Source organism: Ferdinandcohnia salidurans (assembly GCF_042680725.1).
Lineage (GTDB): Bacteria > Bacillota > Bacilli > Bacillales > Bacillaceae_L > Ferdinandcohnia > Ferdinandcohnia salidurans.
In genome coordinates, this window is record NZ_JBHUEK010000008.1 from 57,672 (window position 1) to 115,342 (window position 57,671).

Genomic DNA, 57,671 nt, shown 5'->3' on the forward strand with positions numbered 1-57,671 from the left:
TCAGTTGTAAATTAGGATATTTGCTGAGAAGTAAGAAAAAATATCAAGCTGCAAAGTTTTGGTATGATACAGCTATCAATTATGAGAGACCAGAGGATAATTGGGGTTTTTTTAATGAGGCATATACGACTTGGGTACCGCACTTAAATCTTTGTGTTTGTTACTACTACTTGGGCGAATATGAAAAAGCATATTATCATAATGAAATCGCGAGGAAATATCGTCCTGAAGATGAGAGTGTTATTAATAACAAAAAGCTATTAGAAATGAAATTATCAATTAAACAAGATGACAGTAACGTGAAGGCATAGGCATAAACTTATGCCTTTGATTTATTAATTGTTTTATAGATATGACAATCGTACATTTTTCTATAGATTGGATGAACGCCGATACAAGCTTGAGCCTTTTTCAATAGATTATAAGGAAACTATTTGAAAGAGGTGAATATAAATTGTCAGGAATTAGATTCCATCATGATCACGATGATGATTGTATGTGTTCAAAATGTTGTATAAGTGGTCCGAGAGGCAAACGTGGTCCAACAGGTCCAACGGGACCTCCTGGAGCAACCGGTCCGACGGGCGCAACCGGAGCAAGAGGAGCAACAGGGGCGACAGGAGCAACAGGAGCAACGGGAGCGACAGGTCCAACAGGTCCAACAGGTCCAACAGGTCCAACAGGTCCAACAGGTCCAACAGGTCCAACCGGAGCAAGAGGTGCAACAGGTGCAACAGGTGCAACAGGAGCGACAGGTCCAACAGGTCCAACAGGTCCAACCGGAGCAAGAGGTGCAACAGGAGCAACAGGAGCAACGGGAGCGACAGGTCCAACAGGCCCAACAGGCCCAACAGGCCCAACAGGTCCAACCGGAGCAAGAGGAGCGACAGGAGCAACAGGTGCGACAGGAGCAACGGGACCGACAGGTCCAACAGGTCCAACAGGCCCAACAGGAGCAAGAGGAGCGACTGGTGCAACAGGAGCAACAGGAGCAACAGGAGCAACAGGAGCAACAGGAGCAACAGGTCCAACAGGCCCAACAGGTCCAACAGGCCCAACAGGAGCAAGAGGAGCGACTGGTGCAACAGGAGCAACAGGAGCAACAGGAGCAACAGGAGCAACAGGAGCAACAGGTCCAACAGGTCCAACAGGCCCAACAGGTCCAACCGGAGCAAGAGGAGCGACAGGAGCAACAGGTGCGACAGGAGCAACGGGTGCGACAGGAGCAACGGGTGCGACAGGAGCAACGGGACCGACAGGTCCAACAGGTCCAACAGGTCCAACAGGTCCAACAGGTCCAACAGGTCCAACAGGTCCAACAGGTCCAACCGGAGCAAGAGGAGCGACAGGAGCAACAGGTGCGACAGGAGCAACGGGTGCGACAGGAGCAACGGGACCGACAGGTCCAACAGGTCCAACAGGTCCAACAGGTCCAACAGGTCCAACCGGAGCAAGAGGAGCAACAGGAGCAACAGGAGCAACAGGAGCAACAGGAGCAACAGGAGCAACGGGAGCGACAGGTCCAACAGGCCCAACAGGTCCAACGGGTCCAACAGGAGCGACAGGCGCAACAGGTCCAACAGGTCCAACGGGTGAAAGAGGTCCGACAGGTCCAACAGGAGAATGTGAATGTGAACCTGTAGGTTGTACTTGTACTCAACAAATCGTACACCTTTTGGAGCAAATTGTAGAGAATAATAATGATCCTAATGAAACTGACATTGTTGTTAATATACGGACAATTGCTGATGGTAGTTCAGGAAATGTTGTTCCAGTTCGACTTATTCCAAATTCTTTAGCTGATCCTACATTGACACCTGGAGTTGTTGTAATGTCTAATGGATTAATTGTAGATATTTGTGAAATAGCTGTGTTAAGCCTGACTGGAAATAATACCTTTGCAAATCTAGGATTAACATTCCTTACTCATTTACCTGAACCAACTGATGAATCTTGTGAAGGAATTTGTGAATCTGCAATCAGGGAAGCTTTATCTGAATTGGATGGGGAAAACGTATCTATAAATACAGGTGGAGCAACATTTACAGGTATAATTGATGCCGATGAAATATATGTAGGTATCGTTAACCAAGGTGGACAAAATGCAATCACAACTTGTAACATCGCCTTTGTTAATCCGTAATGCTCTACTAGATTATCGTGAATGAATTAAGACAATAAAACTCCATTTAAAGGTTAACTAACTAAATTAGTATTTGATGCATTAAAGGCATAGAGCTTGTCTCTATGCCTTTTATATTTTTTAAAATAGAAAGATATATAACTAGGGACATGTGCTGAGTCAGCGAATATAGGGATTTAATACAATATAAAGATCCAAAATTTTGTTGACAGAGGTGACATAATGTCAGGAATTCGTTTTCATGATGATGAATGTGAATGTTCAAAATGCTGTGCAAGTGGTCTAAGAGGTCCAAAAGGTAAACGTGGTCCAACCGGTCCAGCAGGACCAACGGGACCGACTGGCCCTACAGGGTTTCCAGGCAGAACTGGGGAAATAGGTCCGACAGGCCCAACCGGTCCAACGGGACCAACAGGAGAAATGGGAACACCAGGTGCTACCGGTGCAACTGGACCAACAGGAGCAACAGGTCCGACCGGAGCAAGAGGTCCAACCGGTCCAGAATCAGATTCTGATTGCGATTGCTGTGTAGAACCGATGAAGAATGTATTAAATCAACTTCAAGGAGAAAGCGGTACGCTCTACACTACTGATGATACAATTAATGGAACGATTGTTGCATCACCTAACACTTTTTCGAAGGATTTCTTACTAAACTTTACAACCTCATCTGGTTCTGAAGTTATTCCAATTTGCCATATTGTTGCTTTCGAGCCAGATGATTCAAGTGTCGAGGTAACACTCCAAGATCCAGTAGATAACACAGGTTCCTGTAATTGCTGTGAGGATTCAGTTACAGCTTATTTTGCAGATTTTGAAGGGGAAAGTCAAGAATTTACTATCGGTACTGTTGGCCAAGAACTACAAAGCTTTACTAATGCAACAGTAGAAGACGTAGGAGAAGGTATTGTACGTTTCTCAAGACCAAGCGGAGATGCTTTTATATCTTCTTGTTTCATTCAAAGAATAATTCTTGAAAATCAAGGGGATGATTAATCTCTTTAAATAAAAATAGAGCTGATTTCAGCTCTATTTTTATGAATGAAAAATTAGCTAGTTCCTATCCCTACATATCTAATCCCCAGCTTCTCAATTTCTTCTTTACTTAATACATTTCGTCCATCCAAAATTAATTTACAATTTGTGAATTCTGCAAAATTAATACTCATGTATTCACTGTGAAAAGCCTGGATAACGACTATTTCAATTTGTTCAATCGCTTCTTTAGAAAAGGGAATAACCTCATATTTTGAAATTTCGTTAGCCGTAAAATAAGGGTCATCAACAAAAACAGTTGCTTCCCTCTTTTTTAGTTCATTAATAAGTAGTTGGGTAGAAGATCTTGTTGCCTCTTTAACGTTTTCTCGAAATGATAAGCCCAAAATTAATATTTTTGAATGTTTTAAAGAGGTATGGATATTCTCTATTTTAGTAACTGCATATGCTGCCATGTTATCGTTCATTTCTCTTGAAAGAGTAACTAAGCCTTTGTCTAAACCTTTGTTAATAAAAAAATAGGGGTAAACAGGAATGCAATGCCCACCAACACCAACACCTGGGTTATGAATATTGGAAAATGGTTCACTGTTTGCAGCTTTAATAACTTCTTTTATATTTACTCCATATTTTTCTCCAAAAACAGCTAATTCATTTGCTAACGCTATATTGACATCACGATAAGTAGCCTCAGCAACTTTTGTAAACTCTGCTGTTTCTAAAGAGCTTACTTGTAAAACGTCACAACCTATTGCTTCTTTATAAAATTCCGTAGCAATCTTTAAACTTCTGTCATTATAGCCACTTACAATCTTCGGGTATGTTTGAAGATCTTGAATAATACGATTTGAATAAACTCTTTCGGGACTATATGCTAAATAAAAATCCTTCCCCATTTGAAACCCGGAAAGTTCCTCGATTTTTTTACCAAATCTATTTCTTGTGTCACCAGTTGGAATAGTAGTTTCAAAAATAACAAGTGTATTCTTTTGAATGCCTTTCCCGATATCTTCTACGGCAGAATCAATGTATTGATAATCTATTTCATTTTGGTCGTTTAGTAGTACAGGAACAATTACAACAACTACATCGGAGTTACTAACGGCTTTAGTTGTATTCGTTGTACAATTCAGCAAACCCTTTTGCTTTGCACTTCTTAACAGTTCCTGAACTCCAGGTTCATTTTTAATATGAGATATTCCTGAATTTACTTGTTTAATGACATTTTCATTTTTATCCGCACCGTAAACAAAAAAACTACCACTATTTGCAAATACTGTTGCTAAAGGTAGTCCGATCTTCCCAAGTCCTACAACAGTCACTTTTTTCATGATACATCTCCTCTGTCATTGTTCTAATAAAGCAATTTTATTTAACATAGTATGCTGAATACAACGGGAAAAGTGTGTGTGTATTTATCAGGGGTTAATAGTAATGATTACAAATATTAATAATCCACCATTGTCCTATACCAAATTGTAGGAAGAGTCATATTCTATAAGTATCGTAAAATAGCAAAGAGGTGTGATTTGTTGGAAAAACTAAAAATATTAGTATTGGTTAGAGAATTTTGGAAAAAGTTCCCGAAACACATACCGAAATTTGAGGCACTTCAAGCACTTGAAAAATATGCAGAAGTTCGATATTGGTACCGAAATGGACATATTAACGACATCATGGACAGATTGAATTTTAGACCAGATTTTATTATTCATTATGATATTGCATGGGGATCTGCACTTGCGCCAAGCATTTCGGGTCTAGATAAGATTGACATTCCAAAAGGAGCCTTTGTAATAGATATTCATTACAATACGGGGGCAAGACGGAAGTACTTTGCACAAAATAAGATCGATTTAATTTTTTCACTCACCAAAAGTGCCTTTCTTAAAACCTATCATGAATATAAGGAAAAATTTAGATGGGTTCCATTTTCTGTTAATCCGGAGGTATTTAAAGATTGGCAAATAAAGAAAGAAATAGATTACCTTTTAATGGGTGCAGTATACGACCGAGAGGGAAAGGAGCCAAATTTAACAAAGACTGGAAGAGGCGAATATCCTTTTCGGGAGGAAGTTTTAGTGAAAATGAGAGATATCGATGGGTTTGTTTTTCACCCACATCCAGGACATCAAGGTAGGCAAAAGGAGGGTACATTTCTTAATGAAAATTATGCAAAGGAAATAAGTCGTTCCAAAATCTTTTTTACATGTGGTTCCTCATTAAAATATCCAGTATTAAAATTTTTTGAGGCGCCTGCATGTAATACTTTGCTCTTGGCAGAACCAGTTCCTGACATCTTAGAATTAGGATTTGAAGACGGTGTAAATTTTGTTGCATGTGATAAATCCAATTTCTACGAAAAAGCTCTTTACTATTTGGATAATGTGGAAGAGAGACAACAGATAACTGAAAATGGATTTAACTTTATTCACAGTCACCATACAAATGATATGCGGGCACAACAACTAGTCACTTATATAAAAGAATACATTGAAAAAGGTCGGAATGTATAGTTTCGGCCTATTTTTAATATAACCGAGCAAATGTCCATACCCTTTCTAGTATATTTTCATACGAATAAAAAGGAATACATTCGTGAAACAAAAGGCTCCTTTTGGCGAGAACATAAGTGACTTATAAGAAAAGAGGGATGACATGACTGAAGGAAGTTTTATACCGGATAGTGCCGTTATCGGAAGACAAGTGGTTATTGAAGAAGGAGTCAAAATCGGGGAAAATGTATCAATTGGCCATAATACTGTTATTTTAGAAGGCACTTCCATAGGAGATAACGTTAAAATCGGAGCAAATTGCGTACTAGGTATTCGGCCGGGTGGAAACGCCAAGATGAGAAAAATAAATCAAATACCACAACGATTAACCATTCACTCGAATGTTAGAATTGGTAATCTTGTTTCCATTTACACATGCTCTGAAATAAATGAACATGTTTTTATCGGTGATCATGCAAGTATTCGTGAAAATGTTAGTGTTGGAAATGGTTCAGTAATTGGAAGGGCTGCTATTGTAGAATTAAACACCAAAATAGGCGAAAATTGTACGATTCAAACACTGGCCTATGTTACGGGAGATACAATCATTGAGGACAACGTATTTATCGGTCCCTGCGTTTCGATGTCGAACGATAAATACATGGGGGCAAAGGATTATACTTTAAAAGGTCCTCATATTAAAAAAGGTGCAAAAATCGGCAATAATGCATCCTTGCTACCTGGAGTTACAATTGGAAATCATGCCATTATTGGAGCTGGTTCAGTGGTTACAAAGGATATTCAAGACGGCTTGATTGTTGCAGGTGTTCCAGCTACTAGATTAGGCACGGAACATAATGGGGGAATAGAAGAATGAATATACCAATGGTCGATTTAATCGAAGAACTGAAATTAATGGGAAATTCGATAAAGAAATCTGTGCATGAGGTAATTGATAGTGGTTCTTATATTCTAGGCGACAAAGGGAGGAATTTTGAACAGCAGATATCTGAGTACCTCAATGCAAAATACTCTGTTGGAGTAGCGAATGGCTCAGATGCTCTTCTTTTGGCATTAGAAGCAATGGAAATAGGAGAAGGAGATGAGGTTATTACCACTCCATTTACCTTTTTTGCTACTGCAGAAATGATTACACGAGTTGGTGCAACACCCGTTTTTGTTGATATTGAACCAGAGACGTACAATATTGATCCTACAAAAATCGAGGCAGCAATTACTGAGAAGACAAAAGCAATCATGGTCGTACATTTATTTGGAAAATCGGCTGAAATGGAACAGATTTTAAAAATTGCTAAGGAGCATCAATTAATAATAATTGAGGATGCTGCTCAAGCTATGGGAACTGTATATAAGGGGAAAAAGGTTGGACAAATCGGGGATATTGGCTGTTTTTCATTTTTTCCATCTAAGAATCTTGGTGCATTCGGTGATGCTGGAATAGTGGTTACGAATCACACGGAGGCATATGAGAAGTTAAATTGTCTACGTAATCATGGTAGTACCGAGCGCTATGTCCATTCTCTTATTGGAGTCAACAGTCGGTTAGATGAGATACAGGCTGCCATATTGATCGAAAAATTAAAAATGCTTGAATACTTCTTAGATAATAGAAGAGATATAGCAAATAAATACACTTCAGAACTATCAAAATTGTTTAAGACTCCTCCAACTATTCTAGACCGCTCGCATACTTTTCATCAATATTGTATACAAACAGAGAAGCGTGATGAGTTAAGCAAATTCCTTGAAAAGAAAGGAATCGCATCAGCCATCTATTATCCAATTCCATTACATTTACAACAAGCATTTCAGTTCTTGAATTATCAAAAAGGGGATTTTCCAATAAGTGAAAGTGTTGCGAAGGAGATTCTTGCACTCCCTATTTTTCCGATGATGACAGAATTACAACAGGAGTATATTATATCTGCAGCAAAAGAATTTAAGGGTGTTCAATCATGAAAATTGTAAAAATGGGAGTGGTGGGTGTAGGAAATATGGGCTCCTATCACTGTCAGAAATTAAAAGGATTAAATAGTGTTGATTTTATTGGTGTGTTCGATCCAGATTTTGAAAAAGCAAGTACAATGGCAAATAAGATAAATGTCAAAGCATTTGAAACTTATCATGCCTTATTACAAAATGTTGATGCCGTTATTATTGCTGCTCCTACAAAATTTCATTTCATTTTAGCTGAAGAAGCAATAAAGCAAAATAAGCATGTTCTAGTCGAAAAACCTATTGCTGTTTCACTTGAAGAAACTAGTAAACTAAAAGATACACTAAAGGGTAAGGAAATTATTTTACAAGTGGGGCATATAGAAAGGTATAATCCAGTGGTACCACAATTGAGAGAATTAGTAACCGACATTATTTTTATTGAGGCAAAGCGAATTGGATATTCGGGAAGAATCAAAGATGTTGATGTTGTCTTAGATGTCATGATTCACGATATTGATATTGTACTTAGTCTTGCTCAATCTCCAATTTCAGACATTTCTGCTGCAGGGGTCTGTCTAAAAGAGAAGGGGCATTATGACTACGTCAATGCACTGTTAACCTTTGAAAATGGCGTTGTTGCTTCATTGGTAGCAAGTGATATATCACAAGAAAAAGCACGAACATTAATCATTACTGAAAAAGAACGTATGATAAAAACGAATTTTGTGACAAGACAACAACTTATCTTAAAAAATAAACCTGATGAGCCGAGGAAATATCCTACAGATTTTATTATCGAGAAAATTGCCATTCCGAATACAGATCCTCTATTAAATGAATTAGAACACTTCGTTGCATGTATACAGCAAAATAAAAGACCAGAAGTTAGCCTTGGGGAAGGTGAAGCAGCGTTAGATGTTGCATTAAAAATTAAAGCATATCTTCTTAAGCAAAATAAAATCAACTAAAAACACAACCAATTTCTAAGGGAATTGGTTGTGTTTTGTTTATGATATTATTTTTTTCGGCCATAGCCTAAATATATGACATTTCGTGAACTTATTGGGTAACCATAAACGTCCTGAATCTCAACAATCTCATTATACCTTTGAACAATCTCATTTTTATCTACAAAATATCTAACATGACTTGCGGAATCAAAGTTTGGTACAGAGAAAATAACATTAACCCCACTTTTGATTTTGTTTAAAACAAGCATATCTTCTTTTAGATGTTCTAGAACTTCAAAAATAATGACGGTATTATAATTCTCTTGAAAGATTTTAGAGGTATATGCGCTATCTACATGAAACTTTTCACGCTCTTGGGGATTCGTTTGCTGTGCTAATTTAATCGCTTCATCACTATAATCGAAACCTTTATAATCTTTAAACCCTTGATCAAATAGCATATTTGCAAATTGTCCTACTCCACAGCCAATTTCTAAAATGTCTGGGTTTTTAATTTCCTTAAGTAAATCGATTGATTTCTTCCAGATTTTATAATAAGGACTTGCCTGATAATGTTTGGCATACATTCCGCCCTTTTTATACACTTCATCATAAAAGTCTTTATTTTTTTCTGCCTTATTAATTTCCATTAAATAAAACTCCCTTCTTCCAATGAAAACGTCTTAAAAATTTCTTCCGTTTTTTATTTCTGGTTTTCGATTATTTCATTCATTTTTTCTACTAAAAACTCTGCCCTTGCTTTTGTTGAATGATATTCTCGAATAAATTCATATCCAGCATCTGCAATTTTCTGACGTTCTTCCTCATGGGTTAAATAGTATTTAGCTTTTTCATAAAAGTCATTTTCGTTAATATCTACAAAATTTTTACCAGGGATAAATCCCAAATCTTCTATTTCTTTTGATGTCGGTGCCATTAAGAGAGTTCGGCATGCGGGAACCTCAAAATACTTTTTAATTGGATACTTCAAAATGGAATCACATGTGAAAAATATTTTTGCCTGGTTAATTTTTTTTGCATAATTTTCACCTACAACTCTTCTTTTTTCATCAGCAGGTGAAAACGACCTGTATCCTGGATGTTTATAATATGTGAATCCTGGTTCGTTTTGCATCGTGGAAAGGATTTTTTGACGCAATGGGTATAATCGGTCTATTTTTCCTATCAGCAAATAATCAATTGTTTTTGGCAGTTGGTAGTCTTTAAATACTTCTGTATAGGCATGATGTGGAAGCCAATATATTCTATCTTTTAAGGTAGGGTATTTTCTTAGAAAAGAATCCCGTACAACTGGAAAAAGATACTGAATATTATTGTCCATTATAAACTTCCCGCGAGCTCCTGAATTTTTATCAGGATCTTCAACCATAAGACCGAAGGGGATGTTAACGTTCTTTATGCCACTAATTCTAGGGGCTGTCATTTTATCAAGATCATATAAAAGAATGAAGTCTGGTCGAGTAGAAAGCTGTGAAAGGATATCTTGGAGATTTCCAGGATTATGCCAAACTGTTAAATTAGTTATTTTTTCAAGCTCTTTAGACAAATAATAGGGTGATTTATCGATATGTTGCGAACGATCAGTTGTTATAAAGAGTAAGTTTATCATTTTCTTTCCGCCTTTCGTAGATTCATATTATATGTATGTAGCAGGATGGACCGAAGTGTGGATGATAAGGTGAAAATGAGTATACAGTCTAGCACGACAATTCCTCATTTGAATACTTTAATAACATTAAAGCGATGGTAACCTACATGAAATAATCAGCAGAGGAGTAAGAAAATGACGCTTAGTTCTAATGATTTGGCCCGCCCTAAAATTGCGGTTTACGGCATTTTTAAAAATGAAGAAAAGTTTATTAAGAGATATTTAGAATCTGTGAAAGATGCGGATGAAATCGTACTATGTGACACAGGTACGACTGACAAAACAAATGAATTAATTGAGGAATTCCGAAAAGAAAATCCAAAAGTCCCATTATCTGTTTATCACATTTGTGTTTCACCTTGGCGCTTTGATGATGCTTTCAATACGGCACTGTCATTGATTAATTCCGAAATAGATCTTTGCATTGCACTTGGTTTAGATGAGTATTTAATGGAGGGATGGAAGGAACACATCATCAAAAACTATGATCCTGCGATTACCAGATACTTTCATAAATTTAGCACGATTTGGCCAGGTGGTGGTAGAAGCCAACATTGGCATGAGCGAATTCATAAACGTTTAGGATACCAATGGAAGCTTCCGGTACATGAAATTCTCGAGTATAACGGGGAAGAAAAAATCAAACGGTTAAATAACTTCTGGATTTATCAAAAACCAGATACTGAAAAATCGAGATCCAGTTATCTACCACTTTTAGAACAATCCGTTAAGGAACGAAAGGATGTTTGGAAATCATGGAGTTTTCTTGCAGGGGAATATTTGAGAGTACGTAAATATGATAAAGCCATTTGGGCTACCGATGAGGCACTTAAAATTGAAGATAGTGATAAAGGCTATCTCCATAAATTAAAATACATTATTTATAAGTCACAAAATAAAAATGATTTAGCATTAATTGAACTAAATCAGGCTATCCCTCACTTGCCATACAGACGGGAAATACGGTTTGAAAAAGCAAAGTTTCTTCATCAGCTTGGAAGAAATCTAGAAGCATATTTGATGATTAAAGAAGCTGAACAACTTAAACAAAAAATCACAGATTACCATTATAACCAACATGCATGGAATGAAGATTTTGAGAAGTGGAAAGAAAATCTGTTCGAGCTTGCTAAAAAGGAAGGTTTTGGCAATGGATAAGAAATTAAGAGTGGCAGTATATGCAATCTGTAAAAATGAGGAGCAATTTGTAGATGAATGGATGGATTCCATGCAGGAAGCAGATGTAATTGTTGTAGCAGATACAGGTTCCACGGATAAAACAGTCGAAAAACTAAAAGCTAGGGGGGCGCAGGTATATTCCATCAAAATAGACCCTTGGCGATTCGATCTTCCTCGAAATATTTCATTGAATTTTGTACCAGAGGATGTAGACGTCTGTGTATGTACGGATTTAGATGAAGTTTTTGAGCCAGGATGGAGAGGGGAAATTGAAAAAGCGTGGACGGAGAAAACGACGAGAATCAATTATATGTATACATGGAAATTCAATCCAGATGGTTCAAGGGGTTCTACCTTTTGGAGAGGGAAAATTCATAGAAGACATGGATACAGATGGGTACATCCGGTACATGAAGTATTGTACTACTATGGTCCAGGGGAAGAAAATATTGTATGGGAAAGAAATATTCAATTAAATCATTTTCCGGACAATACGAAATCGCGAGGGCAATATCTCCCATTGTTAGAGTTGTCAGTAAAAGAACATCCTGATTATCTAGTGAATTTGTTCTATTTAGGTCGAGAGTACATGTACTATAACAAATGGGAAGAAAGTATGAAGACCCTTGAAATATTCTTAAACAAGCCAGAAGCTACCTGGAACGATCAAAGAAGTGCAGCAATGAGATTTATAGCTAGAGGACATTTGAAAAAAGGAAATACTGTAGAGGCAATATCATGGTTTTATAAAGCGATTGCTGAAGCACCTCATTTAAGAGAGCCATATGTTGAAATGGCAAAGTTAGCCCATTCCGAAAAGAATTGGCCACTCGTGTATGCAATGGTGGAAAATGGTCTGAGGATTACAACTAAAAAAGCCACATATTTAACAGAAGCTTCTGCTTGGGATTACACACTGTACGACTTAGGGGCTTTAAGTTGTTATTACTTAGGAATGCTTGAAAAGTCGGTCGAGTTTTCAAAAAAAGCATTAGAAATGGCTCCGGAAAATGTAAGGCTGCAAAATAACTACAATCTTATTAAAAATGCAATGGAAAGATAATGATAAATCTACTTCAATTACATCCCAAATATTATCTGTGTAAATAGTTAACATGAGGTTGAGGCTGTGCAGACGAACAGCCTCTTTTATTTACAAAAAAGGCGCTTGTCCTCGGACAAACACCGCTCCAATTTAATCTCATCTTACATATTTTATCCTATAGGAAAAAATTGGAGGTGAGAGAGATGTTTGGATTTTCAATGGTTCAATTTACAAGGAACTATGGTTCAAAAATGGACAAAAATCTCAGGAAGAATCTAGTGAATTTATATCGCCCATTTAAATGGACACCATGCTTTTTACACAAAACACTCGAAAAAATCATCAAGAAAACAAGGAAGTTTGATGTCATTATCGAGTACACAGATCAAAATGAAATTCAGGATAATGTCAAAGCAGTGATGAATCGTCATTATGGCTGCAAACTCAACTATGAATTTAAAACCATTCCAAGCTGTTCAGCAACGGTTACCGCAGCGGGTTTAGAGGAACTATTACAAACATGCACAAATGTAAAACGAGTCTATTTAAATTCAGAAGTAAAAGCATTACTAAATGTTGCGACTCCAGCGGGTAGAGCAGACGGTATTGTTCGAAATGGAACAGAACTAACAGGTGAAGGTGTAACAGTAGCGGTTATCGATACTGGAATCTATCCACATCAAGATCTGGAAGGAAGAATTATCGGGTTTGAAGATTTGGTGAGTGGTCAGGTGGAACCTTATGATGATAATGGACATGGTACCCATTGTGCGGGTGATGCAGCTGGCAATGGGATGGCTTCTGGAGGAAAATATAAGGCGCCTGCACATAAAGCAAATGTGGTTGGTGTAAAAGTATTAAATAAACTAGGATCTGGTTCACTCGATACAGTAATGAAGGGTGTTGAGTGGTGTATCCTAAATAATCAGGATCCGAGCAAACCCAAAATCGATATTATCTCTATGTCGCTTGGTGCAACTGCACAGAGGCTAAATAACGAAGATGCTGATCCAATGGTACAAGTCGTAGAGAAAGCATGGGACAGTGGAATCGTCGTATGTGTGGCAGCAGGAAATGAAGGCGATGAACCTAATACAATTGCAAGTCCGGGGATTAGCGATAAAGTTATTACGGTTGGAGCACTCGATGATAAAAATACACTAGATGAGCGAGAAGATGATACAATCGCAGAATTTTCAAGTAGAGGACCGACAATCTATAATGTTCTTAAGCCAGATATTGTAGCTCCAGGTGTAAATATCGTTTCACTACGATCTCCTAACTCATATCTGGATAAGTTCCAAAAAGCAAGTCGTGTTGATGAACATTATATCACCTTATCTGGTACTTCGATGGCTACCCCATTCTGTGCTGGTGTAGTAGCATTAATGATTGAAAACAAGAAAATACAGAATAAAAGCTTTACTCCTGATGATATAAAAAAGGATTTACTAAATGGCGCAGACAAATGGAAGGGCATCGATTATAACACGTATGGTGCAGGCTATATTAATGCACAAAACTCAATCAAGTAACTTCACCTAAAACAGGCTCAGGTAGCCTGTTTTTATCATTTTATATAGTACTTGGAGGTGTTGTGCTTTGAGCAAATTTGAAAAAGAGATCGAACGTTTTGTTGCGGATTACTACAAAGACCATGATGAAGCGAAAGCAAAACTAGATAAATGGTCTGCAGAAACAGAAAAGGGATTAAACGAGTTAGATAAGCAGGCGGGAGAATTTGAAAAAGGGCTTGAAACAAGAATGGAAAAGCTTGATCAATGGTTTACTAAAAAGCAACAAGAGTTGGATAAAAACTTAGAGGGGTAGGTACCCTGAAATTCCGCGTTTGCCCTGTGCTCCTGTCCTCACAAAATCACACTTCATAACATATTTTATAATGTACTCTTTCAATGAGGAGGTGCTAAATATGGGTTACGGATTCGGTGGTTGCGGATATGGCGGCTACGGTTATGGCGGTGGAGGCTACGGCAATACATTTGTATTAATCGTAGTATTATTCATCCTATTAATTATTGTAGGTGCTTCTTTCTATAACTAATCACAACATTTCCCTAAGTAGAAGTACGAGTCAATCGGCTCGTACTTTCTCCATTTAATAACAAAAAATAGTTTTTTCAACAACCTCGCACATCTTTTAGGCGGGGGTCATACGATATAACACAATGTAAGGAGGCTTCGAAATGGACAATAACTTTTTTAAGAATATTGAAAAGAAAACAGGCGTAAATATGCAGGAGGTACTCCAATTAGCAAACTCTTTGCAAAATGCGAATTTTAAGGATGAAAAAACAGTTCGTGCTGTAATTAAAAAGGTTTCTAAAATTGCAAATAAGCCAGTAAACAAACAGCTTGAAGATAAAATTGTAAAAAGCATTGTAAGCGGTGACGAAAAACTGGACTTTGGAACCATTTCAAAAATGATCAATAAAAAGTAAGCGTGTGGTCTGGCCAAGTTGCCAGGCCTTTTCTGATACGACCCTTACAAATACAGGGGAGGCTTCGAAATTTTTAATAACTAACATAATGTAAATACTCGATACATAAAACGAAAGAAAAAAGGAATGGAGGGCAAAATATGGGATATATATTACCAATCAACAATGAACAATATAATCAATATGTACACCGGACTACAACTTATAAAACAAACCTTATGAGGCTACATCAAGTAAATCCAGTGTCTTTGAATAATAATCAGCGTACGTATGATCTACACCAAGTTGAACGGAAAGCAATGACGAAAAAACAAAGCCAATATATTGAAAATATTCGTTCTCAATATACTGGCAAAGGGTTGCTTTACAACGAGTCTATATGAAAAACAGAGAAAAAGAGGGAAGGTTAAAATTCCTGAACGTACAAGCCTTCCTCTTCATGCCATTCCGCATAAAGTAAATCCTTATATGTGGCTACCCCCTGACTTTTCAATTCCGAATGTAGCCAGTCTTCCGTAAATCCACTTTCCTTCAGATTTTCTTGAATTAAGATGCCATCACTTACTAATGTAATAGGGAGACGAACCTTTTGTTCCGCCATATTATAATCTTGGCGCGTAGGTGGTTCATATTTAGACTTCTTGAGGACGCTAATTGAGCCATCTGTTTCTAAAATCGCATACTCGGCCTCTCTAATTGAAAAAACATCCTTCGCCCGAAGAAGATGCTGTAATTGGTTGATATCAAGTTTGTTTTTCTTTAAATGTTCTTTAATAATTTTTCCTTGATGAATAATAATTGTTGGCTTTCCCTCAAGAAATGGCCTGGTCCTTCGAATTTTCTGTGTTATTAATTCAATTACATAAATTAATACTCCCCATACAATAATGGAAGAAAATATTTGCAATACGCCAATTTTTTGATCATATACGGCATTTCCAACTAATTCACCAAGTACTAATGCAGAGATAAAATCAAAAGGTGTAATTTGCGTAATTTGTGTTTTACCTAATATTTTTGTAAGAACGAGTAATCCTAACAGACCAACCACTAAATCAAATGAAATTTTTAAAAATTCCAAGTTGCTCACCTCTCTATGGTAGAGTGAACAGGTTTACCCTTTTTTATCCATGAAAAAAGGATGTCATAAAAGACATCCTTATATTTCTTTAACCATTGTGACATGCGGTATACCAGCAACCATAAATAGACCTGATACGGTTTCATAACCTAGCTTTTTATAGAAGTTTTCTGCATGTGTTTGCGCATTAAGCTTTAATTTTGAAATGCCTCGTTCTTTTGCAATGTCCTCCATCTTAAGCATAATCAAATTTCCTGCTCCTTTTTTACGGTGTGAAGCGAGAACACAAATGCGTTCTACTTTGCCGTATTCGTCAAGCACACGAAAACGTCCAGCTCCTACAGGTTCATTGTGATCATAAAGGACAACATGTGTAGCTTCATCTTCAAATTGATCAATCTCTTCTTCAAGAGGTACCTTTTGTTCATCGACGAAAACCACTTTTCTAATCGTATATGCATCGTCTCTTTCTTTGTTGTTCGTTACAATTTTTGCTTCCATGGTGTAATTAAATTTCCTTTCCTAAACGAAATGTTTCATAAACGGTCCAAGAACCATTTTCTAACTGATAGAGGAGGTGGATACGGTCAATTTGCTCTTCGTGCTCCATTTTTAACATACGTAATTGGCCATACACATCTGAATGTTCATCGCTGGATAGCTTTTGCCCAATTGTAATATGTGGAACAAACGCATATTCAGGTTCTCCTGCAAAATAACCAGAGTGAAGTGCATTATGTAGTTTTTGTAATTGTTCATTAGGATCTACTTTTAAATAAATTACATTGTTTACTGGGGAAAAAGAACTTACCTTTAATACAGTTAATGTAAATGGATTTACCTGTTTGGTAACCGCTGCTAATTCCCTTGTAATATCCACAATTTCATTATCGGATGCCTCGAATGCATTTTTTACCGTGATATGTGGTGGAATCAATGCATAATGCGGGTCATAACGTTTACGATATGAATTTGCGATGTCTTGCAGACTTTTGGATGGGAAGATAACAATGCCATATTTCATTTGTATTGCCCTCCTATAGTATAAAATTTCAAAACGTAAAGTACCTAATGTTGTATTACGAAAAATGATAACATAATTATAACAAATATTTGAAAATGATAGAATAAAAAACAGTTAATTGAGCATTTTTGAAAGGGCCCTTGGTAAGTCAGGTTGCCAAAACTTCCACGTATGGTTACCGTTGAATTCTTCATAAAAACATGGATAACCTTTGCTCGCGATGAGTTCGTTTAGTTTTCGGTTTGGCGTTAAAAAATCCTCAATATCACCTTTTGTTGTTTTTACTTCGGTTTCACCTGTCCCGATTATATGATATAGGTCAATGAGATGAGGGTCTGCAAAACGTTCAACCTCCAACAGAACATGATCATTTACAAGGGGAGATTGCATGATCACCTTTCCAAAAGTATGAGGGTATTCAAGTGCTGTCAGTAGTGATATAGTCGCTGCCAGTGAATCCCCAATTAATGCTCGTCCTTGCCCCATCTGATAGGTTGGGAACTCCTGATCAAGAAATGGTACTAACTCTTCCCCTAAGAAACGCTTATACAAATGATGCTGCTCCCCATCTGGGTGATATTTCTTACGTCGGTCTGCAACGCTTTTATAAGGAACACCAACAATTATGGTATTGCTTATTTCACCTGTTTCAATCAGCTTATCCGCAACTCTCGCAACCCTGCCAAGATTAAAATAATCGCGCCCATCCTGAGCGATGAGAACATTATATTTATAGAGAGGGGAAAAGGTGGCAGGCAAATAAACGATAAGCTCAAGTTCTTCATTTAAAAGCTTACTATGTATAGTCATTTCCCTAACAGTGCTTTTATTAATCGTCATCTTTTTAAACCTCCAAACAATCGATTAAGTTAATCTGCATCATTATTATAACGCTTGAAAAATAGGAAAGCGACAGGAAAAACTTCCTGTCGCTTTCGGTACATATTACGCATTAAGCAGCTGCTTCATCCATATGTTTCTTTTCAGATTCTGCAACATATACAGCACACGCTGCATCACCTGTTATATTAATAGCTGTACGTGTCATATCAAGTAATCGATCAATACCAATAATTAAACCGATACCTTCTGGTGGTAGACCAACTTGATTTAGAACCATGGCAAGCATGATTAAACCAACACCAGGAACACCAGCGGTACCTACACTTGCAAGCACAGCTGTTAGGATAACCATAATAATTTGAGTAAAAGTTAGATCAAATCCGTATACCTGTGCAATGAAGATGGTGGCAACACCTTGCATAATAGCTGTACCGTCCATATTGATAGTCGCACCTAATGGTTGAACAAAGCTACTAATTGGTTCAGGAACCTTTAGATTTTTTTGTGCAGTATCCATAGATACAGGAAGAGTGGCACTACTACTTGATGTACTAAAAGCAACCGTCATCGCAGGTGCAAAACCTTTGAAAAACTCAATGGGGTTTCGTTTTGCCAATACTGCAATCGTACCACCATAAGTAATGGCTGCGTGAACAAGTAAAGCGGCAAGTACAATTAAGAAGTAAGCAAGCATTGCTTTAATTGCAGCATACCCTTGGCCACCAATAGCAGTCGCTATTAAGCCGAACGTACCATATGGAGCCGTCTTCATTACAAGATTAACAAGATACATTAACACTTCATTTGCTTGTTCAAATAAATTTACAATACCCTTCGTTTTTTCGCCTAACACGGTTAGAGCAAAACCTATAAAAATAGCAAATGCAATAATTTGAAGCATATTTCCATCAGTCATTGACGTAAATGGATTTGTTGGGATAATTCCAATTAGTGTTTCCATAAATGGAGGAGCTTCAGTTGCCCCTTCATAAGTAGCCCCTTGCGTATCAAAGGCTCCACCAGCGCCAGGCTTAAAGATGGAAGCAAGAGCGATCGCAATTGTAATCGCTATCGTTGTTGTTGCTAAAAAATAAGTTATCGTTTTAGCACCAATTCTTCCAAGCTTCTTTGGATCACCAAGGCCTGTAACTCCTAGAGTAATAGAAACTAAGACAATTGGAACAACAAGCATTTTAATTAAATTCAAGAAAATTTGACCAAGTGGAACGAAAATCCAAGTATTCGCAATTTCAAAAATGGAAGGTGACGTTACGTTTAAGATAAGACCTACAAGTGCACCAAGACCTAAACCTAATAAAATCTTTTTAGTTAATGACATAAAAAACCTCCTCTAAGATGTATTCGAGTGTGAATTTGGGCAGCAAAAGGGTGGTGTGTAATGCGGTGAATAGCATTTTTTGGAGACACAAAAAACCACGAGAGTGTGGCTCGTGGCTTTATCGATAAATTTGCGCAACAATGCTCTCTCCAAATGCTTACGAGGTTAGCTGTCGGATTCGGATGAAGAGTATCTCCTACCTTTATAAAAAAGGATTCACCCCGTGTGCCCTTTTGCACGTTTATGGTTCCCCCGTTTCCCAAAAATGGGAATTCAGCGACTATTAAATTGTACTTTGCCTTGATATTATATTTATACAAATAAAATGAATGTATGTCAATAATAACATATATTTACGTTTTTTACGATGTTAATATTTTCATAACAAAAAGGTGACCATCAAATACCATCAAACCTCAGAAAAATAGTAACCCTTATAAAATTTACTAGAATTTAATTGACAAACGCTCGAAACGAATGTATATTATGAATTATTCATATAGTGATTCCGTAGCTCAGCTGGGAGAGCACTACCTTGACAGGGTAGGGGTCGGAGGTTCGAGCCCTCTCGGAATCATCACGAAGCACTTGAGATTACTTAAGTGCTATTTTTTTTTGCTTTTTTTCTGGTTTTGGGGGATAGTATAATAATTTTCTTGCTTTTTGGAGAAATTATCCTTGGTAGGTCTAGACTAGGAGGTCGGTTGATTACATGGAGGATAAATCCAAAATTCGTTTAACTGCAGCGGAGATGGCGAGCTTATGGACACAATACATAAATGATACGTTATCTGTATGTGTAAACTCATATTTTTTAGAGAAAGTAGAAGATGAGGAAGTTCGCCCAATTATTGACATGACGTTGAAAGCCTCTAAAGAAAATATTGCGATCGCACGTAATATCTTTGAAAAGGAGGACTTTCCAATCCCGCTAGGATTTACAGAGCAGGATGTAAATGTGAAAGCTCCAAGACTTTTTTCTGATACTTTCGTATTAATGTATTTAAGACAAATGTCCATTCTCGGAATGGCAGGTAGTAGTGGGGCACTTGGCCTTGCGACACGTCCAGATGTAGTTGCTTTTCATAAACGTATATTAAATTTAGGGGTTGAGTTGCAAGACCAAACACGTGAATTGATGTTAAAACAAGGGACTTATGTACGACCTCCTTATATTTCTATTCCTGACAAGGTAGATTTTGTAGAGAAACAGCATTTTCTGGCTGGATTCATGGGAAAAAAGAGAGCCCTAACTTCAGTCGAAATTAGTCATTTATTTTTAAATGTGCAAACCAATGCGATTGGCAAGGTATTAATGACAGGATTTGCACAGATCACGGAAGGTAAGGATGTAAAACAATTTTTAATAAGAGGAAAGAAACTTTCTCAAAAATATATAGAGCTATTTAGTAACTTTCTAATCAAAGAGGATCTTCCTACTCCTATGAGCTGGGATTCAGCTGTAACTGACAGTAAAGTGAGTGTTTTCTCTGACAAACTTATTATGTTTCATGTATCAGCAATGATTGCAGCGGGTATTGGGAATTTTGGAATGGCCATGGCTGCTAGCCCTAGGAGAGATGTAGGTTTAAAATATGCCTCATTAATTCCAGAAATCTCATTGTATGCTGAGGATGGGGCCAATATTATGATTAAACATGGGTGGTTGGAGGAGCCTCCACAAACAGATGACAGAGAACAACTGATAAAAAATAAGGCCGAAAGGTAAAAAGACAAAGGGAATTTTTTTCCCTTTGTCTTTTTTAGAGTGTGTCCGATTTATAAGATTAAGCTGACTTTTTCGCAGTTTCCTTCATTTCTTTACGCTTCTTAGCGTATTCAGCAGTTGCTGTGAAAAGTACGTCCGATGATGAGTTAAGGGCAGTTTCACAAGAATCTTGTAGGACCCCAATAATGAAACCAACAGCAACGACTTGCATGGCAACATCGTTTGGAATTCCGAATAGGCTTGATGCTAAAGGAATTAGTAAAAGTGATCCGCCAGCCACACCTGATGCACCTGCTGCTGAAACAGCGGATAATACGCTAAGAATAAGTGCTGTTGCAAAATCAATTTCAATGCCAAGTGTATGAACTGCTGCAAGCGTGAGAACAGAAATCGTTACTGCCGCACCAGCCATGTTAACCGTAGCACCTAATGGAATTGAAATTGAATAAGTGTCTTTATTTAGTCCAAGTTTTTCGCAAAGATTCATGTTAACCGGAATATTTGCAGCTGAGCTACGAGTAAAGAATGCAGTAATTCCACTTTCTCTTAGGCTTCGAAAAACGATTGGATATGGATTTTGGCGAATATAGATATAAACAATTAATGGATTCACAACAAGTGCAATAAAGAACATACAGCCAAGTAGAAGGGCTAAGATTTTTCCATATTCCATTAATGCAGAAAGTCCGTTTGTTACAAATGCATCGAACACTAGGCCCATAATTCCAATTGGAGCTAAGCTGATTACCCATTTTACAACTGTTGAAATAGCATCAGAAACATTTGAAATCAAGGTCTTTGTTGTGTCGTTTGCACTTTTTAATGCAAATCCAAAAACAACCGCCCAAGCAAGAATTCCGATGTAGTTGGCATTCATTAGGGCATTAATCGGATTATCAACAATGTTAAATAGTAATGTTTGAAGAACCTCTAAAACACCACTTGGAGGTGAAAGGTCTTCTGCACCCGATACAAGTGACAATTTGACTGGAAAGATAAAACTTGCTAATACCGCTACGAATCCAGCTAAGAATGTACTAATTGCATATAAGCCGATAATCGATTTGATATTTGTTTGGGTTCCACTTCTGTGTTTAGAGATGGCGTCAATAACTAAGAATAAGACCAATACCGGTGCAACGGCTTTTAGTGCACCTACAAATAATGAACCAAAAATGCTAACCCATTTTGCTCCTTCTGGTACGACTAAAGCTAAAAGGATACCAACGATAATACCGCCAAATATACGTTTAACCAGGCTAATCTGATTCCATTTGTAAAAGATTTCTTTCATATTCTTTCCCCCTTTTCATGGTTGTCCACTTTATTATTTTATGAAATTAATATTATAAGAATAATATAATATTTGTTAGTTTAACACGAAAATTGTCAATTGTGTATAAAATTTAAAAGCTGGAAATGAATTTATTTGGTGAAAAATTTGGTAGTTGTAAAATACAGAACTCTTTGACAGACAGGGGAATCTGTCGAAAGTATAGGCATTATTTTATCATAGATAACAAGATTTTTAACAACTAAATGTATGTAAAACGTCTATCACTTATTCACAAGTATTTCGGTATACTAAAATAATAGTTTCGAAATACTTTTTCGTTTAACGAACTTAATGTAAAAAACTAAAAAACGACAAATCCACGATAGGAATTAGTCGTTTTTTCTTTAACATATTTTTTGAATTAAATTTGGTGAGTTATTGCGTGGTGAGTTAACTAAAGACGAAACCTCATATGCCTCCATGTTGTCAGCAGCCAATGGTTTAAGTAGATGTTTAACCTTTGATACATCCTTTAGAGTAGGGTCAAGCCATGCTCGTTCGTCCTCTTTATTTAAAATAACTGGCATACGGTCGTGAATATCCTTCATTAGTTCATTTGGGGTGGTGGTGATGATGGAACAAGAAAATAAGGAATTCCCTTCCGGAGATTTCCAACGTTCCCAGATTCCCGCCATTGCAAATAGATCATTCGATTTTAATTTAATTCGCATCGGTGTTTTTGTTTTGTTGGGCCCTTTTTTCCATTCATAAAAGCTATCTGCAATAATCAGACAGCGTCTATGTTTGAAGGCATGTCTGAAACTAGGTTTTTCAGCCAATGTTTCAGCGCGTGCATTGATCATTTTATATCCGATTTTTTCATCCTTTGCCCATGAAGGTACGAAGCCCCAGCGTAAATATCCTAAGCGATTTTGTGTACCGTCATTAATTACTGAAAGGACCGAATGGGAAGGGGCGATGTTATAGCTTTGTTGAAATAAATCTTGTTCCATTGCAGCTTCAATATCAAAACGATTAAGAATGTCATCGTACTCTGCAAAAAGAGTAAATCGACCACACATTGTGGATCACCTCATTTTTTATGATATAGGTGGATTTTTGGATGTTGGTAACTTGATAAGAAAAGAGGTACCTTTCCCTACTGTACTCTCAACATAGATTGACCCTTTTAGTTGCTCAATAATTTGAAAACAAATGGTAAGCCCTACACCGGTTCCTTTATCTTTTGTTGAATAAAAAGGTGTACCAATTTTTGAAAGCTGTTCTTTCGTCATACCAGGACCATTGTCCGTGATTTTCACAATAATGTCTTGTTCTTTTGCAAAGGCATTTATTTGCAATAAGCCGTCATTTCCAATTGCTTCTATTGCATTTTTAATAATATTTATCAAGACTTGCTTGATTTCATCCTTATTCCCGTTAATGTATAGCGAGTCTTCAATGAAGGTTTCAACCTCAATGCTTTGAATATTTGTATAGGATGTCATAAGTTCAACCGTTTTTGATAGTTCCTCGCTGATGTTTACTAATTGAGTATTACTATTATTTGGCTTAGCAAGTGATAAATAATCATTAATAATCGATTGTGCACGATTTAACTCAGAAAGAGTGATGTCGATATAATTTCGCTGTTTATCAGTAATATTATCATCCCGACTTATTAACTGTAAAAATCCATTTACCGTCGTTAGTGGATTACGTACCTCATGGGCAACGGAGGCCGCTAGTTGACTAACCACATTCATTTTTTCAGAACGTCTTAGCTCCCGTTGTAAGAGGATTTGTTGCTTTAAATTTTCAATAATTAGAACTACGAGTAAAAGGGTAATCCACGTAACTATTGAAAAAAGGATCATAATGAGTAGTTGATCAATTTGATTATACTTTACTATGACGATCGCTCTTGTAATAACGATAAAACTATAAATGATTGAAAGAACTATGAGCTTCTTATTTAATAGAAGAGAATGATATTTTTTTAAAAGAAAGTAAAATATGAATATAATAATGGCATAATTGACAATCGAGAAGAAAACCTTAGAATCTCCGAGTAGAAGTAAATAACCGAGCATAATCAAAATAACAGCAATCCCCTGAAAAAATCCAGTATAAAGTAGTGCGACAAATATAGGGATAATCCTAAAATCATAAGCAAACCCATTCGCATATGTGACAGGGAAAGTGATGGTTAAAAGAAGCATAATGATAATCATTCCAAGAAGTTTATTTGGGTGAAGCTTCGGAGAAGAATGATTATCCTGAATAGTGAGTAAATAATATATAAGAATAGGAAAAAGAACGATAAGTACATGGTACAGAACATGTCCAATATGCTCTAACAACTTTTGTGCCACCTCCTTCTTGTTTTAATTTTTTGAATACTGTCTTTTGTTAGACATTCGACATATTCACCGATAATCCTTCTATATTACTTGCATACTAGAACATATTTTGACAAAATGAAATATGCTATTTAACCCAATTATAATTCTTTTTTTCTTAATATGGGTATGATACAACTAAACATATCTTTAATATTGGAGGCTCATTATGTTTAAAAAATTATTTGGAAGTAAAGATAAAAAAGTTGAGGAAGTGTTAGTGGCTCCTGCAAATGGAAAAATTCTTGCCTTAGAAGAGGTGCCAGATCCAGTCTTTTCTCAAAAAATGATGGGCGATGGACTTGCGATTGAACCGTCTGAAGGAAAAATTGTTTCGCCTGTGAAAGGTGAAATTATTCAGGTCTTCCCGACAAAACACGCAATTGGAATTAAAACGGAAATAGGTTTGGAACTTCTTATACATATAGGCCTTGAAACAGTGAACATGAAGGGCGAGGGCTTCACTACACATGTAAAAGAAGGAGATAAAGTTGAGGTTGGAACTGAGCTTGTATCCTTTGACTTAGATTTAATAAAAGAGAAGGCAGCGAGTACAATTACACCAATTGTCATCACTAATTTTGATGCAGTTGAAACGTTTGAGATTATTGGAAGTGGCCAGGCAACAGCGGGTTCAACAGAACTTGCAAAAGTGAAGAAAAAGTAAGCTCGCGGTCCTATCTGGGACCGTTTTTTTATTTATAGTACTTATAGTGTATTTGAACATGTTTTTACATATAAATTAAAACGGAGCATAGGATTTTAATGAATTAACTAAGACTATGAAAGCCACTCACTGTGGCAACGTCAATGTGGCGTACATCGTGCGGGTCGAGAAAAATGAGTCTTTTGCCCTATTTATTAAAAGAGGATTTTTACCAATTTTCTAGAAACAGTATATAAGTAGTCAATGAGAGGGTATGAAAGATGGAGATAGGAAGCAGAATACGTTTCTTTAGAATTCAAAACAATATGACACAAGAAGAATTGGCACATGAGATTATCTCAATTTCTTATCTTTCAAAAATTGAAAATAACCAAACCTCTGCAAGCTTAGAGGTACTTGAATTATTATGTGAACGATTAGGAATCAAGCTGATTGAAAGTGAAGAATATGCCCAATTAAAGGAGCTTTATGATTGGTACCACCTAATGGTTTCTCGAAAAAGGGAGCAGGCGGTTTCATTTTATGATTCTTATGAGTGCAAGAATACAAATGATTCACGGGTTGCCATTTTCTTCGTTCTTTTTGAACTTAGGTATCTCATTTTTACAAACCAATTAGACGAGGCTGAACAACATATCAAGAAAATTGACTTATATAAAGATATTTTTGAAATCCGCATGAACTATTTTTACGAAAAATTTGTTGGTCAGTTTTATTATTTGAGAAGCCAGTTTTCTGTTGCAATGGAGCATTTTAAAGTTGCAGAGGAGATCTTAACGAGCAGTGTCCACTTTGAAAGCTGGGAAACGGCTGATTTGTATTATTATAAGGGGCTAAATAATAACCGGATGGGGAAATTAGCCTTAAGTATCGTGTATATACAGAAGGCGTTGGCAATCTATCAATCTCTTTACGATTTAAAAAGGAGTGCTGAATGTCAAATTTTATTAGGGATTTGTTATGAAAAAATTAACGAATTCGAAATGGCGGAAGAGAATTATTTGTTAGCAACAAAGGTAGCAGAAGGGATAAAAGACCCGTCATTACTAGGTTTGATTTATCATAACCAAGGTGTCCTTTATTCAAAATTAGGTAAATCCAATAAAGCCATTAAGCAATTTATAAATAGCCTTGAGCATAAAGAAGAACATATGGTCATTGGGCGTTTACGGTCGATTCACGGTTTAATTGAAGAAAATTATAAAATAGGTGACCATGAGGGATGCAAAAAATGGCTTGAAGAAGGGTTTGCTTTAGTTGAGAATCACCAGGGTTATCCTGAATTCAAGATTCATTTTATCTATTATGACTATTTGCTGAATAAATCTGATAATTTAACGAGATTTATTGAAAAGGATGCATTGCCATATTTTGAGGGCATTGAACATCATCTTCACGTAGCCTTTTATGCAGAGGAACTTGGAAAAATCTATCAAGAAAATCATAAATATAAGCTAGCAAGCTATTATTTTTCAAAGGTAATTTCATCTTTGAAAAAACATAGTCATATAAATCAATAAAGGGAGATGATTAAGAGATGAAAAAACTAATGCTACTATTCATGCTTGGACTTGTGACAATCGCAGGTTATCAGTTAAATGAAGGTGTTGCATGGGTGGACAATGACTACCCAGATTCGCAAGAAGTACAGGTATAATGTAGAAAGCAGCCCGATAAAATCAGGGCTGCTTTCTTTATTTCTATAGAAAATTATGATAATCGGTTTGGTTGTTTTTTACTTCATCGACTTGATTTTGAATGCTACGGGAGTCGGTAGAACGTTTCTTTTTGGAAATAAGGTCTGCGACAAAACCAACAAGGAGTAACCCTCCAAAAAAGACTAACATCCAGCCCCATAATGGCATCTTCTCACCCCCATATAGTAGCGTATGAAAAAAGTATATAAGCGATGAGGGATATACACGAATCGTAATCTGTTTTTAAAATAAAAAAAGCAACGTTCATAAACGTTACTCTTTTGGAACATATTTAAAGATTTCATGTGATTCAAAGCTATCTACTAACCGGTTAAGCCAAAAATAATATTCTAACGCATTATTCAACTTCGCGATATCGTTTTCTGCTTCTACTTTAACTTCTTTGCTAATTTGTTCGTCCTCTAAGAGTTCCTTCAGATCAGCTAAAGATTTCTGAATGGCACTTACATTCATGGAAATGCCACTCCTCCATTTTATCGTAAAAAAGTCAATAAAGGTTTGATACCAATCTTCTTCAACCTCATAAAGGTCTTTTCGAGTCCCTTTTTTCCATACCTTATCGACCATTTTCAAATCCACTAAGTTACGTACGGAAGTACTCATACTCGTTTTACTCATGCCCAGCTCTTGTTTCATATCATCCAGCGTCATCGGCTCGTCTTGAAAATACATAAGACCCCAAAGCCTTCCAACTGAAGGTGTTACTCCATATAAATTCATATTTTGAGCAATCGCATCAATCACACGTTCTCGGGCTTTTTCTAGCTTGTCTATGCCTTGCAAATAGATTCACATCCTACATCAAAGGTTTGATATATATAGACTACTCATTTGGACATTGAATGTAAAGGGGAGGTGCTGAAAGGAATATGGAGGATATTGGAGGAATTCTATGCATTCGGAATGTGAAGTACGTACAGTTTTTACTTTACAAACTTTACGGTTGCATATCACGTAATATCAGCTTTGAGTATTTTGGAAATCATTACTACAATTAAAAGGTCAATGTGACTATTGCTTTCTACACAGGATACAGTAGTTTATGTGAATATCATAAAGGGCGGTTTGTATTAGGCAAGTTTTCAGCAAGAAAAAATTGAGGTGACAGAATGGAAAGTGAGAAACAAGCAAAAATAAAGGTTTCTAGCGTAACAAAAATTTTTGGGCGATCGTCTAAAAAAGCTATTCAACTTTTAAAAGAAGGAAAAACAAAACAAGAAATACTAAAAAGCACTGGATCAACTGTCGGTGTAAATCAAGCAAGTTTTGAGGTATATCCCGGAGAAATTTTTGTGATTATGGGTTTGTCTGGAAGTGGGAAATCTACATTAGTTCGTCTTTTAAATAGATTAATAGAACCAACTTCTGGTCAAGTTTTAATTGATGGAAAAGACGTCGTATCCATGAATAAAGAAGAAATTCGAGAAGTTCGTAGGAAAAAAATGAGCATGGTGTTTCAACGCTTCGCATTATTCCCACATAAAACGGTTCTTCAGAATACGGAATACGGACTAGAAATTCAAGGTGTAGCAAAGCAAGAACGTTCACAAAAAGCGTTCGAAGCGCTTAAATTAGTCGGTCTAGAAGGCTATGAAAATCAATATCCTGACCAACTTAGTGGTGGGATGCAGCAGCGTGTTGGACTTGCAAGAGCGCTCGCAAATGACCCGGATATTTTATTAATGGACGAAGCATTTAGTGCCCTAGATCCATTAATTCGTAAAGATATGCAGGATGAATTGATTGAGTTACAAGGAACTATGGAAAAAACAATTGTCTTTATTACACATGACCTTGACGAAGCCTTAAGAATCGGTGACCGTATCGCACTAATGAAGGACGGAAACATCGTACAAATCGGTACCCCTGAAGAAATACTTATGAATCCATCTAATGAATATGTAGAAAGATTTGTTGAGGATGTTGATTTATCGAAGGTACTTACTGCTGGCCATATTGTCAAACGAGCGGAAACCGTTCAGGTTGATAAGGGAGCAAGGCTTGCGCTTAAAATCATGAAGGATAATGGTTTATCGACTGTTTATGTTGTTGACAAGCAGAAAAGACTCGTTGGTGCAGTTAGCGCAGTAGAAGCTTCAAAAGCGGTCGAGCAAAATTTAACATTGGCCGATGTCATGGAAACAAATCTTAAAACGGTTGATACAAGTACATTACTTGTTGATTTATTCGATGATGTTTCACAAGCTATTATTCCAGTGGCCGTAGTTGATGAACAAAATCGACTTAAGGGGATTGTCATTCGAGGTGCCGTGATAGGCGCACTTGCTGGTAATGACACATATATTAATGACTTTGGGGCTGAACAACTCCCTCCAAGTGATGAAAGGGAGGCTTTATAATGGAAGGTTTATTACCAAAGCTGCCAATAGCAGATTGGATTGATATATTTGTAGACTGGTTAGTCTCAAACTTCGAATTTTTATTTGAAGGGATTGCAGTAGGACTTGAAGGATTTGTAGAAGGAATTGTTGCAGGATTAGGCTTTATTCCTTCTATTCTATTAACTCTTATCTTGGGCGTTGTAGCCTGGAAAATTTGTAATTGGAAAATTGCACTTTTTACATTAATTGGTTTATTTTTAATCGATAACCTAGGATACTGGGACAATATGCTTCAAACAATTGCCCTTGTATTAACATCTGTCGGGATATCAGTCATTCTTGGAATACCACTAGGAATATGGGCCTCACAAAGTAAAACTGTGGGAAGTATCGTGATTCCGATATTAGATTTTATGCAAACAATGCCTGCATTTGTTTATTTATTACCGGCAATCTTCTTCTTCAATATCGGAGTTGTACCTGGTGTTGTGGCGTCAGTTATCTTTGCAATGCCACCAACGATTCGACTAACGATACTTGGAATAACCCAAGTGCCACAGGATTTAATCGAGGCGACTGAAGCGTTTGGATCTACAACAAAACAAAGATTAGTAAAAGTTCAAATTCCACTAGCTATGCCAACAATTATGGCAGGTATTAACCAAAGTATCATGCTTGCTTTGTCCATGGTTGTAATTGCCTCAATGGTAGGTGCACCAGGATTAGGAGCAGATGTATATCGAGCTGTTACACAGCTGCAAACAGGAACTGGTTTTGAAGCTGGTCTAGCGATTGTTATTGTGGCAATCATCTTAGACCGGATTACTCAAAATATAGGAAAAACTAAACAAGGGGGAACTGCTTAATGTTAAAAAAAGTAGTCAAAGCATCATTAGCAATTGGATTTACTCTAGGACTTGCTGCATGTGGTGGCAATTCTGATGAGGCAGGAACGACATCTTCTTCTTCAGCATCTGTAGGAGAAAGTGTAGATTATGAGATTGTTGGAATCGATCCAGGTGCAGGAATCATGAAGGCAACTGCTTCGGCGATTGAAGAATACGGTCTAGAGGACTGGACTTTAGTAGAAGGTTCTGGTGCAGCGATGACAGCATCACTTAAAAAGGCGTATGACAAAGAAGAACCTATTATCATCACTGGTTGGACGCCACACTGGAAATTCTCAGCTTTCGATCTTAAATATCTTGATGATCCTAAAGGAGTATATGGTGGAGAAGAAAACATCCATACGATTGCACGAAATGGGTTAAAAGAAGATCTACCAGCTGTTTATACGTTATTAGACCAATTCAATTGGACTTCAGATGATATGGGAAGTGTAATGGTAGATATTAATGATGGAACAAAACCAGAAGAAGCCGCTGCAAAATGGATTGAAGAGAATCCAGATAAAGTTGCAGAGTGGACTGAAGGTGTAGAAGAAGGAAATGGCGAAGAAGTAAAATTAGCCTACGTTGCGTGGGATAGTGAAATCGCTAGTACCAATATTGTGGCTAAAGTTTTAACAGATTTAGGCTATAAAGTGAAAATGAGCCAAGTAGAAGCTGGTCCAATGTGGACTGGTGTAGCTGATGGATCTGTTGATGCACACGTTGCTGGATGGTTACCTGTAACTCATGCTGATTATGTAGAGAAATATGATGGTCAGTTTGAAGATTTAGGTTCAAACCTTGAAGGCACAAAAATCGGTTTAGTTGTACCAGCTTACATGGATATTGACTCAATCGAAGACTTAAAAGAATAAGTGTCATTAAAGTAAAGATAAGTTAAAAAGAAACTGTACATTCTATAAAGGGTGTACAGTTTTTTTCTATTTAATGGGTATAATGTCAATGATGTTGTACTTTTTCCGAAATGAGGTACTTATTTATGAACATAAGCAAATTTTCGATAAAACGACCTATATTTACGTTGGTGACAATGTTTTTGGTGATTATTCTAGGGTTCGTTTCCTTAATGAATATCCCACTTAAATTAATCCCAGAAATCAATCCACCTGTAGGTGTGGTAGTTGCCAATTATTTTGGTGCAAGTCCGAATGAAGTTTCTGAAAAAGTGACAAAACCGCTTGAACAAAGTTTGTCAACCTTGCCCGGCTTAAAAACCATGTCCTCCACTTCTCAGGAGGGGGCAGCACTAATCTTACTGCAGTTTTCATGGACAACCTCCATTGATGATATTGAAAATGACATTCTAAGTAGGATTAACCAAACACAAATTACCGATGATGCAGAGGCGCCTCGGTTTCTAAAATTCGATCCTTCTCAGTTTCCGATTATTCAATTGTCCCTTAGCATGGAAGGGGATGAAAAAGGACTCCAAGAGCTTGCAGAAGGTTTAACAACAGAGCTCAATAAAGTTGAAGGTGTTGCAAATGTTAATCTGTCAGGTGTTGTAACAAAAGAAATAAAAGTTGAACTTGATCAAGAACAGTTAGAAGAGTACGCTCTGACTCAAGCTGATTTAGTAAACATTCTCAGAGCAAATTCCGTCTCATTACCTGGAAATACAATTGAATCTGAAGGCAGAGAACTTACAACAAGAGTCATTAGTTCATTGGGGTCTGTCCAGGACCTAGAGGAACTTTCCATAACAATTGACCCACTGCTTGGTGAAAAAGTCGTTCTTGGAGACCTTGCTGAGGTTAAAATTGTGCCCGAATCACAGCAAACCATCACTCGAGCCAATATGCAGCCGGCGATGTTAGTCAGTGTCCTCCAAGAATCAGACGCAAATACAGCGCAGGTATCAAAAGCCTTCCAAACAGAACTAGAAAAGAAGCTTTCTCAGGACAAATATAAAAATGTCCAGGCAGAAGTCCTGTTTGATCAAGGGGATTATGTCAAAATCGCAATTGGAAATATTACAAGTACTTTGCTGTTAGGCGGACTGTTTGCGATGATTGTCCTCTTTTTCTTCCTGAGAAGTGTAAAGAGTCCACTCATTATCGGGATTGCCATTCCATATTCCGTCATTGTGACCTTTGTGCTTATGTATTTTTCAGATTTCTCGTTAAATATTCTTACGTTAGGTGGATTAGCACTTGGTATTGGGATGCTCGTTGATAATTCAATCGTCGTCATCGAAAATATCTATCGTCATTTATCAATGGGGAAAGAACCAAAACAAGCTGCCGCAGATGGAACAAAGGAAATTGGAACGGCAATTATAGCATCGACTTTAACGACAGTAGCAGTCTTTTTACCAGTTGTTTTTATTACTGGTTTAATCGGGGAATTGTTTACTGAATTTGCTGTCACGATTGCGTTTAGTTTATTTGCATCTCTCGTGGTGGCACTAACAGTTGTTCCAATGCTAGCCAGTCGATTTTTAAAGAAACCGAATGAAAACCTTGAGAAAAAACGTCAATCATCAAGGGGCATGCGTTTTTTAGAAAATGCCACGAGATGGTCACTGGGACATCGTTTCATTGTGCTTTTGCTCACGATTGTATTATTTGCGGCCAGTATATTCGGGTTGTTTAGAGTCGGAACGGAATTCATACCAAAAAGTGATGAAGGCTTTTTTACAATTAATTTAAAACTTGAAAATGGAACGCCACTAGACGAAACACAAAAAATAGTAGGTGACATTGAAAATATATTAGAAAAAGAGGCAGACGTTGATGTATTTGTAAGCCTGATAGGCTCTACCCAGGAGAAAAGTTTCAGGGGTGGAGGAAGTTCAAATGAAGCAGAAATTTATGTGAAAATGGTTGGGTTCGAGGAACGTGAGCGCTCCACATTTGAGTTTGTTGACGAGAAAAAATCGAAAATTGAGACTCCAGTTATCGAACTTCATCCAGAGGCAAAAGTAAGATTTAATTTACAGTCCTCATCAGGTTCAACTCCGAACACTTTGCAGTTTCATGTTAAAGATACAGATAAAAACAGGCTGAATGAAGCTGTTTCAAGGCTCACAGAAGCGCTGATGGATTTGAAAGATGTAACAGAGGTTTCAACAGATGTTTCGAAAACAATTGAGGAACTTCAAATTTCGATTGATAAAGAAAAAGCGTTTGAGGAAGGGCTTGCGCCTGTACAAATCGCCTCAACGGTAAACGATGTTACAAGAGGAACGAGAGCGTTCCAGCTAACAGATGAAGACAACCAAATTTATCCGGTTACTGTAAGCTATGATCGAGATTTTACAAACAACATCGAGGGTTTAGGGAACCTACTTTTAAAAACACAAGCAAATTCTTTTGTGCCTTTAAAAGAAGTGGCAGATATTGAAATTGGCGAGGGGCCGCTAACTGTACGGAGAATTGATCAGCAACATGCCGTACAATTTACGTTGAAATACGTCACGACAACGAATCTTGGTGCGATTTCGAAAAAGGTGGATGAAGTAGTAGCAGACCTTGAACTTTCTGATGAAACAGACATCGTCTACAGTGGTGATAAGGAGCTGTTAGAATCCTCAATAGATCAAATGGTCCTTGCATTTGTGCTTGCACTTACGTTGATTTATATCGTAATGGCAGCACAGTTTGAATCTTTAAAATATCCGTTTGTTATTATGTTTACGGTTCCGTTAATGGTCATCGGGGTTGCAATTGGCCTTTATCTCACAAACACTCCAATCGGAATCACAGCCATCATCGGAATTATCGTGCTAGCGGGTATTGTGGTGAACAACGCAATCGTGATTGTTGATTATATTAATAAGAAGAAAGAGGACGGAATGAGTTCACATGAAGCCATTGTTGTCGCGGTAAAAGATCGAACACGACCGGTGATGATGACAGCAACCACAACTATTTTGGGGCTTTTGCCACTGGCATTTGGTATCGGTGAAGGCTCTGAAATCAACCAACCGATGGGAATTACCGTCATTGGAGGTTTGATCAGCAGTACATTGTTAACTTTATTTATCATTCCAATTGTGTATAGCTTGTTTGACAAGGAAACGAGGAGGAGAGCTAGAGGGGAATAGGGGGAGTTAGGGTAAGGATTGGAAAGGTGCAGGGGTATTGTGTTGATATGAATGGAGAGTTGGGTAATACTGGAAAAAGTGGTGGGATAAGAGGTAGATATGAATAGGGTTTTGGGTAATGTTGGAAAAAGTTGTGGCTTAAGTGGTTGATATGGTGGGAGTGTTGGGTAATATTGGAAAAGGTGATAGCATAAGTGGTAGATAATTTTGGACTTTTGGATAATTAAGGAAAATTCGAAATTAAATGAGTTTTATGAAGGACATTTCAAGCAAAAATCATAGCCAAAATGTCCTTCATAAGCCCGATGAAGAACATATCAAGCAAAAATCACAACCCGAATGTCCTTCATAAGCCCGATGAAGAACATATCAATCAAAAATCACAACCCGGATGTCCTTCATAAGCCCGATGAAGAACATTTCCAGCAAAAATCACAACCCGAATGTCCTTCATAAGCCCGATGAAGAACATATCAATCAAAAATCACAACCCGGATGTCCTTCATAAGCCCGATGAAGAACATTCCCAGCCAAAATCACGACTCGAATGTCCTTCATAAGCCCAAAAACCAGATGCAGCCCATCCACATCCAATCCAACCACATCGCCTGCACTAGCTTTGCCTCAAAAACTCCAGCACAGGCTCAAATGGCTGTTTCTCTTTCGCATCAAAATAATGCGCAAAGGGGCAGCCTTTATCATTGATTCTCTCAATGATAGTCTCCAACGGAAAGTCTTCAATCGACAATTCATCCGTGATCTCTTCCCAATAAAGTGGGGTGGCAACATAGGCTCCATCATTCCCGCGGACCGAGTAGGGGGCTACAATCGTTTTTCCCTCAGCATGTTGCACGTAATCTACATACATGCGGTTTCCCCGATTCTTTTTCAATCTCTCCGTAGTAAACAGATCAGGCTCCATGGTTACTAAATAATTGGCAATAAACTCTGTAAATTGTCTCGTATCGTCATACGTGAACCTGTTTTCCGGCAGGGGGATATAAATTTGCAAACCCTTATTTCCGGACGTTTTTACAAATGATATTAGTTTTAGTCCGTCAAACACTTCTTTTAGTATGGTCGCGGCTCTTTTAGCGAGTGGAAAAGCAGCGCGGGACGGTGGATCCAAATCAAACACAATCTCAGATGGTCCTTTTGAATGAATCGTTTGAAACGGGATATGAAACTCGAAACTCAGTTGATTTCCTAACCAAGAAAGGGTCTTTAAATCATTGCACACAATATATTCGATCCCATCAGACATTGAGGTCTGGATAAACTCAGGTGCATACTCCGGGCAGTTTTTTTGATAAAAGGACTCACCATACATCCCATGTGGATAACGAATCACGGTCAACAAACGCTCCTTTAAAAAAGGGAGCATATAAGGTGAAACCTCAACCAAATATTGAATATAATCGAGTTTTGTTATCGATTTATCCTTCCAAAGTGGCTTGTCAGGATGAGTAATCTCAATTTCTTTAGGTAGAAGCGGGGCATTATTACTTAGCTTTTCCCATGTGCAATCCTGCCAATCTACATCAAACCGGAACTGTGAGAAGCTAGGCTGTCGTAATTGCTCTTTATACAATTCTAGATAAAAAAGTTCAACACAAATACCAGGGTCAACTTTTATAAAACTAGCTGTTTCATCTGTAGAGTTAGTTTGTATAACTTGAAGGAGTGCTTGTCTTTCATCTGGAGAGAGACCATGTGAAAACAAGCCTGCTTCATAGATTTGTTTATTTCTTATAACACCGACATGAAAAAAGGAATTCTTTTTATCGTAGCCGAGAATAAAAAACACACCAGCTTGCCAATTTTTTATTTTATACCAGTTAGTGGTGCGCTTACCTTCTTCCCAGGTGCTATCTACTTTTTTAGCAATAATCCCTTCAGCTATATGTTCAGTAGCATTCTTCCAAATCACATCGAGATCTTCCTCGTATTTAATTAATTGGATGAGTTGGTCACTATTTGGATTAATGATGTGGAAGAGATTGGCTTTACTAAAAAGTTTATAGAGTTCATCTTTCCTAACCTGAAATGGATCGGCTTTGAGATTTTGACCGCCATGCTCTAACAAATCAAAAACCAAATAATGAGCAGGCTTAGAAGTAGATGCTTGTGTTATTTTATCGGTGCTCCTTAATCGCCCTCGTTGCTGAATGTATTCAAAGCTAGCTTTATAAGGTGACTCTAAGATACATAGTTCTCCATCAAAAATGAGTGGCAGGTAGGGAATCATTGCATCCGAAAGATCTTCACATTGCTTAATAATCTCCGGAAACTGTTCATTTAAGAGGTTTCCGTTCCTACTGATCAGCTGGATCCGATCTTTTTCCCAATGTAGCATCGCGCGGAAACCATCATATTTAATTTCATATACCCAGTTTTGGCCAGTAGGGGCTTCGAAAATAAGGGTTGGAAGCATTGGTTTCAGCATCTTACCACTCCTTTTTTAAGGGGAGAGCTCCTCATTAGGAGCTCTTATCAGGTACCAACTTTTTTACGAGTTGTTCTCGTTTTTGGTTTGACTGAAGTCGTTTTATCCGTTCCTGTTGGCGCTTCAGGTTTTGTTTTTGCCTTTGTAGTTCCCGTTGCCTTTGCTGTGCCTTTTGGCGCTGCTGCTTTTTTAGGTGCAGCTGTTTCCTTCGATTTTGTTCGTTCGATACTAGCCTGTAAGGCACTCATTAAGTCCACCACATTTGTCCTTGGTGCTTCTTTAGAGGTTGTCCCCTCATTATTATTAATTTTCGATTCGATGAGCTCCATGAGAGCAGTGCGGTATTCATCTTTATACTTTTCAGGATTAAATTCTGTTGTTAGTTGGTCAATCAGCATGATGGCAGTATCAAGTTCTTTTTCGTTTAGATCCACATTTTCTGGGACACCTGGTACCTCGCCTACATTGCGAACTTCGTCAGGATAGTGAATCGTTTCCATGACTAGGCTGTTCTTATAAACTCGGATGATGGCCATTTGTTGTTTGGAACGTATTGTAATTTCTGCAATTCCGATTTTGCCTGATTTTTGGAGAGCCTCACGAAGTAGTGCATAGGCTTTGCTTCCATTTTCACCAGGTCCCATAAAGTAAGAACGGCTAAAATAAATGGGATCAATTTCTTCAAGCTTCACAAAATCAATGATTTCTACACTTTTATCCTCGTGCTCATCCTTTAGTTCTTTCAGTTCTTCATCGTTCAAGATGACGAATTTTCCTTTTACATATTCGTACCCTTTAACAATGTCATCATTTCCTATGTCTTTTTCACAATTCGGGCAGGTTTTTTCATATTGAATGGGGGTATTGCATTCTTTATGAAGATTTCTAAGCTTGATATCCTTGTCTTCGGTTGCCGAGAAAAGCTTTATTGGAATATTGACGAGACCAAAGCTAATTGAGCCCTTCCACATCGTATGCATATGATTTCCTACTTTCTTTTTTACTACTATTGTTTCCTTTAAATGGGGAAGGAATGTTGGTAATAATACCCTCAAATTAATTCGCAAAATATATTTGATAAAAAAGTATTATTTACCCCCTCAAAAATAATACCGAAGACGTAAACTGTAAATGAGTCAAACATTACAAAAACAGAAGCAGATGTAACGGAAAAGAAATATATGTTACAGAGCTTGTCACCATTTCAATAAAAGAATAGTCTTTCGTATTAGTTCTTTTGTAATATTTTTAGTTAGGGCATTCCAATGTGAAAAATTGTTATTGAATCTCACTTCAGTCTCTTGCTACTATTAACAGATAGTAAAGAGAATTGAGGTGAAACAGGTGCTTAGCCTTTTATTTAAAATTGGAAAACGAAAAAGCACTCTGGAAGAAACCGTTATAGAGATTCAAAATGGAAATCAACAACTACAAAATAAACTAATTGATGACTATAAACCTTTTATTGCGAAAAATGTTTCTGCTGTTTGTAAACGATATATAAATGAATCGGACGATGAATTTAGTATCGGCCTTATTGCATTTAATGAGGCCATTGAAAAATACTCGAAGGAAAAGGGGAGCTCCTTTTTATCGTTTAGTGAACTCCTCATTAAACGACGAGTGATTGACTACATTCGTAAAGAAGCACGAGTACGCAATATTAATTTTATCTCTAATGGTGAAACAGATGAGGAAGGCGCACAAACAAAGCTTGAGGCTCATCTATCTGTTGACGATTATCAAAGGAAAGTGGAGCAAGAACAGAGAAAAGAGGAAATTCTCCATTTTCATCAGGTATTGCAGGAATTTGGTTTGTCTTTTCAAGAGCTCCTTGAAATTTCGCCAAAACATGCAGATGCTAGACAAAATGCTATTATGGTATCAAAGGCCGTTGTAGAAAATGAAGAGCTGATGAAGACGCTAATTGAAAAGAAACACCTACCAATTAAGCAGCTTGAATCGAAGGTCTCAGTCAGTCGTAAAACGATCGAGAGAAATCGAAAATACATTATTGCAATGGCGATCATTTTATCTAGCGACTATGTTTATTTAAAAGATTATCTAAAAGGGGTGCTCGAGAGTTGAAAAAGGGGATCGTTATGGATGTGAACGATGATTATGTTACGATGCTAACCCCTGATGGTGAGTTCGTAAAAGCCAGACATACAAAAACGAGCTATGAAATTGGCGAAGAAATAACCTGTTTTCCGCTCGACGAACGGGTAAGGAATGCTTCAAAGCCGCGGTTTTTTCAGGTAAGGAAATGGCGTTATGCATTAGCAAGTTCTTTAGTTGCAATTTTATTTTTATCTTTATTTATACCTTTTTCATCGCGTGATGAAGTGTATGCATACATGTCCATTGATATCAATCCAAGCTTTGAAGTTGGTTTAGATGAAAACCTACAAGTCATAAGCTTAGAAGCTCTTAATGACGAGGCGAAAAAACTGCTTGAATCCATTCCAGATTGGAAAAATAGAAAATTAGACTCAATCACAGAAGAAATCATTGAACATAGTAAAGATAGCGGCTATCTTAAGGACGGTAAGCAAGTTCTAATTACCACGGTTGTGACAGACTCACATGATACAGATGTAGACCGTGAACTTGAGCAAGGTATTGAAGAAATAAAAGAAGAATATAAAAAAGAACAAATTGCAGTTACCTCGATAACAAGTACGGTTGAAACAAGAAAGGCTGCTCAAGAAAAGGGGATTTCAACGGGTAAACTGCTAATTGAAGAAGATAAGGTTCCTAAACCAGTAGAAGAACAGAAGGCTCCACCTGCCCGCCAAGAGAAAGAGAATCAACAGGACAAGGCCATTGAGCAAAAAAAGATAAACGAATTTAGGAACAATCAAAAACAAAAGGCTGAAGAAGTTCAGGAAGAACTTAAAGAGAAAAAAGAACAGATAAAAGAAAAAGTCAAAAACAATATTGAAAACTCCAATATGCCAGCCCACTTAAAAGAAAAAAAAATAGAGAAAATTGAAGAGAAGTGGGAAAAGAAGCAGCAGAAGCAGGAAGAAAAGGAACGGAAAAAAGAAGAGAGAGAACAAAGGAAAGAAAACAATAATCGTGGAAAAGACAGAAACCACGATCATGACGATGATTAAAGCCGAGGCATATGCGCCTCGGCTTTCGTCCATTTTATGAAGTTTTTTTATTCTCCGCCTCTTAATTGGTGTTGTGCTTGGGAAACAAGGCGCTTTGTAATTTCGCCACCTACAGAACCATTTGATCGTGACGCTGTATCTGAACCAAGTTTAACACCGAATTCTTGGGCAATTTCAAACTTTATTTGATCTAAAGCCTGTTCAATTCCAGGAACAAGCAATTTATTACTACTTCTAGCCATTTAACTCACTCCTTTTTAATTATAAACAACGTTTAATTCGTTGTATGTTTAGTATGAGAATATAATTAATTTCAATACTGGAAATGCATACTAATCATCATAAAGAAAAACGACAAAGACAAAAGCATTTAAAAGTAGACGGTAGTTTACACAAAAAAGACTTTTAATATGGTAAATAATTCTTTAATATAGAGGGATAGATTTCGCGATTAGGTTAGGGTGAAAGAAAAAATGTGGAAAAAGTTAAATTTATATTTCAATGGTCTCTCTCCAGCTCAATTAATTTTTGCATTCTATCTATTGGCTGTTACAATTTCAGTTATATTACTTAGTCTTCCTTTTGCTATCAAAGAAGGGGTAGAGGTGGCTTTCATTGATACGTTATTTACAGCTGCAAGTGCAGTAAGTGTAACAGGATTAAGTGTAATCTCAGTCAAAGATACATATACCGTTTCTGGTATTTTTATTTTGATTTTCGTTCTACAGGTAGGCGGAATTGGAATTATGACAATGGGAACCTTTATTTGGTTATTATTTCGTCGGAAAATTGGACTTCGTGAACGACGATTAATTATGGTTGATCAGAATCAATCACAGTTATCAGGTTTAGTGAATCTGCTTAAACAAATTATCATTATTATGGTCATTATTGAGTTCTTCGGTAGTTTGATTTTAGGTCTTTATTTTATGCAGTTTTTTGATACGTGGGAGGCAGCCTTCATTCATGGTATTTTTGCCGCTGTTAGTGCGACCACGAATGCAGGGTTTGATATTACAGGGACCTCTTTAATGCCATATGCGAACGATTATTTCGTGCAATTTATAACGATTATATTAATCATTTTAGGTGCAATTGGTTTCCCGGTATTAGTCGAAATCAAAGATTTTCTTTTTCAAAAGAAAGGAAGATATCGTTTTTCACTATTCACGAAGCTTACGACTGTTACATTTTTATCCTTAGTTGTTTTTGGTACGTTGATGATTTTACTATTGGAATACAACCATTTCTTTAAAGGGATGGCCTGGCATGAAACCTTCTTCTATTCCTTATTTCAATCGACAACAACAAGAAGTGCTGGTCTTGCAACGATGGATGTAAATCAATTTTCGGAGCCTACATTGTTGTTTTTAGGCGCCATGATGTTTATCGGAGCTTCACCTAGTTCTGTTGGTGGGGGAATTCGTACTACGACATTTGCGATAAATATATTGTTTTTATATCATTTTGCAAGAGGAAACAAAAATATTAAAATCTTCAAACGTGAAATTCATGAAGATGATATTAGAAAAGCACTTATAGTCACGATTTTTGCTTTTTTTACTTGCTTTATCTCTGTATTTTTATTAACGATTACTGAGGATTTTACATTTACGGAAATTTTCTTTGAGGTAGCATCTGCTTTCGGTACATGTGGTCTATCAATGGGAATTACCCCTGATTTAAGTAATTTCGGAAAAATCCTGATTATGTTATTAATGTTTATCGGACGGGTCGGTATCCTGAACTTTATCTTCATTATCGGAAAAAAAGGAAAGGATGCAAATTATCATTACCCAAAAGAAAGGCTAATAATTGGATAATACAAAAGAGCACCCGATTTGGGTGCTCTTTTGCTTAGTCGTTTCCATAGCTAGTGTCTTGTGATGGGTGCATGAATGGAACACCTTTAGGTTGTTTTTTGCTTTCAAGTAATTCACGATTCTCGGTTGTGTTCCAGCCGATATCGTTTGTCGGATGCACCCATTGGTCACCGGCCATTATTTCTGGATCCACTTCATCGCTCCAATTATTCAATGGTGAATTTGGGGAGTCATAAAGGCTATCGCCTATAACCACTCCATGTTCGTTTACAAACGGCTCCTCCATTTTAATTCCAGTACCTTTAAAGGATGGTGCGGAAATTTGATGGGGCATCGTTTCATCTAAAATTGGTGATTCAATCTCTTCTGATTGTTTTTTCTTTTTTGTCATCTTATACACCTCACATATCCATTTTCTATAGTGTTTGCAACAACCAAAAATTTATAAAATGGTGAGTTTATCGATAGGTGTATTTTACCATTTATGTAGGTAACATTCATGGTGAAAACTACAGATGAAAAGGGGGTAAAAAAATGAAACGTAAGGTGAAATTTGACGCAGCGAGAAAGAGTAATTTTACACCAAAAGAAAGTATGCCTGATACAGAATTTTCAGCAGAAGCAGATTATGAAAACCCAATGAAGGGTGCAAATCGTAATTCGAAAAAAGGAAACAGTACTGGCGAATAACCCCAAAGGCGAAAACGCCTTGAAAGAGGAACATCGACTAACTTCTGCCACGTCCTGTGGCAAACGTCGATGTCAACACGTCCTGTGTAAGTCCGACAAGCACAAGACGAGCTAGCTAGAAGGTTGCTCTTTGACCTTCTTGACGGATTTGCTTGTGACCTCGAGGGGCTAGGCGTTGGAGCTGGACGTACGAAAAAGAGTCAGCAGCGCTGACTCTTTCTTTACGAAACTTTTCGGGAATACACTTTTGCTTGTCTTTCAATTGGATCAAAATAAACGAGCAAATACGTATCTTGTAATTTAATTTCTCCCGTTTGTTTATAAGTCTCAAGATCAAATGGAATTTTTTCGACAACTGTATGCTTGTACAAATCTTTTTCTTGAAGCTTCAGTTTGCTAAATTCCTCACCTAAAGCATTCGGGTCTTCCACGACCTCCTGATAGAAGGTTGCCCGATCTTGTTTACTCACAAGGTCCTCCCACCAAGGCTTCCGTGGCTTGTATTTTTGATTTCTTAAATAATCATATTTCATGATAGCTTCGATAACTGGAAGCTGATGTTGGTTTGTCGCTTGTAAAAATTCATACAGACGCTTGAATAAATCCTCTAACTGGTGACCAATTCGAGACCATCCACGCTCGTCCCAATACGTGCCAAAGTCTTGGAAGAAATCAAATGGTGTCTCAAAACTATGAGTAACCAAAAATTCTACCGTCTCGTTCATTCGATGGTCATTCCAATACTTTTCGAGAACATCCTCAACCTGTTTAATTCTTGTTATGTCCTCAAAACTTAAAACATTATTTCCTAGAATCTCATAAGGCGAGTGATCCATATAGATATAATCATGCTGTGCAGCAGTGATTCGAACTCCAGTTCCACGAAGCATTTTTAAAAAGCCAAGCTGAAGTTCCTCAGGACGCATTTCAAACACATCATTAAATGTTTTTCGGAAGGATTGGTAATTTTCCTCAGGTAGACCGGCAATCAAATCTAAATGCTGATCGATTTTTCCGCCTTCTTTTACCATCATTACGGTCCGCTGCAGCTTCGCAAAGTTTTGCTTACGTTTAACCAATTCATTTGTTAGGTCATTTGTAGATTGAACTCCAATTTCAAATCGGAACAGCCCAGCAGGTGCATTTTTGTTTAAAAAGTCAATGACTTCAGGTCTCATGATGTCTGCTGTAATTTCAAACTGAAAAACAGTACCTGGACGGTGTTCATCAATTAAGAACTGGAACATTTCCATCGCATAGCTTCGGCTAATATTAAAGGTGCGGTCAACGAATTTAATAGTTTTAGCACCATGGTCCATTAAGAAACGAATGTCGTCTTTGACTTTTTCACGATCAAAATAGCGCACTCCAACTTCAATGGAGGAAAGGCAAAATTGGCAATTAAATGGACAACCACGACTTGTCTCAATGTATGTTACGCGTTTTGATAACTGTTCGAGGTCCTCTTCAAATCGAAATGGTGAAGGTAAATCCTTAAGATTGAGCTTATTTCGTTGTGGATTGATTTTCATGCGATCTTCTTTACGGAAAGCGACACCACTGATGTCATCTTTACTTTCATTATCACGAATCGCAGTGAGTAGATCCTTAAAGGTTTCTTCCCCTTCACCCACGACAATATAATCAACCTCTGGTATGCGCTCAAGCCATTCGTGAACGTCATAAGTCACCTCAGGGCCGCCAAGGATGATGACTAGCTCCGGATTTATTTTCTTTAGCATTTTAATGACTTTAATGGTTTCTTCAATGTTCCAAATGTAACAGCTAAAGCCGATAACATCCGGCTTTTTTCGATACAAGTCAGTAACGATGTTCATTGCTGGATCCTTAATTGTATATTCCGCAAGTGTAACATCAAATTCAGGTGCCGCAAAAGCCTTTAAATACCGAATGGACAGGCTTGTATGGATATACTTTGCATTTAACGTACTAACAACAATATTCATTCTCTTGCTCCTTATTAAAAACACTATGATTAACTTATTTATTTTACCACAGGAGGCTATTTGCACCAAATACAAGTGAATATTCCTTTGTTTAATTCTCAGAATTCATTTCAAAGTCCGACAATTTCTACTATAATAAAGAATAGTGTAACAGAGATTTTGTCGAAATATCTAAAATAGAGAAACGTAGTAAGCAGGGGGTAGGCAATTGAAGGGGTCAAAAAGAGAAAAACGGGAAAAAAACGTACATAAAAAGTCACCTACAAAACTAGCCGCATGGTGGCATAATTTGAAGATTGGCTATAAATATGGAGTGGCATTTACGATTACCATTCTTTTATTTTGTTTATCGGCTTTAATCATTTTTGTACAGCTGTATCATGTAAATAATGAAATGAAAGAAGTGAAAAAAAGCGGAGAGCAATCCATAATGATTACCGAAATTGCTAGCGTTTTCAACCAGCTAGGCAGCGAGATTAGTATTTACATACAAGATAGTAATGGAAAACATGTAACAGCATTCCACGACTTAAGTAAACGATATGACGAATTATCTGATGAACTTGAACCTTCGCTAACACCAATAGAGCTTCAGCACTATAATAAGGTTGGAGAAAATAAACAAAAGCTCACCACTTTATTTGATGAAAAAGTTTTTCCAGCGGTTGTTTCGGCGAACAAGTTAAGTTCAATAGAAGCGAGCAGGGAAGCTGAACAAATAATTAAGGATACTGTCAGACAATTGGACCAGTTGCGAGCGAACATGAAAGTCAAAAGTGAACGTGCGATTACAGTAGCAAATTCAAATGTAACTGGAACAGCTATTGTTTTACTCGTTTCAATTGTCATATCGACGATAATTGCTATTTTGAGCCTTGTGATTATCGGTCGAAATATTGGAAAGCAGCTTAAAAAATTGGTTGGAATTTCGAATCGAATTGCGGAGGGGAACCTAAATGTCGATGTCATTCAAGTAAAAGGACATGATGAAATAGGGTTGCTCAGCAAGTCATTAAATGTAATGAATGAAAGCCTTCGATCAATGATTCGTGAAATTACAACAGTCTCCGAACAAGTAACGACAAAGAGTTCCGAATTAATGATCTCATCAAGTGAAGTGAAAGCAGCGAGTCAGCAAATTGCGTCTACCGTTCAAGAGTTGTCGACAGGAGCTGAAGAGCAAGCAAATTCCTCTACGCAATTAGCTAAAATGATGGATGATTATGCTGAGAAAATTCAAACAGCAAACCAAAGTGGAATTCAAATCAATGAATCGTCTCAAAACGTCTTGGAAATGACGAAAAAGGGCCATGAATATATGAGTGCCTCAACGGAGCAAATGAATAAAATAAACAGCATCATGCAGTTTTCTGTTGAAAAGGTAAAAGGACTCGACGAACAAACGAAGCAAATTTCAACCCTTGTGAAGGTCATCCGAGATATCGCAGATCAAACGAATCTGTTAGCACTTAATGCAGCAATAGAAGCAGCACGTGCAGGAGAACATGGAAGGGGATTTGCAGTTGTTGCAGATGAGGTACGGAAATTAGCTGAACAAGTATCTCATTCAGTCAAAGACATAACTGAAATTGTAAATAGTATTCAAACCGAATCAAACTCAGTTGCTCAGGGTTTATTAAATGGGTACAGCCAGGTAGATGAAGGGTCCAAGCAAATTCAAATAACGGGTCAAACCTTCAAGGATATTTATGATGCGGTTACGGACATGGTAGAACGGATCCAAACGGTTTCTGAAAATCTTGATACAATTGCAAGCAATACACTGGAAATGAATGTATCAATTGATAATATCGCTGCCGTTTCCGAGCAGTCAGCAGCAGGCGTCGAGCAAACTTCTGCCTCTGTTCAACAGACAACGAGTACGATGGAAACAATTTCTGACCATTCAGAGCTATTATCACAATTAGCGAATAGACTTAACACTATGATTACTAGATTCAAACTATAAGGCGGGGAAAAGCCAGTGCAAATTCAAGGCACTGGCTTACTATTTTGTAAATAAAGGATTTCCAAAATGTTTCAGGGTTTTGTAAAATAAAAGTAGAGAAGGGAGTGCTGCGTGATGTATAAATATAGTGAAATGAAAACCGATATATTTGGAACCATTTATATCCTTGCACGAGAAATGGAATTAGTTGACATCTCGCTTTCTGAAGAGGACTGGGAGGTAGCTAATAAAAAGTACGATGCATCCTATGCTCCGGATGATGCTACTCTTGTAGAAATTAAAAATCAGCTCGAGGAATATTTTAGAGGGGAACGAAAGAAGTTCAGCTTCCCAATAAAATTTCGCGGTACAGTGTTTCAAGAACAGGTGTGGAATGAACTTTTGAATATTCCTTACGGTGAAACTCGCTGTTATGCGGATATTGCGAATGCCATTGATAATCCAAAAGCTGTTCGTGCGGTTGGACAAGCCAATAGGAAAAATCCAATTCCGATTGTTGTTCCATGCCACCGTGTTATTGGAAAAGACAGGTCATTAACGGGATACACTGGTACACGAACAGATTTAAAAGAAAAACTGTTGGAATTGGAAGGCGTGCTATAAAGAGCTTTCAACTCATAAAAAATCCAGTGTGCCTCCACACTGGATTTTCTTTTATTTTTCAAACACTTTATGGATTTCCGCTCTGAGATCGCCTTGTAAAATCCCTTTTTCCGTAATAATGGCTGTAATAAGTTCATTTGGTGTAACATCAAACGCTGGATTGTACACTTTTACCCCTTCTGGAGCGACGCGAACACCACCCAAATGAGTCACTTCTTCTGGATTTCGCTCCTCAATCGGAATTTCTTTTCCACTTTCTAATGTCACATCAAAAGTAGAAAGAGGTGCTGCGACATAAAAAGGAATACCGAATGTTTTTGCTAATACCGCCAAATTGAAGGTTCCGATTTTATTGGCAGTATCTCCATTTGCAGTAATTCGATCAGCACCTACGATGATGGCATCAATGCCTTTTTCCAAAATCGTATGGGCGGCCATATTGTCCGTAATGAGTGTCACATCCACACCTGACTGTAGGAGTTCCCAAGTTGTTAAACGAGCTCCTTGTAATACTGGCCTTGTTTCAGATGCATAGACTGATAGATTCATTCCATGTTGTGCTGCAAGATGGAATGGTGCTAGTGCTGTTCCATAGCGAGCTGTTGCGATCGAACCCGCATTACATATTGTTAGCACGTTAAATCCATCTTTGAATAGAGTAAGCGCATTTTCACCAATTTGGCGACAGACCCCTTCATCTTCGGCTTGAATTCGAATCGCCTCATGAACAAGTGTTGTTTTAGCTTCATTCACAGACTTTGAAGCTTCGATACTTGCAACTAATCGGTTCAATGCCCAAATTAGATTTACAGCAGTAGGGCGTGAGCTTGCTAAGTATTCTTTATCTTTTAGGAGTCTTTCCTTGAACTCATCTAAGGATGTTACCTCATAGCCTTGAGCAGACAAAGCTAATCCAAACGCAGCTGTAATACCTATCGCTGGAGCCCCACGGACTTTTAAAGTGGTAATACTTTCCCAAACATCCTCGATTGAAAAAAGGTCGATAAACACAGTCTCCAACGGAAGCTTTGTTTGATCTAATAGTTTAATATGTGTTTCATTCCACTGAACGGATTGCGGAACTGTTTTTGTGTAGGTCATGTTGTCACTCCTTAGTGAGTTTTTTCTACATAGTTTCGTAGAGTTCCAGGTTCCTTGATTGACTTGCGTTCTTGGATTAATTCTTTTCCTAAACGAAGTGCATGTTGTTTAGTTGCAATTCTTTGTTCATAGCTTTCAATGCCATCTAAGTCGGCAACATGTGCAAGGCCGATTGTTCGACGTATCACTTCACAGCCTGCAAAACCAATTGCATCTTCAAAAGTTTGCTCAAGAACATATTCCAAATAGCCTTCCGTATCACGATAAAGTTCAACCGCTTCATTTTTCCAAAGGTCTGAGAAAGTTGAAGAAAATACATCCCATGTTCTTTCGATATGTTCGTATAATGGCTCACGGTACTCAGAATCTCTTGAAATCGCATTTAATAATAGATTTGCAATAAATTGACCGATATCAAAACCGAGTGGGCCGAAATAGGCAAATTCAGGATCAATAACTTTCGTCTCGGTTTCACTAGCGAAAATACTTCCTGTATGTAAATCGCCATGTAATAGAGCATCTGCTTGCGTTAAGAACTTCTGCTTTAATTTTGCAACTTCAAGCTTTAGTGGTTGGTCAGCCCAGAGTTGTTCAACATCTTTCTGTAATTCCTCTTCGAAACTGTTTGTATCGATATCGAAAAATGGATCAGTAAAAACAAGATCCTCCGTAATTTTACAAAGATCAGGATTAATAAATTTTTGTACCAATATTTTTTTCTTTGATGGCTCTAGTCCAAAGTCTGAAGTGTAAAATAATGTTTTAGCTAAAAATGTTCCGATGTGCTCAGATAATAGCGGGAAGTTTTTACCTTCAATAAGACCTGCTCTTGAGATCTGCAAGTGGGAAAGGTCTTCCATCACAGTAATAGCTAGAATCTCATCAGAGTAATAAACCTTTGGTACAAGAGTTGGTACATAATCAGCAGCTGCTAATAATGCATTTGCTTCGATTGTTGCACGCTTTAGTGATAATGGCCAGCTTTCACCAACTACCTTTGCATACGGTAAAGCCTGCTTTATGATGATGCCATTTCCTTCTTCTTCGGTGATATGGAAAACTAGATTTAAATTTCCATCCCCAATTTCTCTACATTTTAAAAATGTTCCTTCTTCAAACAAACCTAAACGAAGGGCCAATGCCACCGCCGCGCTTTCTGTTAATGGTTCGTAAATCGATTGATATGATACTGCCATTTTATATTCCTCCAGAAGTATTAATTTAGTAGTTTGGAGGCTTCTCTAAAAACAGAAAAGCCTCTTTCATAGAAAGAGGCTTGAAGACACGGCTTCGCACCTCTTATCTGCCAAGAAGTTCTACACTTCCTGCTGGAATTAGCACCGTGCCTTGTGGGTTTCCCCAGCGCTAGAAAAAATAGCGCCCCACCTTACGATGGTTTTACGGTCGGTTGCTGGGCTTCATCGGGCCAAGTCCCTCTGCCTGCTCTTGATAAGAGATAAAACAACGATATTTAAATTTTTATAATACTGATAAAAATCATAACAATGAATATACATAATTGTCAATATACATTTTAGTTTAACGATTAATAAAAAGTAGGGCGACGGTCTTGGAAAATAGGGATTTGTTTTCTCACTTCTTGAACCTTGTTTAGGTCGATTTCCCCAACTAATGTTGTGCTTTGGGTACCGGCTTCCGCAATAATGGTTCCCCATGGATCGATAATCATTGAATGTCCCCCAAATACGTTATCAGGATTACTACCAACACTGTTACATGCAACAACATAGCATTGATTTTCAATGGCGCGGCTAAGAAGCAGTGTCCGCCAATGCTCAAGACGAGGGAGTGGCCATTCCGCTACCACGAATAAAATTTCAGCGCCGCTAGCTGTATGTGCACGAATCCATTCCGGGAAGCGAATGTCATAACAAATGACACCTGCTGCTGGTACATTTTCAATGGTAAAATCACCTTTTGCTTCGCCTGCCTGTAAATACAAATGCTCATCCATGAGCTTGAATAAATGTAGTTTGCTGTATTCACTAAGCAATTCTCCGTCTCGATTAAAGACAAACATTGTGTTTGTCACACCTTGCTCTGTCTTTTTAGCTACAGAGCCTGCGACAATATTTACAGAGTATTGTTTTGCTAATGCTTTGATAAACGTTTTTGTTTCATCGCCATTTTCGTCAGCAATCTCATCTAATCTTGTTAAATCATATCCAGTTGTCCAAAGCTCTGGAAGGATAATCATATCGGGTTTGTCTTGATTCATTGTATTTTCTATTTCTTTTGAAATTCGGTCAAAATTTTCTTGCGGTTTTCCGAATTGGATATCATACTGAATACATGCAATTTTTAGATTCATTTGGTTGCCTCCATAAAAATGATACTTTACAAGTTAACTCTAACAATATATGATTTTCAACTAATATTTCAAGTATTTTAAAGAAGGTGTAGATATGAAAAATTTCCAACAATCTGAAATCCTACAAAAATTACCGAAACAGTTTTTTGCATCACTAGTTGCTAAAGTGAACAAAGTAGTTGCCGAGGGGCATGATGTTATAAATTTAGGACAGGGGAATCCTGACCAACCAACACCTCAACATATTGTTGAAGCTCTTAAAAATGCTGCTGACCAGCCTAAATTTCATAAGTACTCTCCGTTTCGTGGCCATGCATTCTTAAAGAAAGCAGCAGCTGAATTTTACCAACGCGAATATGGTGTTGAACTTGATCCTGAAACGGAAGTAGCCGTTTTATTTGGTGGAAAGGCGGGATTGGTAGAGATTCCACAATGCCTTTTAAATCCAGGTGATGTTGCACTAGTTCCAGACCCTGGATATCCAGACTATTGGTCTGGTGTTGAACTTGCGCGAGCTGAAATGTCCTATATGCCTCTGAAGGAGGAAAATGCCTTTTTACCAGATTATACAGAAATTGATTCGGAGAAGCTTGAAAAAGCAAAGGTGATGTTTTTAAATTATCCTAATAACCCTACAGGGGCTGTAGCAACTAAGGAATTTTTTGAAGATACGGTTTCTTTTGCAAAAGAACATGATATTTGTGTGGTACATGATTTTGCATATGGTGCAATCGGTTTTGAGGGGAAAAAGCCAATTAGTTTTCTAGAAGTAGAAGGTGCCAAAGATATTGGTATTGAAATTTACACACTTTCAAAGACCTATAATATGGCAGGCTGGAGAGTGGGGTTTGCGGTTGGAAACCCAAGTGTAATCGAAGCTATCAATCTAATTCAAGACCATATGTACGTGAGTTTGTTTAGCCCTGTTCAAGCAGCAGCCGCAGCCGCATTGACTGAGTCACAGGACTGTGTAAAAGAATTAGTAGATAAATATGAATCAAGACGGAATGCATTTATTGGTGCTTTACAGTCAATAGGGTGGGATGTAAAAGCACCTGAAGGCTCATTTTTCGCATGGTTACCAGTGCCGGCAGGATACACATCGGTAAGCTTTGCCGATCTTTTACTAGAAAAAGCTCATGTTGCGGTTGCACCAGGAATTGGCTTTGGCGAATTTGGGGACCGTTATGTACGCGTTGGGCTTTTAACTGACGAAGATCGACTCGTTGAAGCTGCAAACCGCATCAAAAAATTAAATTTATTTAAATAACCGTGTTGATCAATTAATAAAAAAGGTTTGACATGAAAAATAATTCCTGTCATAATCCTAATTGTATTACTTTTTGGAAAAATTGAATAAAGGTTGAGCCTCCTATTAAGAAGGTTCAACATGTTATATAGAATCTATTTTCTTATTAAGAGCAGGCGGAGGGACTAGCCCAGTGAAGCCCGGCAACCGACTTACAAAATCGTAAGCACGGTGCTAATTCTTGCAGCGTTAAGCTGAGAGATAAGAAGATGTTAGTTTGCTAACCTCTTCTTATGAAGAGGTTTTTTGCGTTGTTTGTAACAAATTTCGAAATGAGGGTTAGACATGAGTGAAGTGATTGCTACATATTTAGTGCATGACTCGAGTGACAACTTAGAGAAAAAAGCTGAAGGTATTGCACTCGGATTAACGGTAGGTTCTTGGACTAATTTGCCGAAACTCGAGCAAGACCAGCTTAAAAAGCATAAAGGAAGAGTAATTAGTGTTGAACAATATGAAGTGGATCCACGAGCAAGTGACTACTTTGGGAAACAAGTTAAAAAGGGCATTATAAAAATTGGATACCCAAGTGCTAATTTTAGTGCGGATTTACCAGCTATCTTAACGACTACGTTTGGTAAGCTTTCTTTGGATGGGGAAGTTAAACTACTAGACTTGGAGTTTTCTAGTGAAATAAAGTCCACATTCCCTGGTCCGAAATTTGGAATTGAAGGCATCCGTGAAAAACTTGGAGTATATAATAGACCGCTCGTAATGAGCATTTTTAAAGGGGTTATTGGAAGATATATAGAGTACCTCAAGGATCAGCTTCGTGAGCAGGCACTTGGTGGTGTGAATATCATCAAGGATGATGAGATCCTCTTTGAGAACACGTTAACACCTTTTGAAACGAGAATCATTGAAGGAAAACAAGTACTTGAAGATGTGTACAAAGAAACCGGACATCGAGCACTTTACGCTGTTAACTTAAGCGGAAGAACTTTCGACCTGAAGGAAAAGGCAAGGAAAGCAGTAGAGCTTGGTGCTGACCTGTTATTGTTTAATGTTTTTGCATATGGAATCGACGTACTCCAAAGTTTAGCGGAGGACCCGCAAATTTCGATACCGATTATGGCTCATCCAGCTGTAAGTGGAACACTAACACCATCTGAATTTTACGGGTTTTCAAATCAACTATTACTTGGCAAGTTGCTTAGATATGCTGGGGCGGATCTTGTCTTGTTCCCTTCACCATATGGAAGTGTTGCACTTGAAAGAGAACAAACACTGGCGATTGCTGATGAATTAATAAAAAATGATGAGTCATTAAAACCATCATTTCCTGTTCCTTCTGCGGGAATCCATCCTGGCTTGGTGCCGCTACTTATCAATGATTTCGGGAAAGACAGTGTCATAAATGCCGGTGGCGGTGTTCACGGTCATCCTGATGGAGCAATTGGTGGCGGGAAAGCTTTTCAAGCAGCAGTTGATGCAGTGCTCTCTGGAAAGACGCTTGTAGAATATGCAGAAAATAGTCCAGAGCTAAAAAAAGCAATCGAATTATGGGGATATAAAGAGGTACAGCTATGAATAAACCAATTATCTTCTGTGATTTTGATGGCACAATCACGAATACAGATAACATTATTGCCATCATGAAAAGATTTGCTCCTCCTGAATGGGAGGAAATCAAGGATCAAGTTCTCTCACAAACAATCCCGATTCAGGAGGGAGTGAGTAGAATGTTCTCGCTTTTACCATCAGCATCGCGTGAGGAAATTACCTACTATATACTCAACCATGCTGAAATACGTGAAGGTTTTAAGGAATTTGTTGCGTTTACAAAAGAAGAGGGAATTCCATTATACATTGTTAGCGGTGGGATTGACTTTTTCGTTGAGCCTTTGCTCGATGGACTCGTTCCAAAGGAGCAAATTTACTGTAACAAATCTGATTTTACCTATGAAAAAATAAAGATTGTATGGCCATACACATGTGACGATGAGTGCACAAACGAGTGTGGCTGTTGTAAGCCAACATTGATTCGTAAGTTGGCAAATCAAGACGATTTTAAAATCGTCATTGGTGATTCCATTACCGATCTTCAAGCAGCTAAACTTGGTGACAAGGTCATTGCTAGAGACTTTCTTGTACAAAAATGTGAAGAACTCGGAATCGAACATTCTTCATTCCATTCCTTTTTTGACGTAATTGAGATTCTAAAAAAGGAGGTTCTAACAAATGCTTCGAATTAAGCAATGGACAGAGCTTGCAGATATAAAAGATGAACTTGCAGCGCGTGATTGGTTTATGGGGACAAGTGGAAATCTTGCTATAAAAGTATCCGACAATCCTATTACCTTTCTTGTTACAGCAAGTGGCAAGGATAAGAAGAAAAGAACCGATGAGGACTTTTTATTAGTGGATGGCGCAGGTTATCCGGTTACTCCGACTCATTTGAAGCCCTCAGCAGAAACACTTCTGCATGTTGAAATCTATAACAAAACAAATGCAGGTTGTAGCCTTCATGTCCATACCGTTGATAACAATGTCATTTCTGAGCTATATGCTGACAAAGGTGAGGTTGTCTTCAAGGGGCAGGAGATCATTAAAGCGCTTGGTTTATGGGATGAGGATGCAGAAATCAGAATACCAATTATCAAAAATGATGCTGATATCCCAACACTTGCAAGAAATTTTGGCAAGTATGTTACTGGGGACTTTGGCGCTGTTCTGATCCGAAACCATGGAATCACTGTCTGGGCCAAGAATGCATTTGATGCAAAAAAACATTTAGAAGCATATGAGTTTCTTTTTAGCTATCATTTAAAACTATTAGCATTAGCCCCTTTAAGGGTATAAAAATTTTACGAGGTGAAGAAAAATGGCAAATATTAAATTTCGTAATACAGGTGAAAGACTAGAGGGACAAGAAAAGGTAGCAGCATTTTTAGAAGAACAAGGTGTTCTTTATGAACACTGGGACACTAACAAACTACCAGAAGAATTAAGAGGAAATTGCAGAATTAATGATGAGCAAAAAGCGCAAATCCTATCGATTTACGAAGAGGAAATCAAATCACTTGGTGAGCGTAACGGATATCAGAAATGGGATGTCATCGCATTGTCTGATGCAACTCCAAACCTTGATGAGCTTCTAAAGAAATTTGAACAAGTACATGTTCATACTGAAGATGAAGTGCGTGCAATTGTAGCAGGACATGGAATTTTCATTATTAAAGGAAGTGGCGATACTGGCTACTTTGATGTTGAACTAGAGGCAGGGGATGTTATTTCTGTACCTGTTGACACACCACACTTTTTCACCCTAATGGATGATCGTGAAGTCGTTGCAGTTCGATTATTTATTGATCCAGCTGGTTGGGTTGCTCACCCATTCCAAGACCCAGAATTTGCTGGTACAAAATAGGAATAGAAAGAGCTTTATGGTATTTTCCATGAAGCTCTTTTTTTATATCTAAATGTTTAGAATATTCTTTACATATGAATATAAATATGTTACATTTTTGTTCATTGGAAAAGAAATATTTTGTTGCATATACTATAGTTAGTTGGGAATTCTTTCTACTGTATGAGGAGTGGAGATTATGAAGATTCGCTATAATTTTGTCGAGAAATCAGATGTGAAATATTGTCATGACAATTTCACCGTTCAACAAGCCCTACAATTTTTAAATGAAACAGGCTTTCGGTCAGTCCCGGTATTATCAAAAAATGGAACAACATTTGAAGGTTTAATTTATAAAGTCGACATTTTAGAGTACCTTTATGAAAAAAATGGAGATGCAAATGCAAGTATTCTTATCCTCGTCGAGAGCAAGGATGCTTTTGTTTACGATGAGGATTCCTTCTTTAAGACATTTTTAACGATTCGACGTTTGCCATTTATTGCGGTGCTTAACTCTGAGAATGAATTTCTAGGAATCATGACACATTCGAATGTAATGGATGTCCTTGAGGATTCGTTTGGGATGAGGACAGGAGGATATACACTAACGATCGCTACGATTGAACATAAAGGTGCGATAAAAGATCTTGTGTCTCTAATTCGTGACATTAACATCGAGGGCATGTTAACCCTTGACAATGGTGAAAGATACCTCCGCCGCATCATCTTAAATCTACCAGGATCACTTGAAGAGGATGAGATTCAAGCTATCAAAAGGAAACTCGAAGCGAAAGAATTCCGTGTTACACATATCGATCGAATTAAATAAGCGAATGTTTAGACCTATGGGTGTATACCTATAGGTTTTTTTTATTAAATTTTATGTCGGTTCTTGTATTATTTCGGTTGTCGAAAAAGGTTGAAAAACGACTTGGAAGCGATTTCGTACACAAATTTGTAAATTTTTTTAAGAAAAAAATGTCTATTTTTGCGAATCTATTTACATAAATAGTAGATTTTGTAATAATTCATAGAGTAATAGCAACTCAGCATGCACCAAAGGTAGTATTGGTTGGCATACGATAGTTGTATGCGGCGTTAGAATCTTCTAACGTGTGAATAAAGGAGTGGAAGTTTTGGAAACGAGACGTATAGATTACAAACAGATACTATTAGAGGAAATTAATAGAAAAAGAGAAGAAATGATCACTATTGCTAATAGTACGGGGTTTACAAGTAATGAAACAATTGAATGTAGTCAAGAACTTGATGAACTTATAAATATCTATCAACGAGCAGAATCAGCAGAACGAAACCATTCACTTTTTCGTCAGTTTTTAAAGAGAGTCATGTTATTTTTCGCACTTCAAAAAGTCAGCTATAAATCACAATCATAATATATTTTACTTAACAATTCATGAAGATGGATTGTTTATTTTTTTGCAAGGAAAGTGTGGGGTGAATGAGGAGGGGGTTAGAGGAGAAAAATTTAAGCGGGGTAATCAGTATATTGAAGAACCGCGAAACAATAAATGGTATACCGCAAACGAGCTAATCAGTATAGCACCAAATCGTAAAACGATAAATGGTATACCGCAAATGAGGTAATCGATATAGCATCGTGTCGTAAAACGATAAATGGTATACCGCAAATGAGGTAATCGGTATATTACGAAGCCGCGAAACGATAAATGGTATACCGCAAACGAGCTAATCGATATAGCATCGTGTCGTAAAACGATAAATGGTATACTGCAAATGAGGTAATCGATATAGCATCGTGCCGTAAAACGATAAATGGTATACCGCATATCCCCAAAGCCCCACTCAACAAAATAAGGACGCCAGAAGCGTCCCTAAAGATGTGTTATCCTGCACTATTCCATTCATTTAACTTTTGATCAGTTGGTAATAAGAAGGCCAACAATCCCAACAATGGAAGGAAGCCCATCATGATGATGGTTGGTGTTAAACCGATTGTGTCGATGATGGCACCAATCCCAACACCACCGATAGCACCCATACCGAAGGCGAGGCCAACAATTAACCCGGACATCATTCCGATTTTTCCAGGCACCAATTCCTGCGCATAAACAACAGTTACAGAGAAGCTGGATAAAAGCATAAACCCGATAACTGTTACGAGTACGATTGCCACATGTGGTCCAACAAACGGAAGAATTAGTGCTAATGGTGCTGTACCCAAAAGGGAAACAATGATGACATTCCGTTTTCCGAATTTATCAGCCAATGGTCCTCCAAAGAATGTTCCTAATGCCCCTGTGGCTAGGAATAAGAAAATAAAAATTTGAGCCTGTGAAATGCTGTAACCATATTTTTCAATTACATAAAATGAGTAAAAGTTTGTGATGCTTGACATGTACCATGTGCGAGCAAATACAAAAAGCACGAGAACAACTAATGCGAATTTGACTGCTTTCATGTTTCGCGGAGCAGTTGAAATGGCCTTTTTTACTTTCTTTTGAAGCTCAACTGTTTTTAGTGTTTTAGAATACCATTTTGCAATATAGATAAGTAGTCCGACTGCAAGTGCTGCAACTAACGAAAACCAAATGGCCCCAAATTGTCCTAAAGGGACAAGGATTAATGCGGTAATCACGGGTGCAAGGGCTTGCCCTGAATTCCCTCCAACTTGATAAATCGATTGTGCCAATCCGCGTCTGTTCC

General features: G+C 37.6%; 56 protein-coding genes, 1 tRNA gene and 3 riboswitches (2 of these 60 cut by a window edge). Of the genes, 35 read left to right on the forward strand and 22 right to left on the reverse strand.

Features of this window, described 5'->3' with window-relative positions; translation table 11 throughout:
- The 3 genes from ACFSFW_RS06185 to ACFSFW_RS06195 form a co-directional block, all read left to right on the forward strand.
- On the forward strand, window positions 1–311 hold the 3' end of the coding sequence (locus tag ACFSFW_RS06185) for a glycosyltransferase (protein ID WP_304212951.1). The gene continues 790 nt to the left of window position 1, outside the view; only the last 311 of its 1,101 coding nucleotides appear in the window; its start codon lies off the left edge, out of view; its stop codon occupies window positions 309–311.
- Window positions 312–454: 143 nt separating this feature from the next.
- Entirely contained in the window at window positions 455–2,143 is a 1,689-nt protein-coding gene (locus ACFSFW_RS24235; protein WP_417398460.1) for a hypothetical protein, read from the forward strand.
- 222 nt (window positions 2,144–2,365) lie between these two features.
- A complete protein-coding gene (locus tag ACFSFW_RS06195) occupies window positions 2,366–3,139 on the forward strand; it encodes a collagen-like domain-containing protein (RefSeq protein WP_388036172.1) in 774 nt (257 codons plus the stop codon).
- Between the two features lie 53 nt (window positions 3,140–3,192).
- On the opposite strand, the gene ACFSFW_RS06200 is transcribed toward ACFSFW_RS06195, so the two are convergent.
- Window positions 3,193–4,470, reverse strand: a complete 1,278-nt coding sequence (locus ACFSFW_RS06200) for a nucleotide sugar dehydrogenase (RefSeq protein ID WP_388036174.1) — start codon at window positions 4,468–4,470, stop codon at window positions 3,193–3,195.
- A 201-nt stretch (window positions 4,471–4,671) separates the two neighbouring features.
- Between ACFSFW_RS06200 and ACFSFW_RS06205 the strand changes: the two genes are divergently transcribed.
- From ACFSFW_RS06205 to ACFSFW_RS06220, 4 genes are all read left to right on the forward strand, one after another.
- Complete coding sequence (locus tag ACFSFW_RS06205) at window positions 4,672–5,655, forward strand: glycosyltransferase family protein (RefSeq protein WP_388036177.1); 984 nt, start codon at window positions 4,672–4,674, stop codon at window positions 5,653–5,655.
- Window positions 5,656–5,797: 142 nt separating this feature from the next.
- Window positions 5,798–6,511, forward strand: a complete 714-nt coding sequence (locus ACFSFW_RS06210) for a DapH/DapD/GlmU-related protein (RefSeq protein ID WP_388036180.1) — start codon at window positions 5,798–5,800, stop codon at window positions 6,509–6,511.
- Window positions 6,508–7,614 (forward strand): DegT/DnrJ/EryC1/StrS family aminotransferase, encoded by a 1,107-nt coding sequence (locus tag ACFSFW_RS06215; RefSeq protein ID WP_388036183.1) that lies wholly within the window; start codon window positions 6,508–6,510, stop codon window positions 7,612–7,614. Before ACFSFW_RS06210 ends, ACFSFW_RS06215 begins: the two co-directional genes overlap by 4 nt.
- The gene (locus ACFSFW_RS06220) at window positions 7,611–8,561 is read left to right on the forward strand and encodes a Gfo/Idh/MocA family protein (RefSeq protein ID WP_388036186.1); all 951 of its coding nucleotides are present in this window, start codon (window positions 7,611–7,613) and stop codon (window positions 8,559–8,561) included. Before ACFSFW_RS06215 ends, ACFSFW_RS06220 begins: the two co-directional genes overlap by 4 nt.
- 47 nt (window positions 8,562–8,608) lie before the next feature.
- Here ACFSFW_RS06220 and ACFSFW_RS06225 read toward each other — a convergent pair whose 3' ends face one another.
- Both ACFSFW_RS06225 and ACFSFW_RS06230 read right to left on the reverse strand, forming a co-directional pair.
- Window positions 8,609–9,193 carry a class I SAM-dependent methyltransferase gene (locus ACFSFW_RS06225; RefSeq protein WP_388036189.1) on the reverse strand — a complete coding sequence of 195 codons (585 nt, stop codon included), beginning with the start codon at window positions 9,191–9,193 and terminating at the stop codon, window positions 8,609–8,611.
- Window positions 9,194–9,246: 53 nt separating this feature from the next.
- Window positions 9,247–10,173, reverse strand: coding sequence for a glycosyltransferase (locus ACFSFW_RS06230; protein ID WP_388036192.1), 927 nt, complete (start codon window positions 10,171–10,173; stop codon window positions 9,247–9,249).
- A gap of 174 nt (window positions 10,174–10,347) precedes the next feature.
- Between ACFSFW_RS06230 and ACFSFW_RS06235 the strand changes: the two genes are divergently transcribed.
- The 7 genes from ACFSFW_RS06235 to ACFSFW_RS06265 all read left to right on the forward strand — a co-directional run bounded on the left by ACFSFW_RS06235 (window position 10,348) and on the right by ACFSFW_RS06265 (window position 15,278).
- The gene (locus ACFSFW_RS06235; protein WP_388036195.1) at window positions 10,348–11,370 is read left to right on the forward strand and encodes a glycosyltransferase; all 1,023 of its coding nucleotides are present in this window, start codon (window positions 10,348–10,350) and stop codon (window positions 11,368–11,370) included.
- Entirely contained in the window at window positions 11,363–12,454 is a 1,092-nt protein-coding gene (locus ACFSFW_RS06240; protein ID WP_388036198.1) for a tetratricopeptide repeat-containing glycosyltransferase, read from the forward strand. Before ACFSFW_RS06235 ends, ACFSFW_RS06240 begins: the two co-directional genes overlap by 8 nt.
- A 185-nt stretch (window positions 12,455–12,639) precedes the next feature.
- Complete coding sequence (locus ACFSFW_RS06245; RefSeq protein ID WP_388036201.1) at window positions 12,640–13,971, forward strand: S8 family peptidase; 1,332 nt, start codon at window positions 12,640–12,642, stop codon at window positions 13,969–13,971.
- 67 nt (window positions 13,972–14,038) lie between these two features.
- On the forward strand, window positions 14,039–14,266 hold the full coding sequence (gene yjzK, locus ACFSFW_RS06250) for a protein YjzK (RefSeq protein ID WP_304212916.1): 228 nt from the start codon (window positions 14,039–14,041) through the stop codon (window positions 14,264–14,266).
- A gap of 100 nt (window positions 14,267–14,366) precedes the next feature.
- Window positions 14,367–14,498, forward strand: a complete 132-nt coding sequence (locus ACFSFW_RS06255; RefSeq protein WP_099364869.1) for a YjcZ family sporulation protein — start codon at window positions 14,367–14,369, stop codon at window positions 14,496–14,498.
- A 142-nt stretch (window positions 14,499–14,640) separates the two neighbouring features.
- Window positions 14,641–14,895: a sporulation-specific transcription regulator SpoVIF gene (spoVIF, locus tag ACFSFW_RS06260; RefSeq protein WP_099364870.1), complete on the forward strand. Its 255-nt coding sequence runs from the start codon at window positions 14,641–14,643 to the stop codon at window positions 14,893–14,895.
- 140 nt (window positions 14,896–15,035) lie between these two features.
- Window positions 15,036–15,278, forward strand: coding sequence for a hypothetical protein (locus ACFSFW_RS06265; RefSeq protein ID WP_099354141.1), 243 nt, complete (start codon window positions 15,036–15,038; stop codon window positions 15,276–15,278).
- A gap of 23 nt (window positions 15,279–15,301) precedes the next feature.
- Here the strand turns inward: ACFSFW_RS06265 and ACFSFW_RS06270 are convergent, their stop codons facing one another.
- The 5 genes from ACFSFW_RS06270 to ACFSFW_RS06290 all read right to left on the reverse strand — a co-directional run bounded on the left by ACFSFW_RS06270 (window position 15,302) and on the right by ACFSFW_RS06290 (window position 19,182).
- Window positions 15,302–15,976, reverse strand: coding sequence for a DUF421 domain-containing protein (locus ACFSFW_RS06270; protein ID WP_304212907.1), 675 nt, complete (start codon window positions 15,974–15,976; stop codon window positions 15,302–15,304).
- A 78-nt stretch (window positions 15,977–16,054) separates the two neighbouring features.
- Window positions 16,055–16,477, reverse strand: a complete 423-nt coding sequence (locus ACFSFW_RS06275; RefSeq protein WP_388036208.1) for a GNAT family N-acetyltransferase — start codon at window positions 16,475–16,477, stop codon at window positions 16,055–16,057.
- Window positions 16,478–16,484: 7 nt separating this feature from the next.
- On the reverse strand, window positions 16,485–17,000 hold the full coding sequence (locus tag ACFSFW_RS06280) for a YjcG family protein (protein WP_388036211.1): 516 nt from the start codon (window positions 16,998–17,000) through the stop codon (window positions 16,485–16,487).
- Between the two features lie 114 nt (window positions 17,001–17,114).
- Window positions 17,115–17,840 carry an alpha/beta hydrolase gene (locus ACFSFW_RS06285; RefSeq protein WP_388036214.1) on the reverse strand — a complete coding sequence of 242 codons (726 nt, stop codon included), beginning with the start codon at window positions 17,838–17,840 and terminating at the stop codon, window positions 17,115–17,117.
- Between the two features lie 112 nt (window positions 17,841–17,952).
- On the reverse strand, window positions 17,953–19,182 hold the full coding sequence (locus ACFSFW_RS06290; protein ID WP_388036217.1) for a dicarboxylate/amino acid:cation symporter: 1,230 nt from the start codon (window positions 19,180–19,182) through the stop codon (window positions 17,953–17,955).
- Window positions 19,183–19,320: 138 nt separating this feature from the next.
- Window positions 19,321–19,471, reverse strand: a riboswitch (cyclic di-AMP (ydaO/yuaA leader).
- A 215-nt stretch (window positions 19,472–19,686) separates the two neighbouring features.
- On the opposite strand from ACFSFW_RS06290, the gene ACFSFW_RS06295 reads away from it, so the two are divergent.
- A tRNA-Val gene (locus ACFSFW_RS06295) sits at window positions 19,687–19,759 on the forward strand.
- Window positions 19,760–19,894: 135 nt separating this feature from the next.
- Window positions 19,895–20,911, forward strand: a complete 1,017-nt coding sequence (locus ACFSFW_RS06300) for a DUF3231 family protein (RefSeq protein ID WP_388036220.1) — start codon at window positions 19,895–19,897, stop codon at window positions 20,909–20,911.
- Window positions 20,912–20,969: 58 nt separating this feature from the next.
- Here ACFSFW_RS06300 and sstT read toward each other — a convergent pair whose 3' ends face one another.
- From sstT to ACFSFW_RS06315, 3 genes are all read right to left on the reverse strand, one after another.
- Window positions 20,970–22,205: a serine/threonine transporter SstT gene (gene sstT / locus ACFSFW_RS06305; protein ID WP_388036222.1), complete on the reverse strand. Its 1,236-nt coding sequence runs from the start codon at window positions 22,203–22,205 to the stop codon at window positions 20,970–20,972.
- A gap of 386 nt (window positions 22,206–22,591) precedes the next feature.
- Window positions 22,592–23,269, reverse strand: coding sequence for an SOS response-associated peptidase (locus ACFSFW_RS06310; protein WP_304212887.1), 678 nt, complete (start codon window positions 23,267–23,269; stop codon window positions 22,592–22,594).
- A gap of 18 nt (window positions 23,270–23,287) precedes the next feature.
- Window positions 23,288–24,550 (reverse strand): ATP-binding protein, encoded by a 1,263-nt coding sequence (locus ACFSFW_RS06315; protein WP_388036226.1) that lies wholly within the window; start codon window positions 24,548–24,550, stop codon window positions 23,288–23,290.
- A 208-nt stretch (window positions 24,551–24,758) separates the two neighbouring features.
- On the opposite strand from ACFSFW_RS06315, the gene ACFSFW_RS06320 reads away from it, so the two are divergent.
- Together ACFSFW_RS06320 and ACFSFW_RS06325 are read left to right on the forward strand one after the other, a co-directional pair.
- On the forward strand, window positions 24,759–25,256 hold the full coding sequence (locus tag ACFSFW_RS06320; protein ID WP_304212882.1) for a PTS sugar transporter subunit IIA: 498 nt from the start codon (window positions 24,759–24,761) through the stop codon (window positions 25,254–25,256).
- A gap of 260 nt (window positions 25,257–25,516) precedes the next feature.
- The gene (locus tag ACFSFW_RS06325; protein WP_388036229.1) at window positions 25,517–26,776 is read left to right on the forward strand and encodes a tetratricopeptide repeat protein; all 1,260 of its coding nucleotides are present in this window, start codon (window positions 25,517–25,519) and stop codon (window positions 26,774–26,776) included.
- Between the two features lie 180 nt (window positions 26,777–26,956).
- Here ACFSFW_RS06325 and ACFSFW_RS06330 read toward each other — a convergent pair whose 3' ends face one another.
- A complete protein-coding gene (locus ACFSFW_RS06330; protein ID WP_180271521.1) occupies window positions 26,957–27,121 on the reverse strand; it encodes a hypothetical protein in 165 nt (54 codons plus the stop codon).
- 105 nt (window positions 27,122–27,226) lie between these two features.
- Window positions 27,227–27,757 carry a choline uptake/conversion transcriptional regulator CudC gene (gene cudC, locus ACFSFW_RS06335; protein WP_304212873.1) on the reverse strand — a complete coding sequence of 177 codons (531 nt, stop codon included), beginning with the start codon at window positions 27,755–27,757 and terminating at the stop codon, window positions 27,227–27,229.
- Between the two features lie 326 nt (window positions 27,758–28,083).
- Between cudC and proV the strand changes: the two genes are divergently transcribed.
- The 4 genes from proV (at window position 28,084) to ACFSFW_RS06355 (ending at window position 34,275) form a co-directional block, all read left to right on the forward strand.
- Window positions 28,084–29,334: a glycine betaine/L-proline ABC transporter ATP-binding protein ProV gene (proV, locus tag ACFSFW_RS06340; protein WP_388036233.1), complete on the forward strand. Its 1,251-nt coding sequence runs from the start codon at window positions 28,084–28,086 to the stop codon at window positions 29,332–29,334.
- Window positions 29,334–30,182: an ABC transporter permease gene (locus tag ACFSFW_RS06345; protein WP_388036236.1), complete on the forward strand. Its 849-nt coding sequence runs from the start codon at window positions 29,334–29,336 to the stop codon at window positions 30,180–30,182. The genes proV and ACFSFW_RS06345 overlap by 1 nt, the downstream gene beginning before the upstream one ends.
- Window positions 30,182–31,081, forward strand: coding sequence for a glycine betaine ABC transporter substrate-binding protein (locus ACFSFW_RS06350; protein ID WP_388036239.1), 900 nt, complete (start codon window positions 30,182–30,184; stop codon window positions 31,079–31,081). Before ACFSFW_RS06345 ends, ACFSFW_RS06350 begins: the two co-directional genes overlap by 1 nt.
- Before the next feature lie 125 nt (window positions 31,082–31,206).
- Window positions 31,207–34,275 (forward strand): efflux RND transporter permease subunit, encoded by a 3,069-nt coding sequence (locus tag ACFSFW_RS06355; RefSeq protein ID WP_388036242.1) that lies wholly within the window; start codon window positions 31,207–31,209, stop codon window positions 34,273–34,275.
- A 613-nt stretch (window positions 34,276–34,888) separates the two neighbouring features.
- Here ACFSFW_RS06355 and ACFSFW_RS06360 read toward each other — a convergent pair.
- Complete coding sequence (locus ACFSFW_RS06360; RefSeq protein ID WP_304212859.1) at window positions 34,889–36,721, reverse strand: DNA ligase D; 1,833 nt, start codon at window positions 36,719–36,721, stop codon at window positions 34,889–34,891.
- A gap of 47 nt (window positions 36,722–36,768) precedes the next feature.
- A complete protein-coding gene (gene ku, locus ACFSFW_RS06365; RefSeq protein ID WP_388036246.1) occupies window positions 36,769–37,701 on the reverse strand; it encodes a non-homologous end joining protein Ku in 933 nt (310 codons plus the stop codon).
- Window positions 37,702–38,056: 355 nt separating this feature from the next.
- On the opposite strand from ku, the gene sigI reads away from it, so the two are divergent.
- A complete protein-coding gene (sigI, locus tag ACFSFW_RS06370; RefSeq protein WP_099364525.1) occupies window positions 38,057–38,809 on the forward strand; it encodes an RNA polymerase sigma factor SigI in 753 nt (250 codons plus the stop codon).
- On the forward strand, window positions 38,806–39,840 hold the full coding sequence (locus ACFSFW_RS06375; protein ID WP_388036249.1) for an anti-sigma factor domain-containing protein: 1,035 nt from the start codon (window positions 38,806–38,808) through the stop codon (window positions 39,838–39,840). Before sigI ends, ACFSFW_RS06375 begins: the two co-directional genes overlap by 4 nt.
- A gap of 47 nt (window positions 39,841–39,887) precedes the next feature.
- On the opposite strand, the gene ACFSFW_RS06380 is transcribed toward ACFSFW_RS06375, so the two are convergent.
- A complete protein-coding gene (locus ACFSFW_RS06380; protein ID WP_099354122.1) occupies window positions 39,888–40,082 on the reverse strand; it encodes an alpha/beta-type small acid-soluble spore protein in 195 nt (64 codons plus the stop codon).
- Window positions 40,083–40,313: 231 nt separating this feature from the next.
- Between ACFSFW_RS06380 and ACFSFW_RS06385 the strand changes: the two genes are divergently transcribed.
- Window positions 40,314–41,663 (forward strand): TrkH family potassium uptake protein, encoded by a 1,350-nt coding sequence (locus tag ACFSFW_RS06385; RefSeq protein WP_388036254.1) that lies wholly within the window; start codon window positions 40,314–40,316, stop codon window positions 41,661–41,663.
- 34 nt (window positions 41,664–41,697) lie between these two features.
- On the opposite strand, the gene ACFSFW_RS06390 is transcribed toward ACFSFW_RS06385, so the two are convergent.
- Window positions 41,698–42,054, reverse strand: coding sequence for a DUF3905 domain-containing protein (locus ACFSFW_RS06390; protein ID WP_388036257.1), 357 nt, complete (start codon window positions 42,052–42,054; stop codon window positions 41,698–41,700).
- Window positions 42,055–42,197: 143 nt separating this feature from the next.
- On the opposite strand from ACFSFW_RS06390, the gene ykzP reads away from it, so the two are divergent.
- Window positions 42,198–42,353 carry a protein YkzP gene (gene ykzP, locus ACFSFW_RS06395; protein ID WP_099354306.1) on the forward strand — a complete coding sequence of 52 codons (156 nt, stop codon included), beginning with the start codon at window positions 42,198–42,200 and terminating at the stop codon, window positions 42,351–42,353.
- A gap of 221 nt (window positions 42,354–42,574) precedes the next feature.
- Here ykzP and ACFSFW_RS06400 read toward each other — a convergent pair whose 3' ends face one another.
- The gene (locus ACFSFW_RS06400) at window positions 42,575–44,320 is read right to left on the reverse strand and encodes a B12-binding domain-containing radical SAM protein (protein ID WP_388036261.1); all 1,746 of its coding nucleotides are present in this window, start codon (window positions 44,318–44,320) and stop codon (window positions 42,575–42,577) included.
- Between the two features lie 208 nt (window positions 44,321–44,528).
- On the opposite strand from ACFSFW_RS06400, the gene ACFSFW_RS06405 reads away from it, so the two are divergent.
- Together ACFSFW_RS06405 and ACFSFW_RS06410 are read left to right on the forward strand one after the other, a co-directional pair.
- Window positions 44,529–46,289 carry a methyl-accepting chemotaxis protein gene (locus tag ACFSFW_RS06405; protein WP_388036264.1) on the forward strand — a complete coding sequence of 587 codons (1,761 nt, stop codon included), beginning with the start codon at window positions 44,529–44,531 and terminating at the stop codon, window positions 46,287–46,289.
- Between the two features lie 114 nt (window positions 46,290–46,403).
- The gene (locus tag ACFSFW_RS06410) at window positions 46,404–46,892 is read left to right on the forward strand and encodes a methylated-DNA--[protein]-cysteine S-methyltransferase (protein ID WP_388036267.1); all 489 of its coding nucleotides are present in this window, start codon (window positions 46,404–46,406) and stop codon (window positions 46,890–46,892) included.
- A gap of 51 nt (window positions 46,893–46,943) precedes the next feature.
- Here the strand turns inward: ACFSFW_RS06410 and mtnA are convergent, their stop codons facing one another.
- The 3 genes from mtnA to ACFSFW_RS06425 form a co-directional block, all read right to left on the reverse strand.
- Window positions 46,944–47,993 carry an S-methyl-5-thioribose-1-phosphate isomerase gene (gene mtnA / locus ACFSFW_RS06415; protein ID WP_388036270.1) on the reverse strand — a complete coding sequence of 350 codons (1,050 nt, stop codon included), beginning with the start codon at window positions 47,991–47,993 and terminating at the stop codon, window positions 46,944–46,946.
- Between the two features lie 11 nt (window positions 47,994–48,004).
- On the reverse strand, window positions 48,005–49,189 hold the full coding sequence (gene mtnK / locus ACFSFW_RS06420) for an S-methyl-5-thioribose kinase (RefSeq protein WP_388036273.1): 1,185 nt from the start codon (window positions 49,187–49,189) through the stop codon (window positions 48,005–48,007).
- A 100-nt stretch (window positions 49,190–49,289) separates the two neighbouring features.
- Window positions 49,290–49,449: riboswitch (SAM riboswitch) on the reverse strand.
- Between the two features lie 90 nt (window positions 49,450–49,539).
- Window positions 49,540–50,325, reverse strand: a complete 786-nt coding sequence (locus tag ACFSFW_RS06425) for a carbon-nitrogen family hydrolase (protein ID WP_388036276.1) — start codon at window positions 50,323–50,325, stop codon at window positions 49,540–49,542.
- A gap of 94 nt (window positions 50,326–50,419) precedes the next feature.
- On the opposite strand from ACFSFW_RS06425, the gene ACFSFW_RS06430 reads away from it, so the two are divergent.
- The 7 genes from ACFSFW_RS06430 (at window position 50,420) to ACFSFW_RS06460 (ending at window position 56,380) form a co-directional block, all read left to right on the forward strand.
- Window positions 50,420–51,595 carry a pyridoxal phosphate-dependent aminotransferase gene (locus ACFSFW_RS06430; RefSeq protein ID WP_388036278.1) on the forward strand — a complete coding sequence of 392 codons (1,176 nt, stop codon included), beginning with the start codon at window positions 50,420–50,422 and terminating at the stop codon, window positions 51,593–51,595.
- A 139-nt stretch (window positions 51,596–51,734) separates the two neighbouring features.
- Window positions 51,735–51,842, forward strand: a riboswitch (SAM riboswitch).
- Window positions 51,843–51,919: 77 nt separating this feature from the next.
- A complete protein-coding gene (mtnW, locus tag ACFSFW_RS06435) occupies window positions 51,920–53,164 on the forward strand; it encodes a 2,3-diketo-5-methylthiopentyl-1-phosphate enolase (RefSeq protein ID WP_388036281.1) in 1,245 nt (414 codons plus the stop codon).
- Window positions 53,161–53,829, forward strand: a complete 669-nt coding sequence (locus ACFSFW_RS06440; protein WP_388036284.1) for a 2-hydroxy-3-keto-5-methylthiopentenyl-1-phosphate phosphatase — start codon at window positions 53,161–53,163, stop codon at window positions 53,827–53,829. Before mtnW ends, ACFSFW_RS06440 begins: the two co-directional genes overlap by 4 nt.
- Entirely contained in the window at window positions 53,816–54,436 is a 621-nt protein-coding gene (locus ACFSFW_RS06445; protein WP_388036287.1) for a methylthioribulose 1-phosphate dehydratase, read from the forward strand. Before ACFSFW_RS06440 ends, ACFSFW_RS06445 begins: the two co-directional genes overlap by 14 nt.
- A gap of 22 nt (window positions 54,437–54,458) precedes the next feature.
- Window positions 54,459–55,004 (forward strand): acireductone dioxygenase, encoded by a 546-nt coding sequence (locus ACFSFW_RS06450; RefSeq protein WP_388036290.1) that lies wholly within the window; start codon window positions 54,459–54,461, stop codon window positions 55,002–55,004.
- 178 nt (window positions 55,005–55,182) lie between these two features.
- Window positions 55,183–55,812: a cyclic di-AMP binding protein CbpA gene (gene cbpA / locus ACFSFW_RS06455; protein ID WP_388036293.1), complete on the forward strand. Its 630-nt coding sequence runs from the start codon at window positions 55,183–55,185 to the stop codon at window positions 55,810–55,812.
- Between the two features lie 307 nt (window positions 55,813–56,119).
- Window positions 56,120–56,380, forward strand: a complete 261-nt coding sequence (locus tag ACFSFW_RS06460; RefSeq protein ID WP_142353951.1) for an aspartyl-phosphate phosphatase Spo0E family protein — start codon at window positions 56,120–56,122, stop codon at window positions 56,378–56,380.
- 470 nt (window positions 56,381–56,850) lie between these two features.
- On the opposite strand, the gene ACFSFW_RS06465 is transcribed toward ACFSFW_RS06460, so the two are convergent.
- Window positions 56,851–57,671 carry the 3' portion of an MFS transporter gene (locus ACFSFW_RS06465; RefSeq protein ID WP_388036297.1) on the reverse strand. It continues 415 nt past the right edge of the window, so the window shows 821 of its 1,236 coding nt (coding positions 416–1,236); its start codon lies off the right edge, out of view; its stop codon occupies window positions 56,851–56,853.

What these genes read in the sequence shown, in the direction of transcription:
- ACFSFW_RS06195 (WP_388036172.1), top strand. Translation starts at nt 2,366, where the DNA reads ATGTCAGGAATTCGTTTTCATGATGATGAATGTGAATGTTCAAAATGC.
- ACFSFW_RS06200 (WP_388036174.1), bottom strand. Translation starts at nt 4,470, where the DNA reads ATGAAAAAAGTGACTGTTGTAGGACTTGGGAAGATCGGACTACCTTTA.
- ACFSFW_RS06210 (WP_388036180.1), top strand. Translation starts at nt 5,798, where the DNA reads ATGACTGAAGGAAGTTTTATACCGGATAGTGCCGTTATCGGAAGACAA.
- ACFSFW_RS06215 (WP_388036183.1), top strand. Translation starts at nt 6,508, where the DNA reads ATGAATATACCAATGGTCGATTTAATCGAAGAACTGAAATTAATGGGA.
- ACFSFW_RS06220 (WP_388036186.1), top strand. Translation starts at nt 7,611, where the DNA reads ATGAAAATTGTAAAAATGGGAGTGGTGGGTGTAGGAAATATGGGCTCC.
- ACFSFW_RS06225 (WP_388036189.1), bottom strand. Translation starts at nt 9,193, where the DNA reads ATGGAAATTAATAAGGCAGAAAAAAATAAAGACTTTTATGATGAAGTG.
- ACFSFW_RS06230 (WP_388036192.1), bottom strand. Translation starts at nt 10,173, where the DNA reads ATGATAAACTTACTCTTTATAACAACTGATCGTTCGCAACATATCGAT.
- ACFSFW_RS06235 (WP_388036195.1), top strand. Translation starts at nt 10,348, where the DNA reads ATGACGCTTAGTTCTAATGATTTGGCCCGCCCTAAAATTGCGGTTTAC.
- ACFSFW_RS06240 (WP_388036198.1), top strand. Translation starts at nt 11,363, where the DNA reads ATGGATAAGAAATTAAGAGTGGCAGTATATGCAATCTGTAAAAATGAG.
- ACFSFW_RS06245 (WP_388036201.1), top strand. Translation starts at nt 12,640, where the DNA reads ATGTTTGGATTTTCAATGGTTCAATTTACAAGGAACTATGGTTCAAAA.
- ACFSFW_RS06255 (WP_099364869.1), top strand. Translation starts at nt 14,367, where the DNA reads ATGGGTTACGGATTCGGTGGTTGCGGATATGGCGGCTACGGTTATGGC.
- spoVIF (WP_099364870.1), top strand. Translation starts at nt 14,641, where the DNA reads ATGGACAATAACTTTTTTAAGAATATTGAAAAGAAAACAGGCGTAAAT.
- ACFSFW_RS06265 (WP_099354141.1), top strand. Translation starts at nt 15,036, where the DNA reads ATGGGATATATATTACCAATCAACAATGAACAATATAATCAATATGTA.
- ACFSFW_RS06275 (WP_388036208.1), bottom strand. Translation starts at nt 16,477, where the DNA reads ATGGAAGCAAAAATTGTAACGAACAACAAAGAAAGAGACGATGCATAT.
- ACFSFW_RS06280 (WP_388036211.1), bottom strand. Translation starts at nt 17,000, where the DNA reads ATGAAATATGGCATTGTTATCTTCCCATCCAAAAGTCTGCAAGACATC.
- ACFSFW_RS06285 (WP_388036214.1), bottom strand. Translation starts at nt 17,840, where the DNA reads ATGACGATTAATAAAAGCACTGTTAGGGAAATGACTATACATAGTAAG.
- ACFSFW_RS06290 (WP_388036217.1), bottom strand. Translation starts at nt 19,182, where the DNA reads ATGTCATTAACTAAAAAGATTTTATTAGGTTTAGGTCTTGGTGCACTT.
- ACFSFW_RS06300 (WP_388036220.1), top strand. Translation starts at nt 19,895, where the DNA reads ATGGAGGATAAATCCAAAATTCGTTTAACTGCAGCGGAGATGGCGAGC.
- sstT (WP_388036222.1), bottom strand. Translation starts at nt 22,205, where the DNA reads ATGAAAGAAATCTTTTACAAATGGAATCAGATTAGCCTGGTTAAACGT.
- ACFSFW_RS06310 (WP_304212887.1), bottom strand. Translation starts at nt 23,269, where the DNA reads ATGTGTGGTCGATTTACTCTTTTTGCAGAGTACGATGACATTCTTAAT.
- ACFSFW_RS06320 (WP_304212882.1), top strand. Translation starts at nt 24,759, where the DNA reads ATGTTTAAAAAATTATTTGGAAGTAAAGATAAAAAAGTTGAGGAAGTG.
- ACFSFW_RS06325 (WP_388036229.1), top strand. Translation starts at nt 25,517, where the DNA reads ATGGAGATAGGAAGCAGAATACGTTTCTTTAGAATTCAAAACAATATG.
- ACFSFW_RS06330 (WP_180271521.1), bottom strand. Translation starts at nt 27,121, where the DNA reads ATGCCATTATGGGGCTGGATGTTAGTCTTTTTTGGAGGGTTACTCCTT.
- proV (WP_388036233.1), top strand. Translation starts at nt 28,084, where the DNA reads ATGGAAAGTGAGAAACAAGCAAAAATAAAGGTTTCTAGCGTAACAAAA.
- ACFSFW_RS06345 (WP_388036236.1), top strand. Translation starts at nt 29,334, where the DNA reads ATGGAAGGTTTATTACCAAAGCTGCCAATAGCAGATTGGATTGATATA.
- ACFSFW_RS06350 (WP_388036239.1), top strand. Translation starts at nt 30,182, where the DNA reads ATGTTAAAAAAAGTAGTCAAAGCATCATTAGCAATTGGATTTACTCTA.
- ACFSFW_RS06355 (WP_388036242.1), top strand. Translation starts at nt 31,207, where the DNA reads ATGAACATAAGCAAATTTTCGATAAAACGACCTATATTTACGTTGGTG.
- ACFSFW_RS06360 (WP_304212859.1), bottom strand. Translation starts at nt 36,721, where the DNA reads ATGCTGAAACCAATGCTTCCAACCCTTATTTTCGAAGCCCCTACTGGC.
- ku (WP_388036246.1), bottom strand. Translation starts at nt 37,701, where the DNA reads ATGCATACGATGTGGAAGGGCTCAATTAGCTTTGGTCTCGTCAATATT.
- ACFSFW_RS06380 (WP_099354122.1), bottom strand. Translation starts at nt 40,082, where the DNA reads ATGGCTAGAAGTAGTAATAAATTGCTTGTTCCTGGAATTGAACAGGCT.
- ACFSFW_RS06385 (WP_388036254.1), top strand. Translation starts at nt 40,314, where the DNA reads ATGTGGAAAAAGTTAAATTTATATTTCAATGGTCTCTCTCCAGCTCAA.
- ACFSFW_RS06390 (WP_388036257.1), bottom strand. Translation starts at nt 42,054, where the DNA reads ATGACAAAAAAGAAAAAACAATCAGAAGAGATTGAATCACCAATTTTA.
- ykzP (WP_099354306.1), top strand. Translation starts at nt 42,198, where the DNA reads ATGAAACGTAAGGTGAAATTTGACGCAGCGAGAAAGAGTAATTTTACA.
- ACFSFW_RS06400 (WP_388036261.1), bottom strand. Translation starts at nt 44,320, where the DNA reads ATGAATATTGTTGTTAGTACGTTAAATGCAAAGTATATCCATACAAGC.
- ACFSFW_RS06410 (WP_388036267.1), top strand. Translation starts at nt 46,404, where the DNA reads ATGTATAAATATAGTGAAATGAAAACCGATATATTTGGAACCATTTAT.
- mtnA (WP_388036270.1), bottom strand. Translation starts at nt 47,993, where the DNA reads ATGACCTACACAAAAACAGTTCCGCAATCCGTTCAGTGGAATGAAACA.
- mtnK (WP_388036273.1), bottom strand. Translation starts at nt 49,189, where the DNA reads ATGGCAGTATCATATCAATCGATTTACGAACCATTAACAGAAAGCGCG.
- ACFSFW_RS06425 (WP_388036276.1), bottom strand. Translation starts at nt 50,325, where the DNA reads ATGAATCTAAAAATTGCATGTATTCAGTATGATATCCAATTCGGAAAA.
- ACFSFW_RS06430 (WP_388036278.1), top strand. Translation starts at nt 50,420, where the DNA reads ATGAAAAATTTCCAACAATCTGAAATCCTACAAAAATTACCGAAACAG.
- mtnW (WP_388036281.1), top strand. Translation starts at nt 51,920, where the DNA reads ATGAGTGAAGTGATTGCTACATATTTAGTGCATGACTCGAGTGACAAC.
- ACFSFW_RS06440 (WP_388036284.1), top strand. Translation starts at nt 53,161, where the DNA reads ATGAATAAACCAATTATCTTCTGTGATTTTGATGGCACAATCACGAAT.
- ACFSFW_RS06445 (WP_388036287.1), top strand. Translation starts at nt 53,816, where the DNA reads ATGCTTCGAATTAAGCAATGGACAGAGCTTGCAGATATAAAAGATGAA.
- ACFSFW_RS06450 (WP_388036290.1), top strand. Translation starts at nt 54,459, where the DNA reads ATGGCAAATATTAAATTTCGTAATACAGGTGAAAGACTAGAGGGACAA.
- cbpA (WP_388036293.1), top strand. Translation starts at nt 55,183, where the DNA reads ATGAAGATTCGCTATAATTTTGTCGAGAAATCAGATGTGAAATATTGT.